The sequence below is a fragment of the Paenarthrobacter sp. NPDC057981 genome (assembly GCF_042886835.1).
In the GTDB taxonomy this organism is placed as follows: domain Bacteria; phylum Actinomycetota; class Actinomycetes; order Actinomycetales; family Micrococcaceae; genus Arthrobacter.
In genome coordinates this window covers 55933-112142 of sequence record NZ_JBHVQI010000002.1, presented here as the reverse complement: position 1 = coordinate 112142, position 56210 = coordinate 55933, and the positions used below count along the sequence as shown (strand labels likewise).

Annotated in this window: 54 protein-coding genes (1 of these 54 running past the window's edge); 28 read left to right on the top strand and 26 right to left on the bottom strand. The window is 62.6% G+C overall.

Annotated elements, in window-relative coordinates:
* On the bottom strand, positions 1-205 hold the start of the coding sequence (locus ACFVSI_RS03610) for an ROK family protein (RefSeq protein WP_387819896.1). Its footprint begins 980 nt before the window's first position; 205 of the gene's 1185 nt are visible here — the first part of the coding sequence; its start codon is at positions 203-205; its stop codon lies beyond the left edge, outside the window.
* 119 nt (positions 206-324) lie between these two features.
* On the opposite strand from ACFVSI_RS03610, the gene ACFVSI_RS03605 reads away from it, so the two are divergent.
* Genes ACFVSI_RS03605 through ACFVSI_RS03570 form a run of 8 tightly spaced genes read left to right on the top strand, consistent with a single transcriptional unit; the run spans position 325 to position 8037 of the window.
* The gene (locus tag ACFVSI_RS03605) at positions 325-1617 is read left to right on the top strand and encodes an ABC transporter substrate-binding protein (protein ID WP_387819894.1); all 1293 of its coding nucleotides are present in this window, start codon (positions 325-327) and stop codon (positions 1615-1617) included.
* 48 nt (positions 1618-1665) lie between these two features.
* Positions 1666-2601 carry a carbohydrate ABC transporter permease gene (locus tag ACFVSI_RS03600; protein ID WP_387819893.1) on the top strand — a complete coding sequence of 312 codons (936 nt, stop codon included), beginning with the start codon at positions 1666-1668 and terminating at the stop codon, positions 2599-2601.
* Positions 2591-3487, top strand: a complete 897-nt coding sequence (locus ACFVSI_RS03595) for a carbohydrate ABC transporter permease (protein WP_387819891.1) — start codon at positions 2591-2593, stop codon at positions 3485-3487. Before ACFVSI_RS03600 ends, ACFVSI_RS03595 begins: the two co-directional genes overlap by 11 nt.
* 30 nt (positions 3488-3517) lie before the next feature.
* Positions 3518-4846 (top strand): alpha-L-fucosidase, encoded by a 1329-nt coding sequence (locus ACFVSI_RS03590; protein ID WP_387819889.1) that lies wholly within the window; start codon positions 3518-3520, stop codon positions 4844-4846.
* Positions 4843-5763: an ROK family protein gene (locus ACFVSI_RS03585; RefSeq protein WP_387819887.1), complete on the top strand. Its 921-nt coding sequence runs from the start codon at positions 4843-4845 to the stop codon at positions 5761-5763. The genes ACFVSI_RS03590 and ACFVSI_RS03585 overlap by 4 nt, the downstream gene beginning before the upstream one ends.
* Positions 5760-7031 (top strand): M81 family metallopeptidase, encoded by a 1272-nt coding sequence (locus tag ACFVSI_RS03580; RefSeq protein WP_387819886.1) that lies wholly within the window; start codon positions 5760-5762, stop codon positions 7029-7031. The genes ACFVSI_RS03585 and ACFVSI_RS03580 overlap by 4 nt, the downstream gene beginning before the upstream one ends.
* Complete coding sequence (locus ACFVSI_RS03575) at positions 6917-7327, top strand: MlrC C-terminal domain-containing protein (protein ID WP_387820215.1); 411 nt, start codon at positions 6917-6919, stop codon at positions 7325-7327. Before ACFVSI_RS03580 ends, ACFVSI_RS03575 begins: the two co-directional genes overlap by 115 nt.
* Positions 7327-8037 (top strand): copper homeostasis protein CutC, encoded by a 711-nt coding sequence (locus ACFVSI_RS03570; RefSeq protein WP_387819885.1) that lies wholly within the window; start codon positions 7327-7329, stop codon positions 8035-8037. The genes ACFVSI_RS03575 and ACFVSI_RS03570 overlap by 1 nt, the downstream gene beginning before the upstream one ends.
* Here ACFVSI_RS03570 and ACFVSI_RS03565 read toward each other — a convergent pair.
* Positions 8027-9274 carry a D-arabinono-1,4-lactone oxidase gene (locus ACFVSI_RS03565; RefSeq protein ID WP_387819883.1) on the bottom strand — a complete coding sequence of 416 codons (1248 nt, stop codon included), beginning with the start codon at positions 9272-9274 and terminating at the stop codon, positions 8027-8029. The two genes, ACFVSI_RS03570 and ACFVSI_RS03565, sit on opposite strands and share 11 nt — an antisense overlap.
* Positions 9275-9400: 126 nt before the next feature.
* On the opposite strand from ACFVSI_RS03565, the gene ACFVSI_RS03560 reads away from it, so the two are divergent.
* The 4 genes from ACFVSI_RS03560 (at position 9401) to ACFVSI_RS03545 (ending at position 12999) form a co-directional block, all read left to right on the top strand.
* A complete protein-coding gene (locus ACFVSI_RS03560) occupies positions 9401-10411 on the top strand; it encodes a LacI family DNA-binding transcriptional regulator (protein WP_387819881.1) in 1011 nt (336 codons plus the stop codon).
* 804 nt (positions 10412-11215) lie between these two features.
* Positions 11216-11614, top strand: a complete 399-nt coding sequence (locus tag ACFVSI_RS03555; RefSeq protein WP_387819879.1) for a hypothetical protein — start codon at positions 11216-11218, stop codon at positions 11612-11614.
* 836 nt (positions 11615-12450) lie between these two features.
* Positions 12451-12684 carry a hypothetical protein gene (locus tag ACFVSI_RS03550; protein WP_387819877.1) on the top strand — a complete coding sequence of 78 codons (234 nt, stop codon included), beginning with the start codon at positions 12451-12453 and terminating at the stop codon, positions 12682-12684.
* Between the two features lie 84 nt (positions 12685-12768).
* Entirely contained in the window at positions 12769-12999 is a 231-nt protein-coding gene (locus tag ACFVSI_RS03545) for a hypothetical protein (protein ID WP_387819875.1), read from the top strand.
* 868 nt (positions 13000-13867) lie between these two features.
* Here ACFVSI_RS03545 and ACFVSI_RS03540 read toward each other — a convergent pair.
* From ACFVSI_RS03540 to ACFVSI_RS03510, 7 genes are all read right to left on the bottom strand, one after another.
* Positions 13868-16018, bottom strand: a complete 2151-nt coding sequence (locus tag ACFVSI_RS03540; RefSeq protein ID WP_387819873.1) for an FG-GAP-like repeat-containing protein — start codon at positions 16016-16018, stop codon at positions 13868-13870.
* 529 nt (positions 16019-16547) lie between these two features.
* Complete coding sequence (locus ACFVSI_RS03535; protein ID WP_387819871.1) at positions 16548-17750, bottom strand: hypothetical protein; 1203 nt, start codon at positions 17748-17750, stop codon at positions 16548-16550.
* Positions 17751-17919: 169 nt separating this feature from the next.
* Positions 17920-18789: an IS30 family transposase gene (locus tag ACFVSI_RS03530; protein WP_387819869.1), complete on the bottom strand. Its 870-nt coding sequence runs from the start codon at positions 18787-18789 to the stop codon at positions 17920-17922.
* Entirely contained in the window at positions 18698-18886 is a 189-nt protein-coding gene (locus ACFVSI_RS03525) for a helix-turn-helix domain-containing protein (protein ID WP_387820214.1), read from the bottom strand. Before ACFVSI_RS03525 ends, ACFVSI_RS03530 begins: the two co-directional genes overlap by 92 nt.
* Before the next feature lie 970 nt (positions 18887-19856).
* Positions 19857-20843 (bottom strand): bile acid:sodium symporter family protein, encoded by a 987-nt coding sequence (locus ACFVSI_RS03520; RefSeq protein ID WP_387819868.1) that lies wholly within the window; start codon positions 20841-20843, stop codon positions 19857-19859.
* 84 nt (positions 20844-20927) lie between these two features.
* Positions 20928-22424, bottom strand: a complete 1497-nt coding sequence (locus tag ACFVSI_RS03515) for a SulP family inorganic anion transporter (protein WP_387820212.1) — start codon at positions 22422-22424, stop codon at positions 20928-20930.
* A 24-nt stretch (positions 22425-22448) separates the two neighbouring features.
* A complete protein-coding gene (locus ACFVSI_RS03510) occupies positions 22449-23555 on the bottom strand; it encodes a GTP pyrophosphokinase family protein (RefSeq protein ID WP_387819866.1) in 1107 nt (368 codons plus the stop codon).
* Positions 23556-23665: 110 nt separating this feature from the next.
* On the opposite strand from ACFVSI_RS03510, the gene ACFVSI_RS03505 reads away from it, so the two are divergent.
* Both ACFVSI_RS03505 and ACFVSI_RS03500 read left to right on the top strand, forming a co-directional pair.
* Complete coding sequence (locus ACFVSI_RS03505) at positions 23666-24487, top strand: alpha/beta hydrolase (RefSeq protein WP_144660094.1); 822 nt, start codon at positions 23666-23668, stop codon at positions 24485-24487.
* Between the two features lie 40 nt (positions 24488-24527).
* On the top strand, positions 24528-25463 hold the full coding sequence (locus ACFVSI_RS03500; RefSeq protein ID WP_387819864.1) for a carbohydrate kinase: 936 nt from the start codon (positions 24528-24530) through the stop codon (positions 25461-25463).
* Here the strand turns inward: ACFVSI_RS03500 and ACFVSI_RS03495 are convergent.
* Positions 25460-26521 (bottom strand): glutathione S-transferase family protein, encoded by a 1062-nt coding sequence (locus ACFVSI_RS03495; protein WP_387819862.1) that lies wholly within the window; start codon positions 26519-26521, stop codon positions 25460-25462. The genes ACFVSI_RS03500 and ACFVSI_RS03495 overlap by 4 nt on opposite strands.
* An 81-nt stretch (positions 26522-26602) precedes the next feature.
* On the opposite strand from ACFVSI_RS03495, the gene ACFVSI_RS03490 reads away from it, so the two are divergent.
* Positions 26603-27412, top strand: coding sequence for an HAD family hydrolase (locus ACFVSI_RS03490; RefSeq protein ID WP_186313547.1), 810 nt, complete (start codon positions 26603-26605; stop codon positions 27410-27412).
* Here ACFVSI_RS03490 and ACFVSI_RS03485 read toward each other — a convergent pair.
* Both ACFVSI_RS03485 and ACFVSI_RS03480 read right to left on the bottom strand, forming a co-directional pair.
* Positions 27409-28311, bottom strand: a complete 903-nt coding sequence (locus ACFVSI_RS03485) for a methyltransferase family protein (protein ID WP_387819860.1) — start codon at positions 28309-28311, stop codon at positions 27409-27411. The two genes, ACFVSI_RS03490 and ACFVSI_RS03485, sit on opposite strands and share 4 nt — an antisense overlap.
* Positions 28308-29159, bottom strand: a complete 852-nt coding sequence (locus ACFVSI_RS03480) for an SDR family oxidoreductase (RefSeq protein ID WP_387819858.1) — start codon at positions 29157-29159, stop codon at positions 28308-28310. The genes ACFVSI_RS03485 and ACFVSI_RS03480 overlap by 4 nt, the downstream gene beginning before the upstream one ends.
* A 135-nt stretch (positions 29160-29294) precedes the next feature.
* On the opposite strand from ACFVSI_RS03480, the gene ACFVSI_RS03475 reads away from it, so the two are divergent.
* From ACFVSI_RS03475 to ACFVSI_RS03455, 5 genes are all read left to right on the top strand, one after another.
* Entirely contained in the window at positions 29295-29564 is a 270-nt protein-coding gene (locus tag ACFVSI_RS03475; RefSeq protein WP_144660083.1) for a hypothetical protein, read from the top strand.
* Between the two features lie 13 nt (positions 29565-29577).
* Entirely contained in the window at positions 29578-30375 is a 798-nt protein-coding gene (locus ACFVSI_RS03470; RefSeq protein ID WP_387819856.1) for a glycerophosphodiester phosphodiesterase, read from the top strand.
* A gap of 197 nt (positions 30376-30572) precedes the next feature.
* On the top strand, positions 30573-30851 hold the full coding sequence (locus tag ACFVSI_RS03465) for a hypothetical protein (protein WP_144660081.1): 279 nt from the start codon (positions 30573-30575) through the stop codon (positions 30849-30851).
* A 46-nt stretch (positions 30852-30897) separates the two neighbouring features.
* Positions 30898-31110 carry a hypothetical protein gene (locus tag ACFVSI_RS03460; protein ID WP_144660080.1) on the top strand — a complete coding sequence of 71 codons (213 nt, stop codon included), beginning with the start codon at positions 30898-30900 and terminating at the stop codon, positions 31108-31110.
* Entirely contained in the window at positions 31103-32242 is a 1140-nt protein-coding gene (locus ACFVSI_RS03455) for a Vms1/Ankzf1 family peptidyl-tRNA hydrolase (RefSeq protein WP_387819854.1), read from the top strand. Before ACFVSI_RS03460 ends, ACFVSI_RS03455 begins: the two co-directional genes overlap by 8 nt.
* A gap of 72 nt (positions 32243-32314) precedes the next feature.
* Here the strand turns inward: ACFVSI_RS03455 and ACFVSI_RS03450 are convergent, their stop codons facing one another.
* Positions 32315-34138, bottom strand: coding sequence for a glycoside hydrolase family 2 protein (locus ACFVSI_RS03450; RefSeq protein ID WP_387819852.1), 1824 nt, complete (start codon positions 34136-34138; stop codon positions 32315-32317).
* 152 nt (positions 34139-34290) lie between these two features.
* Here ACFVSI_RS03450 and ACFVSI_RS03445 point away from each other — a divergent pair, with 152 nt between their 5' ends.
* The gene (locus ACFVSI_RS03445) at positions 34291-35253 is read left to right on the top strand and encodes a D-2-hydroxyacid dehydrogenase family protein (RefSeq protein WP_387819850.1); all 963 of its coding nucleotides are present in this window, start codon (positions 34291-34293) and stop codon (positions 35251-35253) included.
* 60 nt (positions 35254-35313) lie between these two features.
* A complete protein-coding gene (locus tag ACFVSI_RS03440) occupies positions 35314-36456 on the top strand; it encodes a glycerate kinase (RefSeq protein ID WP_387819848.1) in 1143 nt (380 codons plus the stop codon).
* 15 nt (positions 36457-36471) lie between these two features.
* On the opposite strand, the gene ACFVSI_RS03435 is transcribed toward ACFVSI_RS03440, so the two are convergent.
* Entirely contained in the window at positions 36472-36723 is a 252-nt protein-coding gene (locus tag ACFVSI_RS03435; RefSeq protein WP_144660075.1) for a DUF2630 family protein, read from the bottom strand.
* A 93-nt stretch (positions 36724-36816) separates the two neighbouring features.
* Here ACFVSI_RS03435 and ACFVSI_RS03430 point away from each other — a divergent pair, with 93 nt between their 5' ends.
* A complete protein-coding gene (locus tag ACFVSI_RS03430) occupies positions 36817-37260 on the top strand; it encodes a YdeI/OmpD-associated family protein (protein ID WP_387819846.1) in 444 nt (147 codons plus the stop codon).
* Positions 37261-37264: 4 nt separating this feature from the next.
* Here ACFVSI_RS03430 and ACFVSI_RS03425 read toward each other — a convergent pair whose 3' ends face one another.
* The 4 genes from ACFVSI_RS03425 to ACFVSI_RS03410 form a co-directional block, all read right to left on the bottom strand.
* Positions 37265-38008, bottom strand: coding sequence for an MBL fold metallo-hydrolase (locus ACFVSI_RS03425; RefSeq protein ID WP_387819844.1), 744 nt, complete (start codon positions 38006-38008; stop codon positions 37265-37267).
* Between the two features lie 418 nt (positions 38009-38426).
* Positions 38427-39548, bottom strand: coding sequence for a VanZ family protein (locus tag ACFVSI_RS03420; RefSeq protein ID WP_387819842.1), 1122 nt, complete (start codon positions 39546-39548; stop codon positions 38427-38429).
* 113 nt (positions 39549-39661) lie between these two features.
* Positions 39662-40213: a dihydrofolate reductase family protein gene (locus ACFVSI_RS03415; RefSeq protein ID WP_387819840.1), complete on the bottom strand. Its 552-nt coding sequence runs from the start codon at positions 40211-40213 to the stop codon at positions 39662-39664.
* Between the two features lie 26 nt (positions 40214-40239).
* Entirely contained in the window at positions 40240-40563 is a 324-nt protein-coding gene (locus tag ACFVSI_RS03410) for a hypothetical protein (RefSeq protein WP_387819838.1), read from the bottom strand.
* A gap of 41 nt (positions 40564-40604) precedes the next feature.
* Here ACFVSI_RS03410 and ACFVSI_RS03405 point away from each other — a divergent pair, with 41 nt between their 5' ends.
* Complete coding sequence (locus ACFVSI_RS03405) at positions 40605-42629, top strand: FG-GAP repeat domain-containing protein (protein WP_387819836.1); 2025 nt, start codon at positions 40605-40607, stop codon at positions 42627-42629.
* Positions 42630-42724: 95 nt separating this feature from the next.
* Here ACFVSI_RS03405 and ACFVSI_RS03400 read toward each other — a convergent pair whose 3' ends face one another.
* The 4 genes from ACFVSI_RS03400 to opgC form a co-directional block, all read right to left on the bottom strand.
* On the bottom strand, positions 42725-43291 hold the full coding sequence (locus tag ACFVSI_RS03400) for a type 1 glutamine amidotransferase domain-containing protein (protein ID WP_387819835.1): 567 nt from the start codon (positions 43289-43291) through the stop codon (positions 42725-42727).
* A 231-nt stretch (positions 43292-43522) separates the two neighbouring features.
* A complete protein-coding gene (locus ACFVSI_RS03395) occupies positions 43523-44062 on the bottom strand; it encodes a hypothetical protein (protein ID WP_387819833.1) in 540 nt (179 codons plus the stop codon).
* Between the two features lie 2 nt (positions 44063-44064).
* Positions 44065-45417: a uracil-xanthine permease family protein gene (locus ACFVSI_RS03390; RefSeq protein WP_387819831.1), complete on the bottom strand. Its 1353-nt coding sequence runs from the start codon at positions 45415-45417 to the stop codon at positions 44065-44067.
* Positions 45418-45499: 82 nt separating this feature from the next.
* Positions 45500-47977: an OpgC domain-containing protein gene (opgC, locus tag ACFVSI_RS03385; protein WP_387819829.1), complete on the bottom strand. Its 2478-nt coding sequence runs from the start codon at positions 47975-47977 to the stop codon at positions 45500-45502.
* Between the two features lie 205 nt (positions 47978-48182).
* Between opgC and ACFVSI_RS03380 the strand changes: the two genes are divergently transcribed.
* Positions 48183-48788 (top strand): malonic semialdehyde reductase, encoded by a 606-nt coding sequence (locus ACFVSI_RS03380; RefSeq protein WP_144660056.1) that lies wholly within the window; start codon positions 48183-48185, stop codon positions 48786-48788.
* A gap of 103 nt (positions 48789-48891) precedes the next feature.
* The gene (locus ACFVSI_RS03375; protein WP_387819827.1) at positions 48892-49392 is read left to right on the top strand and encodes a 2'-5' RNA ligase family protein; all 501 of its coding nucleotides are present in this window, start codon (positions 48892-48894) and stop codon (positions 49390-49392) included.
* 2 nt (positions 49393-49394) lie between these two features.
* Here ACFVSI_RS03375 and pgm read toward each other — a convergent pair whose 3' ends face one another.
* Positions 49395-51056: a phosphoglucomutase (alpha-D-glucose-1,6-bisphosphate-dependent) gene (gene pgm / locus ACFVSI_RS03370; protein WP_387819825.1), complete on the bottom strand. Its 1662-nt coding sequence runs from the start codon at positions 51054-51056 to the stop codon at positions 49395-49397.
* 241 nt (positions 51057-51297) lie between these two features.
* Between pgm and ACFVSI_RS03365 the strand changes: the two genes are divergently transcribed.
* Entirely contained in the window at positions 51298-51918 is a 621-nt protein-coding gene (locus ACFVSI_RS03365; protein ID WP_387819823.1) for a DUF4190 domain-containing protein, read from the top strand.
* Between the two features lie 78 nt (positions 51919-51996).
* Here ACFVSI_RS03365 and ACFVSI_RS03360 read toward each other — a convergent pair whose 3' ends face one another.
* Genes ACFVSI_RS03360 through ACFVSI_RS03350 form a run of 3 tightly spaced genes read right to left on the bottom strand, consistent with a single transcriptional unit; the run spans position 51997 to position 55722 of the window.
* On the bottom strand, positions 51997-53496 hold the full coding sequence (locus ACFVSI_RS03360) for a peptide MFS transporter (RefSeq protein ID WP_387819821.1): 1500 nt from the start codon (positions 53494-53496) through the stop codon (positions 51997-51999).
* Between the two features lie 41 nt (positions 53497-53537).
* Positions 53538-54986 (bottom strand): amidase, encoded by a 1449-nt coding sequence (locus tag ACFVSI_RS03355; protein ID WP_387819819.1) that lies wholly within the window; start codon positions 54984-54986, stop codon positions 53538-53540.
* Positions 54979-55722 (bottom strand): Type 1 glutamine amidotransferase-like domain-containing protein, encoded by a 744-nt coding sequence (locus ACFVSI_RS03350; RefSeq protein ID WP_387819817.1) that lies wholly within the window; start codon positions 55720-55722, stop codon positions 54979-54981. Before ACFVSI_RS03350 ends, ACFVSI_RS03355 begins: the two co-directional genes overlap by 8 nt.
* Positions 55723-55876: 154 nt before the next feature.
* On the opposite strand from ACFVSI_RS03350, the gene ACFVSI_RS03345 reads away from it, so the two are divergent.
* Entirely contained in the window at positions 55877-56203 is a 327-nt protein-coding gene (locus ACFVSI_RS03345; protein ID WP_144660051.1) for a rhodanese-like domain-containing protein, read from the top strand.
* Positions 56204-56210 lie beyond the last annotated feature (7 nt).

Here is a 56210-nt window from a genome sequence, read left to right as displayed (position 1 = left end):
CCGGGAGGTCGCGGACCATGCCTTCGGCCATCAGATTGCGCACCTGAGCCGTGACGGTTGCCGCTCCTAGGCCAAGTTGCTTGGCGATCTCGCCGCGACTGAGCGGGCCCCTTTCGGCAAGCAATCCGAGGATCTCCGCGCGGCTGACAACCTCGCTGGCGGGCGTCGGACGGTGACGTGGGCGAGTGCTCGAAATGTGAAACACCTCTCTCTTGACTCCTGCCTGAGCGTCCGCATAGTCTAACCGGACCGTAGTTAATTCGGTACCGAATTAATTATAGGACCGGGCTCTTGCACCCACCAACAAACTCAGAAGGACGAAGAATGAAATTAGCAACGAAGCTAGCAGCAGTCGTCGCCGGCACCGCCGTCATGTTCGGTGCCGCAGCGTGCGGTTCCTCCAGCACCTCCAGTTCCTCCGACGCCTCCAGCGGGGACGTCACGCTCGACTGGTCCTTCTGGTCCCAGGGTGAAGAGGGCAACAAAACCTGGAAGGAATTGGCAGCCCAGGTCACGGAGAAGTACCCGAACATCAAGGTGAACCTGACCACCGCGCCCTTCGCCGATTACTTCACCAAGCTGCAGTCCCAACTTGCCGGCGGTACTGCTCCCTGCATCGTGAGCATGCAGTCCTTGCGCCTCCCCGCCTTCGCCAAAGCCATGGAGCCCATGGACGGCCCCCTGGCGGAAGCTGCAGGTTTTACGTCCGATGAGTGGAGCCCCGGAGCGCTCAAGGCATTGCAGTCTTCGGACAAGCAGTACGCACTTCCCTATGGCCTCGACACCATGGTCATGTACTACAACAAGGACGCTTTCAAGGCTGCCGGCGTTGACGAGCCCAAGAGCGGCTGGACCACGGACGAATTCGTCGCCGCAGGCAAGAAGGTCTCGGCCTCCATGGGCAAGCCCGCCTTCGGCGAATCTTTCTCGGATCTGCATATGTACTCGCAGCTGTTGGCCTTCAACGGAGCGCGACCGGTTTCCGACGACGGCGCGCTGCAGCTGACGGACGGAAAAGTCACTGACGCGTTCGGCTGGTACTCCGGCCTGGCGACTAACGAGAAAATCAGCTCCGTTCCGGCCAGCTCCTCCGACGTCGCATGGGGTGAGCAGCAGTTTGTTGCCGGTAACACGGCCATGGCTGTGGACGGAACCTGGAACATCAAGAGCAACGTCACCGATGCCACCGGTTTCAAGGTGGGGGTCGTGGCACTGCCGCAGGGCGCGAACGGTGGAGGTACATTCTCGGCCAACTCAGGTTTCGGCATCTCCAAGACGTGCAAGAACAAGGAAGCAGCTGCCAAGGCAATTGGTGTACTGACAGGCGCCGCCTCACAGGCCGCTTCCGCCAAAGCCGGCAACCAGCCGGCCCGCCTGGCTGCTACGGATGCATTCATCCAGGGTCTGAAGGCGGACATCGACCCTGCCAACCCGGGCTACTCGGAGCAGGTGGCTGCCGTGGTGAAGGCTTCCTCGGAGAAGGCCGTGCCGTTCATCAGTACGAACAACTGGGACAAGGTCACCAAGCTCATGGGCCAGCAGTTCCAGCAAGCCTTTACGGACAAGACTTCCCCGCAGGAAGCCCTCAAGAACGTTCAGGAGAGTGGCGCAAAATAATGCCCGCCGCTTCTTCCGAACCCTGAGCCCAACGAGAAAGGCATCACCTTGACGGCCACCCTTGCTTCACCACCGCGGCGCCGAGCGCCGGAAGCGGTGGGCACGCAGAGGAAGAAGAAGACGGATTCCCGCGCGGCACTGGGCTTTTTGACCCCCAGTGCCGTGGGGATGACGCTCTTCATCCTTATCCCCACGCTCCTGGCCATTGCTACGAGCTTCTTCAACTGGCCTACCTATGGTGACGTCACCTTCGCCGGGCTGGACAACTACAAAGACCTGTTTGCGCCGGGAAGCCAGTTCCCAGCAGCGCTGGTAAATACGTTGCTGTTCACCATCATCGTGGTGCCTCTCAATCTGGTCCTGACCATCGCTACGGCCTTTTGGGTCTCCACCAGCCGGTTCTCCAAGTTGTACCGGGTCTTGTTCTTCTTGCCCGTTGTCACACCGACCGTAGCTACGGCCGTGATCTGGAAGCTGATCTACCAGCCGGACGGCATCATGGATTCAACACTGCGGTCCCTGTTCGGCATCAATATGCCCAACCTGCTGGGTGACAGCAGCACGGCCATGTTCGCCGTCGTCGTGGTGATCCTGTGGCAGGGCTTCGGCTACAACATGCTCATCTTCTCCGCAGCCATTGACCAACTGCCGCAGGACGTGCTGGACGCTTCCATGCTGGACGGTGCGTCGGGCCTCACCACGCTGTTGAAGATCAAGCTTCCGCTGCTGACACCGGCCATCTTCTTTGCCTCCACCGTCACCATGATCTCCGCGTTCCAGATGTTCTCCGAACCATTCGTGCTCACGGCTGGTGGCCCGGGCACGTCAACGGTGACAGTGGTCATGAATGTCTACCAGACGGCCTTCCAGGGTGGCGAACTTGGTGCCGCTGCGGCGCCTGCCATCATCCTCTTCGCCTTGATTCTCGTAGTCACAATGATCCAGTGGCTGGGTCAAAAGAAATGGGTCCACTATGACCAGTGACCAGACAATGTCGCCTGCGTCCGCTGTTTCTGCAGATAAGGCCGGTAAGAAGGTCAAAGCGCGCTTCCGCCCCTTGAAGCTGGTAAGCGAGCTGCTGATTGCTGGAGTGGTCCTGCTCTTCCTCTTCCCGATCGCTTACACGTTCTTCTCCGCTTTCAAGTCCAACGGCGAGATCTTCGCCCAGCCGCCGTCACTGTTCGGGGCTGAGTTCCGTTGGCAGAACTTTGTGGAAGTCTTCGAGTACACGCCCTTCCTGCGGTTCATTTTCAACGGCCTGGTGGTCTCGATCCTTGGCACGGTCATCGTGGTGGCAGTGTCCGCGTTGGCGGCCTACAGCTTCGGCATCCTGCGATGGCGTGGGCGCGACAGATTCATGCTCCTCTATCTGGCAACCATGATGATCCCGCAGGAGGTCCTGGTCATTCCGATGTTCCTGCTCATGCAGAAGCTGGGGTGGATTAACACGTGGCAGGCCTTGATCCTGCCCTGGGCATTCGGAGCGTTCGGGGCATTTCTGCTGCGCCAGTTCTTTGTGAACATCCCCTATGAACTGGTGGAGGCTTCCCGGATGGACGGCTGCAGCCAATGGCGTACCTTCAGCCGGATCATCCTGCCGCTGGCCAAGCCCTCACTGGCCGTACTGGCAGTGTGGACGTTCATCACGTTCTGGAACAGCTTCCTGTGGCCGCTGATTGTCGTCAACGACGTCAACGAGCTCGGCAACGTTTCCCTTGGCCTGCAGACCTTCTTCGGCGAGCACGGCAGCTCGTGGAACCTGGTCATGGCCGCTTCGGTCATTGCCATCCTGCCCACGCTGCTGCTGGTGATTGCACTCCAAAAGCACCTGGTCAAAGGCATCGCAACCGTCGGCCTGGCCGGCCGCTAGCCCACACTCCTTCTACCTCCAAGGCTGGACATGTTCTATTTTGAGGACCGCGTAGGTCCCGACTTTGGGGCGGACGCTCCGGAATACCCGGACTGGACGTTCCCGCAGTGGCTCAAAGACGCCAAATTCGGCATCTTTGTCCATTGGGGCCTGTACTCGGTGCCGGCGTTTGCCGAGACAGGCAATGCGCCTCCCCCTGTGGAGGACGCGTACCGGGATCATAAATATGCCGAGTGGTACGGCAACACGGTCCGCATTCCCGGTAGCAGCGCCGAGGCTTACCAGCGTGAGACGTTCGGATCCGGGACCAGCTACGAAGACCTTGCAGATCTGTGGACGACGGACTCCTTCGATGCCCATGAGTGCGTCGAGCTGTTCAGACGAGCAGGCGCACGCTACGTTGTGCCGACGGCCAAGCATCACGACGGCTTCTGCCTGTGGGGCACGGAAACCACCGGCTTCAACAGCGTCCGCCGCGGCCCAGGCCGGGACTTGATGGCTGAGTTCGCCACGGCCACCCGCGACGCCGGCCTGAAGTTCGGTGCCTACTTCTCCGGAGCACTGGACTGGCACGTGAGCGATCTGCGCGCGATCAACTCCGATCCCGACGTCTTCCGGCTGCGCCGTAACGACGAAGAGTTTGCCCGCTACGCCTTCAGCCAAGTCCGTGAACTGGTGGACAGGTTCGCGCCGGACATCCTGTGGAACGACATCGAGTGGCCCGACGCCGGCAAGACGGCCGCGGATTTCGGCGTCGCCGCTTTGTTCCGCCAGTACCTCGCCGCAGTACCGGAGGGCATCGTCAACGACCGCTGGGGCGTCCCCTCACACGGGTACCTGACGCGCGAATACAGCGACATCGGCTCGCTGTCCGACAAGAACTGGGAATCCTGCCGGGGGTTGGGCCGCTCGTTTGGCGTCAACCGAAACGAAACAGATTCCGACGTTCTCACCGTCGCAGAGATGGTGCGCCATCTGGTCTCTGTGGTGTCCCGCAACGGCAACCTGCTGCTGAATATCGGGCTCAATGCCGATGGCACCATACCTGGGATCTACCGCGACAGGCTGGAAGGCCTTGGCGCTTGGATGGAAGCCAACGGAGAAGCGATTTACGGTACGCGTCCGTTCGCCGGCGACGCCCACGATCATCTCGCACTGACGGTCGGCCCGCACGCCACCTACATTCTGGTGATGGACCCCGTCGCGGAACTCCCGACGCCGCCGCTGCCCACCGCAGGCGGGCACTGGCTTGGCGCGGGGGAGCCAGGGGACAAGTTTGTGGTTCCCGAAACGTTGAGGGACTCACCCGTGGCCGTGTTCGCCATTCCCCACACCCACGCCCCCGGACACCCCGTATGAGCCAGCGGCTGGTAGGCATCGACATCGGCGGGACCAAAATCGCTGCCGGAGTCATCGACCCAACGGGAAACATCCTTGCCCGCGAACAGCTCGCCACTCCGAAGGGAGGCGTGAACATCGCCGCCGCGGTGGCGTGGGTGCTGGAAGAACTGGACGCCGACGGCGGAACAACAGTGGGCGTCGCAGTCCCCGGCTATGTTTCCACTGACCATCGCAGCGTCGCCAACGCGGCAAACCTCGCCCTCAAAGAGGCGAGGCTCGCGGACTGGATCGAGGAACGGGCCGATGTGCGCGCCGTCGTGCTCAACGATGCCAACGCTGCCCTGTGGGCGGAGTACCGGTTCGGCGCGGCGCGCGGTGTGAGCAACGTTGCCATGCTAACCGTGGGCACGGGCATCGGCGGTGGCTTGCTGGTCAATGGCCAGCTGGTTTCCGGTGCGCATGGTTGGGCCGGGGAGGCGGGCCACATGACAGTGGTGCCCGGTGGCCGTCCCTGCGGTTGCGGGAGCCGGGGTTGCCTGGATCGCTACGCCAGCGGAACCGCCCTGGGACACCCTGCTGCCAGCGAAGAAGACTTCGCTGAACTGGGGCACTGGTTGGGCTATGGCCTCAGCCAAGTGGCCATGCTGCTGGACCCGGACCTGTTCCTGCTCGGTGGCGGCGTCAGCGCTGCCGGTGCCGCGTTGACCGACCCCACGGAACTCAGGCTTGCGGGGCTGCTGGCTGAGCGCGGACGCGACAAGACCCCGCCGGTGCGTTTGGCCCAACTTGGACCCGACGCCGGCTTCGTCGGTGCCGCGGCATATGCGGCGGACCTGCTGTCCGGCGGCCTGCCGATGGTGGAGCGAACCATGGCCGCGAACGCAATGATCGACACCTTTGAACAACGCACCGGATTCACGCGAGGAATACAATGACTGCTCTTCCACACACCGCCCCTGAACAGTCGGAGGTCTGGTGCCCGGCCCTGGCTCCGCTCCACGAAGGCGGCCTTGCACGGCCAAGGATCGGCATTGCCGGGATCTCCATTGAATCAAGCACGTTTTCGCCCCACATCAGCGGGACCGAGGCCTTCACGGTTCGTCGTGGGGCAACGCTCAGGGCCTATTACCCGTTCCTGGATGAAGGCAGGGACTTGGGTGAGGCCGCCGATTGGGTGCCATTGATGCACGCGCGCTCGCTGCCGGGCGGTGCCGTGGATCCAGACCTCTACGCAGAGTTCCGCGACGAGATCCTTGACCGCATCCGTCAAGAGGGTCCGTTCGACGCCTTCTACCTGGACATCCACGGTGCCATGAGCGTATTGGGGATGGAGGACGCAGAAGGTGACCTCGCCCGCCACGTTCGTGAGGCACTGGGAGATGACACCTTGGTTTCCACATCCATGGACCTCCACGGCAACGTGTCCTTCGAGCTGCTCAGCGCGGTGGACCTGATTACGTGCTACCGGATGGCCCCCCATGAGGATGCCATGAACACCAAGGAGCGCGCAGTCTTCAACCTGCTGACCCGCTTGCGGGCCGCAACCGGGACTGACGTGCAGGCCCGTCGTCCGGCCAAGGCCTGGGTGCCCGTTCCAGTGTTGTTGCCGGGTGAGAAGACCAGCACGCGCATTGAGCCCGCGCGGAGCATCTACGCGGAAGTTCCGCTGGTGGCGGCGTTGGATGGTGTGGTGGATGCCGCTGTTTGGGTGGGCTACGCGTGGGCCGACGAGCCGCGGTGCCAGGCCTATGTTGTGGTCACCGGCGACGACGAAGAGATCATCAGGTCCGAAGCGGAACGCCTTGCCCGGTTGTATTGGGACGCGCGCCGGGATTTCGAATTCGTGGCCGAAACCGCCACCCTGGCCGAGGCACTCACCGCGGCCCTCGACCCTGAAGCACCGCGTCCGTACTTCCTCTCGGATACCGGGGACAACCCGACCGCAGGCGGCGCAGGCGATGTCACCTGGACACTTCAGCAACTTCTCGCGAATCCTGACCTCGCAGCCGGTCCGTTCCGCTTGGTGACGCCTCCATTTTCGACGCCGGTGCGGTGGCCGCCGCTGTGGCCGCCGGCGTCGGAAGTGAGATCGACGTCGATGCCGGCGCGCGCGTGGACGCCAAGGCCAAGGGTCCGGTCCGGCTCCAGGGCACCGTCTATTCCATCACTGAAGGGGACCCCGTGGCGGGCACGCAGGCAGTGATCCAAGCAGGCAACGTGTTCGCCATCCTGACCGAGCGCCGAAAGCCGTTCCATCACATCGGCGACTTCACCCAGCTCGGCCTGGACCCGGCGTCGTTCGACATCATCGTGGTCAAAATCGGTTATCTGGAACCGGAACTCTACGACGCCGCGGCTGGTTGGAAACTCGCTCTGACTCCCGGCGGTGTGGACCAGGACCTGCTGAGGCTTGGCCACTCGCACTTGGCCGATGGCGTTTTCCCCTTCACCGACGCAGACACCCAGCCGGCATTGTCCGCCTTGGTGCACCGCCGCTGATGACTGATCTGGAGATTGCCGTCCAGGACGTCGCTGGAGTGCGGGCCGCGCTGGAGGGCGGAGCCACCCGGGTGGAGCTGTGCACGGCACTGGGTGTTGGCGGCCTGACGCCGTCCATCGGCACCGTGAAGTTGGCCGTCGACGCGGCCCCGGCAGGCTACGTGCACGTGCTGGTGCGGAACCGGGGCGGCGGTTACGTCTATTCCGACGACGACGTCCGCACCATGTGCGCGGACATCGCCGCACTCCGGGGTACTGGAGTGGGTGGCGTGGTAGCGGGCGCCCTTACCCCCGAAGGGCGTATTGACCTCGCGACCTTAGGGCGGTTCGTTGATGCCGCTGGAGAACTTCCGGTGACGTTCCACCGAGCACTGGATGCCAGCACGGACCCCCTGGTCGAGCTGGTCCGGCTGGAAGGAACCGGCGTAGGTCGGGTCCTCACCTCCGGTGGCGCGGTTCGGAGCCTCCAGGGTTTGGAAATGCTGGCGAGCATGGTCCGCGAGGCACCTGAAGGCGTGCAGATCATGGCCGGGGGAGGGGTGCGCGTTGGAGACATTCCCGCGCTGGTTGCTGTAGGAGTTGCGGCCGTGCACCTCTCGGCGCGTGCAAGCTACCTGGACCCGTACCCCGCAGGCCCAGGTGGTGGTGCCCAGGAACTGGACACCACCGACCCTGTGATCGTTGCGGCGGCACGGGCGGCTACAACGTAACCGTCACACCCAGCACTGTGTCCAGCAGCCCGTTGCGGAACTTGCCCGTGGGGTCGTTGGCCTGGGCCAGGGCCCGGAAGTCCTCGAACCGTGGGTAGAGCGCGGAAAAGTCGTACTGGTCCGGGGTGAAGAGCTTGCCCCAGTGCGGGCGTGAACCAAACGGCCGCAATGCTTCCTCCAGTTCAGGAAGGACGGCTTCTACCTCCGGCTGCATCGGCTTCCAGGTGAAGTGCAGGGCCACGCTTTGCTGCTTGTAGAACGGGCTCAACCAGAACTCATCAGCTGCAATCGTGCGGATCTCCGAGATAAACAGCAACGGTGCCAGCTTGTCGGCGAGGCCACGAACGGCGGACAAAGCTGCCGACGCCTGGTCCAGTGGCAGCAGGAATTCGCTTTGCAATTCTTCCCCGTTACTGGGAGTGAATTCGTGACGGAAGTGCGGCAGGCGATCCAACCATTTGCCGGCGACGTCCAATTGCTCGGTGCAGTTCTCGGCCGACATATCCGGCAGAGGATGCATGGCCACAGTGGCCGGGGTGGCACCGAAAAGGTCAGGCAAGGCGGCCTCGGTATCAAGTGCCTTGAGCCAGACCTGCGGGATGGTGTCGCCCGTGTAGTTCGTGAAGAAACTGACGCTATAGGCACTGGAAGCGATGGCCTGGAAGTTCGCCAGAGCGCCGTCCCACGAGAGATTCGTGAGCACGCGCTGTCGGACCTCGTAGCTCGGACGGACCGCGAGCTCCAGCCCAGTGACGATGCCAAGGGCTCCCACGCCAACCACGCTGGCGAGGAATTCGTCGTCGTCGGACGTGAGGGTGACCAGTTCGCCTGAGGCGCGCACCAGATCAATACCCACGACGGCGGCCGCCAGGGACGGGTTGTTGACCCCACTGCCGTGGGTGCCTGTTTGGATGGCACCCGCCACGGAGATGTGCGGAAGGGACGCGAGGTTGTGGATGGCGTAGCCCTGCTCCTCCAACGCCCGGCCCAAGGCCCCATAACTGATGCTGCCGTTGACCTTGACGGTGCTCTTTTCCCTATTGAGGACAACTTCCTGGGGGAGTGCATCCAAGAGAAGGTGCGTGCCGGGGGTGTCGGCGACGGTGTTGAAGGAGTGCCGGGAGCCGAGGGCCTTGATCTGGGTCGCCTTGGCCACGAGCTCCTGAAGTTCTTCCACCGAGGCGGGCCGCTGCACTTGTGCGGATGAATACTCGAGGTTTCCTGCCCAGTTCTTCATTGAATGATTCTTCCCTTTTGGTCCATGTCGACTTATTTAATTGTTCACGTTCAAAACTAATTGAGTCAAGGGGCGTCCGCCCCGGGAATGTAGAGTTCAAGGACCGCCGTCTGTCAGGAGCATCGCGTGAGCAAAGGACCCAAGCCCACCATCCGGGATGTTGCCATGGCTGCGGGTGTATCCCTGACAACTGTGTCCTATGTGCTCTCCGGTCGTCATGGTGGGACCACACGGATCAGCCAGCCGACCCAGGACCGCGTCTTGTCGGCCGTGAAGGAGCTGGGCTACGTCCCCAACCAGGCCGCGCGTGGGATGCGTCGGGGCAAAACCGACGTTGTCGCCGTCGCGATCGGAAATCTGGAATGGCCCTGGGACCGGGCGCTGGCTACTACGGCGGCAAACATCCTTCCCGTGCACGGCTATCAACCGGTGATCCTCTTGGGCGAAGACTGGCGTAAGTTCATGATGTCAGGTGGAGCCGACGGCATCATTATCGGCTACTTCCCCGAGGCGACAGCAGAGGATGAAACCGTCACCGAACTGGCCCGCCGCGGTGTCGCCCAGGTGGTCATCTCGGGGACCATGAAACCCAATGGTTTCGACGTTCTGGCTCCCGAACCGGAGGTTGGACTGGCTGAGGGGATGGCCTTCCTGACCGCTTCGCACCGTCGGATTGCGTGCATCCGCAGGGCCGATCCGGCGGGACGACCTGCGAGCCGATTCGCTTCCTACGTGGAAGGGCTTGAGGCGGCGGGCATTCCGCTGGACGAGTCCCTTGTCCGGACATCGCAGCACCGCCCCGCCCTGGCGTACCAGGCGGCGCTGGAGTTGCTGCAGCTGCCAGACCGTCCCACCGCCATCCTCTGCACCGACGACATGGAGGCATTGCAGGCCATCCGGGCCGCCTTCCGCTTGGGGCTTCGCGTGCCCGAGGATGTCCAGATCGTCGGCGTGGGGAATTCCACCGAGGGGCAGGAATACGATCCCGCCCTGACAACAGTGGGACCGGAGCCGATCTTCGAGCAGGTGGTGAGGATGCTGCTGGACCGGCTCGAGGGAATCGCCCCTGCAGAGGGCGTGCGGGTCGCCTCGCCGTGGAAACTGCAGCTGCGCGGGACGACGACGGCGGTCAGCTGACGTGGCGTGCGAGAGAACCGCGGCGCTGGTTGAAGCGCAGGTTCTCAGGGTGTCATCGAAACGACCAAAGGCCACGGGCGCAGGGGTGTTCTTCTTTATCTGACTTCAGCAGACCGAGCAGTGCCGCACGGTAGGGGTTCCCTTACCGTACGTCTCCTTGCGATTGACGGATCTGACCCGCCTAGGCGTTTGCTATTGACTAAGGAGTGTCTCGGCCTGTCCCGCCCGTCGCCTCTAGCCAGGCGGGACGTTCACGAAGCAGAACCTCCCGTCCGATACGTTCCCCCTCGGGTGTGGCATCGAGCCACGCTATATCGCCTGTCCTAAGGTTAGCCAGGTCGGGAAAGGAAGCCCATTCAGCGGCAATGCGGGCTACGGCCTCGCTGCGGGAGCACTCCCATGGCCGGTGCTTCGGCCCTCTAATATCGCCGGGAACTAGTAGGCCGGTCGCTACCATGCGAATGATCAGACCAAGCGCTAGGTCCCGAACATCATCCCAGTCTCTCAGGCCTCGTCGGATGCAAACCGAGACCACTTCGAAGGGGGTGACCCAATCTTCAACTGCTCGAGCAAGAATGTCCTCGGCGAGAGTACGCATGTCTTGCCATTCTTCAAGATTCAATCTGCACCTTCACCGGGCTTTGGGGATATTCAAGGTCTATTGTGGACCCTCGAGTCCGGCGCGTCGCTGTCCGGTGAGGGATCGGCAAAAGGAGAGAGAACCTGAAACTCAGGATTTCCAGATTCGTGGCGGACGGCAGGGTGTTTGAACTCGCCCAGACACCGACATCTGACATTAGGCGGATGGAACTGTCCATTAGCTTGATCGGGTCCCGGGAGTGGCGCTACGTTGTCCCAGGCTGGCGCGACGTGTCTTTCGGCATTAGCGGTCAAACCGCTTATGTGTGGGCGGCACGAAGCATCATCGTTCTGCCTTCACATGAGGATGCGAACCCTAAAGTTATCCCTTTCGATGAGGAAGACCTCATCGTTGTTTTCGTTGCTGGAGCAGGGTGGTTGTTAGTGTGCGAAACCTCGATGCGGCTCGTAGGGGCTGGAGGCGAAATAGGCCAGGTTCACTTCAGAGAAGTTGTTGAGCAAGCATCCTTTGATGGCCACATCGTAAGTGTCAAAGACGTCGGCTCAGCCGAATACCGCTTCGAAGTATCCGGCACCAACCTTGTGGAGATCATCGATTCGTAACAACGCCGCGATCGCCTTACGGCAGTTGGCCCTGACTCCATGGCGCACGGAGCTCCTAAGATGCGGTGACCGCTGAAGGATCCTTCAACGGATGCTCTAGCGGCGGTCAGAATTATTCATGGTGCCAGATAGAAAGCATCCCCTACATGCCTCCGATTGCAGATCCTTCTCCCTCTTAACGTGGCCATGGCTCCGGCCTCCGCCACCGGGCAAAAAACGTACTAACAGCATCTGAGGATGACTGGTCGACGGACAGCCATTCAGTAGCTACTTTGCGTCCGGCCTGCTCGCACGCTTCCTCAGTCATCGGACCCCTTGGGTGGTCCAAGTAATCGCTGACCTCCATCCAGATGGCATACGCAGCACCACCATGAGAGCAATCGAAAAACTCGGAAATGAACTGATCGGCATTGTCCATACAGAGGTCGTAGGTGCGTCCGCTGTCGGGCTGGAGCACCAGCCGGGCTAACGCGGTCATTGCGTCCAGAAATCGCATCTCAAGTTGGTTGTGTTCCACTTCTTATCCATGATTTGCGTCGGTTCGCACACTACATTTCAAGTACAACATGAGCTCATCATCGTTCCGGCCGCTGCCTCAACCACTGTCGCTGCAGCAGGGCCAGCAAGTTCGTCGAACGCCGGTCGGGACTCGTGGCGTTCTTACATGGATCATCGAAAGTCAGCGCGGGCTAGCCCCATCCCCGGCCCTTCGTCGAGATCTTGGAAGCTGAAGCCGAGGCGCATAAGCACGAAACCCCGCTAGGGCTGCGCCCGTAAGCCGGATCACTTTGCGGGAAGCGCCAGCTGACCAGAAGTTTTGCTACTGTAACGGCATCATGAGCGTTTCGGAAAGACTCCAGCAAGCAGCCGATCGGTTCCTGGGCGGCGACGAGTCCGTGCGTGCTGCACAGGCGTTGGAAGGAGTTCTTATCGACGAGTATCCCGGCGATGACAGGACGGAAGAGTTGCTCTACGTTCTTTCCCTGTTTTCGCCTGGAAACGGTGCGCCGTACTCCGAGGCATCAGACGTTCGTCCTCTGGTTCTTTCAACACTGGAAAATCTGGCCTAACAGGGATGATCTCAGAAGACTGTTGCTGACGCACGGTAAAGGATCCTCAACCGGGCGCTGCGCGGTCATTGAGAGAATAGCCAAATGAATAACGTCCAACCAGTGAACCTTGAGCTGGATCGAGCAGACGTGGTGGTCCTCTTTAATTGGCTCATGTCAGTTGACCTGGATGATGTACCAATCTCACATCCATCGGAGAAGCAGGCTTTGGCAGACCTGCTTCTTGGCATTGAGATGTGCACTGACGTCCCCGAAGCTACACAGATGGAAATTAGTCAGGCGCGCGAGCAGGTCGCCAGAAACATGGGATGGTGAAGGTCGCTGAGCATCCGTTAGCCGGTCCCTCAACGGGCACTGAGGCTAAACGGAGGATAAAGGCATCGCCTAAGGGCTCTAGTACTCGGGCTCGCGAGGTGGCACTTGATCGCCGGCGGGGCCATGATCTCGGATGTATCTGCTGGATGCTGGCATCCACATCAGCACGAAACCGACAACCGTCAGGGTCAGAATCGCTACCGAGAGAGGCGTCAAGACGAGATTGAAGACTCCTCCCAGAGCCAAAACAGCCAAGACGGTAAGAACAACCCTCGCCCAGCGCTGGCCTCTGAGGAGTCCCAATGCTGCCCGGAACTGAAGAAGCGTAAATAGAAAGAGGATCAGACCGCTGACGAGCCTAACAATGACGCTTGCGTCCCACGAAAACATCAAGATCAGTGGCTGAATGCAAGCTAGGATCGCGCTTGCTACCCAGATGTAACTTGCCGTTCGGAGCACCTTAGGGACGCTGCCCTCTGTCCTTTGTGCGACAGGATGGACCATCTTCGAATTCCCAATCTCCCGTATCAAGTTGAGCGGCTCGCCGCAAGGCTTGCAGACTACAGGCGCAACGGAGGGATACCTGAGCCGCGCGGTGAACCGCGCTTCCGCTTCAGTCTGTAGTGGCGCTGTCGACGGTGTTGTCCCAATGACGGCGCAAGAAAGTCCACAAGAGGCAGCTAACTCCTAGAAGCCTCGGAATGGATAGCCGCCCGCAGAGAGATCCTTCACCGGACGGTGGTGCTGCCTAGGCCCGGCGATGGGCTAAACCGGTCCCACGAGTGGGCTCCGGCCGGAGAACGGCGCACTCTTGTCCGAAGTGGCGGACGGCCCGTGATGTGTTCGTGGATGGTTCTTTTTAGGGCCGTTAGATGATCATGTTCATGGTGTTCCAGCCGGAGCCGACCATGGTGCGTGGTTGCCAGCCGCCGTGGCCGTTGCTCGGGTAGAGCCACAGGGCTCCGGTGGCGTCACGAGCCAGGATGTCCAGGTTGCCGTCGCCGTTGAAGTCGCCGGGCCCGATGATAGCGGTCATGTCGTTCCAACCGGTGCCCACTTGGGTGGGACCGGAGTAGTAGGGCCGCGGGCCACCGTTGTACGTCTGCCCTTGGTACAAGCGAAGGGCACCGTCGCCGTCCCGGGCCAGAAGGTCGGGGTATCCGTCCGGGTTGAAGTCGCCGGGGCCTATCACGGCAGTCATGATGTACCAGCCCGACCCAACACCAATCGTGCCGAGCCAGCCGCCTTTCCCGTTGCCGGGGTAGAGCCAAAGTACTCCTCTTGAGTCGCGGGCAACGAGGTCTGCGTTCCCGTCCAGGTTCAGGTCTCCTGCCGCGGTGATGGCCGACATGGTGTTCCATCCTTGGCCTATCTGGACTCGCGGGAACCAGCCGCCATTGCCGTTGCCGGGGTAGAGCCATAACGCTCCCGTGGTGTCGCCCGCTATCACGTCGGGTTTACCGTCGCCGTTGAAGTCACCGGGGGCGACTATCGACGTCATGACGTTCCAGCCTTGGCCAACCTTGACTGGGGCCATCCAGCCTCCGCTGCCGTTCCCGGGGTAGAGCCATAGGATTCCGTTCGCGTCGCGTGAGAGGACGTCGGGTTTACCGTCACCGTTGAAGTCGTGGGTGATCGGCGCTGCATTGACGGTGACGGTGAATACCGGACTCGTTGCGTCGGGGCTGTAACCATTGCTGGCTGAAATACTGAAAGTGAAGGTCCCGGGCTTCGTCGGGATTCCGTAGAGGCCGCCACCAGTTGAGAGAGACAAACCAGGCGGCAGGGCGCCGCTGGCTAGTTTGAATTGCGGAGTCAGCGAACCGGCGGCAGTAAACTCAGAGGAGTAGTACGTGCCGACGGTGCCATTGACCGGGGGGTTACCGGAAGTCAGTGTCGGGGGCACGTTCTTGCCGTCGATAACGACTATCCCACTGGTGTTTAGACCACTATCGTCACTGACGTAGATTTTGTTTCGCTTCGTGTCCACGGCCATGGGACCTGGAATGATGAACCCCTGAAGGACTCCCGAAGCGTTGGTTGCACCGTCGAAAACTCTGACGCCCTGCTTGTAGGGGAAACCGACGTAGACCTTGTTGGTCACCTCATTCACGGCCAGGTAGAACGTAGGGTCTCCCGTTGGAACAGACACAAAAGTGTTCGAGCTGCCATCCAGAACGATCACGGCTGAGTCCGAGGCCGAGCCGTGGGACAGAACATAGACCTTGTTGTTGCTGCGGTTTAACACCAGTTGCATGGGATAGCTGTTACTGCCGGTCGGTATGCTGGTCGTCGAGTTGGTCGTGCCATCAATGGCTACGATCATCCTCGCTTCAGGGCAGGTGACGTAGACCTTGTTCGTGGCGTCGTTAATTGCCAAACCGCGGACGCCGGTGCAGACAGCGACGGTGGTGGTAACGGCGTTGGTGGCCCCGTCCAGCACAATCAGTTGAGTGCCATTACTGCTGACACCATAGATCTTGTTTGTCTTCGCGTTAACAGCGAGAGAGTATCCGGACACCGGGAGAGGCGTCACTGCGTTGGTGGCGCCATCTATAACACTGATGCCGCTGGCGCCGGCGGTTGAGACGTAGATCTTGTTGGTTAGCTTGTTTGCAGCAATACCACTTGGATTACCCGGGAGCGGCACCGTCGTGGTCGTACCGGTGGCGCCATCGATGACGCTCACTGAGGAAGAACCACTATTCGTAACGTAGATCTTATTCGTAACCTCGTTGACGGCCAGTTCGTTGGGATACGTTCCGACCGGAATGGAGGTAACGGACTTCGAGGCTCCGTCTACTACTGTCACGGTCCCGAGGATTTCGTTAGTGGCATAGAGCTTGTTCGTCGTTTCATTCATGGCCACGGCGTGGGGCAGCAGACCAGTCTGAATACGGTCCGCGATCATGTCCGCGTGCGCGGGCACGGCAGCGACGCCGACCAGAACCGTCGCGGCTGTGGCCGCAGCCGCGAGCACAGCGAAGATCCGGCAACCGAAAACACGGAACAACGGCATAGAAAAACCTCGAGGAGCCAACGGCTCAACCCCCAAAATCCAGTGCGCGACCATCGCGTCAACCAGCGAAGTCTATAGCTACCGGTCTGCGCATCGTGACTACGAACCAGATATTTCAATCGGAAAGGATAAAGAGAACCTCGAAGCACCAAGGGAGCTGACGGTCCTGCTTGCTGATTCAGCCCCTGAAATTGCTGGCAAGTCATAAACCAGCGCACAGGTTGCCCTGCGCTTTCCGGCGTGGCGCCCCCAAACATTCCTCATGGCATAACAGGGGCCAATAGAGGATCAGCCATCACAACGAGAGGATTCTGGCGCGCCCGTAAGCCGGTCCCGCACCGTGCGTCAGTTATAGCCGACTCCCCCCGCGCCGGGTCATCTCGGCGGGATGTACGTATACCCCGCACGGAGAGATGCACGATGAGGGGAGGGCGGATTCGAGTGGTCGACGCAACACTGGCCTCTATTTGGGGGCGGTTTGTCGTCCCTTGTCGACGCTATATGGCGATGGTGTCGGCAGCAAATATGGTCAGGCCGTTCTTGGTGGGTTATAAATGCCTGGCGGAAGGTCTAGAGGTTCGCGGTTGCGCAGGACTTCGGGAATAACCCTCGCAATAGCGAGAGGCGTCATTTGCATGTACTCGTCGGAGTAGGTTGCGGAGTATTCGGCCGGGATCCACGGTAAGTTTTCGGGACCGAGAACGTCCGTGAGGGCGTCGCGGTCCAGTGGCTCGTCGCTGAAAGCGCGGAACAGCCCCCCGTTGTGCTCTTCGGCACCTGGACCAAGAAAACGACCAATGTCGGGTGCGAGCCGGGGGCCGGCCCATACCCACCAGAGCGGGTAGGGCTGAAAACCCACCCACTGTGGGGGGCGCATGTTGAAGATGGGCAGGCGGCGAGTGTCTTGGTAGCGTCTCACTTCGGCCGAAGCGTAGAGCGCCCCGAGCTCGGTTGCCACGGCAAGGAAGAACCGGCGAAGTGCGCTCCTGAGCGCACTATCGGCGAGAGCATGACCGTCCACGACCAGGGTGATTCGGGTGAACGGGTTACCTGCGGAGAGCTGCGGGGCCTCGAACTTTCCGTAGGTGACCGGTAGCGGATTCTCGTAGTAGATGTCCCAGCCATTGGAATCATCGTTGTAAAACTCATGGATGAAACCTTCTTCGCCGCTGGAATCGAAACGGAACTGAAGGGGTTCGTATTTGCCGAAACGCACCGGGACCGCTTCTGGGAGTACCTCTCGAGCGATCCGGAGATAGCCCTGCAGAAAGTCTGTGGGGAGGTCCTCTTCGAGGATCAGCCAGCTGATCCAAACGTCTCGTCGCTCCGGCTTCGGTTCCGTTCTTGGTGGTGCTTTTACTGTCCGAGGTTGGGGCCAGATGTTGGTGGTTTGTTCGTCCATGACTACGCCATGGCAGGCTTTGGCTAGTTTCCGGGCGAAACGCATACCGTGCGGGATCTCAGCCTCCTGGCTGCCTTCGAACAGGACCTGGAACATTGTCGTGGCCTCAGGTAGGACCGCGGTGATCTCCTCCGGGAGGTCTTCGGCCTCGACGGAGAACGGTCCATCAATGGTGAAGCTGTAGCCGCGCTTTACTCCGCGAAGGACGAGGACGCCTTGGTCGTTGGAGTTCTCAGGATCGGCGTGCAATCCGCGGGTGTTTCCTACCAGCAGCAACACCTGATCGATGGTGGGGTCTCCCGGGCAGTAAACCGTCAGGTCATAAGACATGCCCAAAGGCTAAAGGGGTTTGTGCTTTCGTCAAACAAACGAGACGGCGAGTCCAGTAACGGCACGGATCAATAGGTCTGTTCTGCGGAAACAAGACAGGCTGCTGAACACGTTGCGAATCGAGGGGATGATTCAGCTCGACACGCAAGGTTCCAGGTCGCCATAGGCATCACTCTAGCCCGGTGCTGATCCGGTACTCGGCCCGGAGGGCCGCTGCTGGGCTACGGTAGTCAAGACTCTTCCGTGGCCTTGCGTTGAGCTCGTCGCAGACTTGCTTGACGTGCTCGTCTGCGTGCACCGAGAGATCCGTGCCCTTCGGGAAGTACTGGCGAACTAGGCCGTTGAAGTTCTCGTTAGCTCCGCGTTGCCAGGGGCTGGATCGTTCAGCGAAGTAGATCCGCAGTCCGGTAGCGGCCGCCAATTCCTGATGACGGGCCATCTCCACGCCTTGGTCCCAAGTCAATGTCTGCTTCAGGTGAGCCGGCAAGGCTGCGAAGGCAGCGATGATTGCCTGGTTAGTCTGCGCAGCGGTGTGCCCGTGCGGAAGGTTGATGATGATTCCGTAATGGGTCTTGCGTTCCCGCAGGGTCACCATGGCCGACGCGGAACCAACGCCCACGATGAGATCACCTTCCCAATGACCGGCCTCTCTTTTGGTCTGAACGCCGGCAGGTCTTTCATTGATCATGGTCATGTTTTGCACGACCGATCCGTGTCCCGATCCAGTCCGCCACCGGTGCTTGCGGATCTTTCGCCCTGTGCGAAGCCGTGGCCTGCCGTCCGTTCTTAATCCGCCATGGTCGCCGAAAAATAGGGCCTGGTAGATCGTCTCCGGACAGAGCCGCAGCCCCGGTTCGGCGGGAAACTCCAAGGCTAACCACCCGCAGATCTGCTCCGGCGACCAGTGACTGGTTAGCTTTGTCTGCACCAATGAGTGCAGGCGTGGATTAGTCTGCAATTTCCGCTCCCGCGGCCGACGTCGCTGGCTGCGCGCATCGTGATCGGCTGTATGCGGCAAGTATCGCCCCCCGGGAGTCACGGTGCCGGTCAAGCTCCCGCTTGATGGTCGAGGCATGCCTCCCCAGCTCCCTGCCAATTTGCCGTAGGGAACAGCCCATGCGGAGCAGGTCCGCCATATGCAGCCTTTCCCGCAGGCACAAGTACCTGCCCGACGGAGGTTTGAGGCTGGCCCGTGGCTGTTGCGCCCTCTGGTTCCGAAGCCTTGTCCCGATAACCCTGCTCACGCCCAACATCCTGCAGGCGGCAGCATTGGAAGCACCGGAGCCCACCAGTTCCCAATATCGTGTCTCCCGTAGCAAGCGTCGCTTTTGTGCTGGAGACAAGGGAACTGCCGAGCGCTCTGCAACGATCCGCGCAGTGCGGATCGCGTCCCACTCGGCCTTCTGCATGCGTGCTTTCTCGGCTTCCAACTCCTTCCGACGCTGGGTCTCCCACCTGACGGAGGTCCCCGGCGAGAGCCATAAGCCCTTTACAACCTCCGCCAAGGGAAGCTGGCTTCGCAAAACAACGAAACGACGGTAGACCCACCGGTAACCGGTCGTATGCTTTACGCCTGCTGATGCGGCAGCAGCCAATACGCTCAAGCCGCTGGAATAGGAGGACCAGAAGGTTTCCTCAACGGCTGGGTCGACTTGGAAGTGATGGCGAACAGTACCTCTCAGGAAGCGTTCGTTCCATTTCTCGGCATTGCGCGAGGTGAAGCCAAGTTCCACTTGGGCCGCCGCATGATCGAGGCCCTCATTTCGGAACCGGAGGTACTCATCACGCAACCACCGGTAACCGGTCTCCTTACCTATCCCGGCCACCCGTACTGACTCTCTGAAACTCCTGCCTTCCTTGATGAGGACAAGAAACCTGCCACCCGTAGGCGAATCGAACCGTTGATGCATCGAAGGAACTCCCGTATTGGGTGTTGCTTCGACCAACAGAATCCGGGGGAGGCTTACTGCAACCTAGTTCCTTACGTTGGAAACGGTGTCGGACGGCCGGGCAGACTGGGCGCGCAACCCTGGCGTAGTGAAGTCAGCCGCCACAGGTACCTCCGAGCATTTCCGGAGCAAACGACCTCCAGCGACCTGTCGGCACCTAGTCCTTCAGCGGCCTCCGGGCCAACCACGCTGCAACGATCGCACCGGAGATGTTGTGCCACAGCGAGAACACGGCGGAAGGCAACGCGGCCAATGCACCGAAGTGCGCGGTCGCCAGGGTCGCCGCGAGTCCTGAGTTCTGCATCCCGACCTCGAACGCCAGAGCACGGCGGGCCTTGTCATCCAAACGTCCCAGCTTGCCGGCCAGGTAGCCCAATCCAAGGCCGAAGCCGTTGTGAAGCACAACAGCCAGGAACACGATGCCGCCAGCAGCGACGATCTTGCTGGCGCTGCCAGCCACAACGATGGCCACGATCAAGGAGATGACGACGGCTGAAGCCCAAGGGAGTGCCGGAAGCACCTTCGCCACGAGCTTCGAAAGGAACAACCTCGCAAGGAGGCCCGCGATGACGGGCAGCAGCACTGTCTTGACGATGTCCAAGACCATGGCCCCGGCGTCGATATTCAGGAACGAGCCCGCCAGGAAGAGCGTCAGTGCGGGCGTCACCAGCGGCGCTATCAGCGTGGAGACGGAAGCGACGGCGACGGACAGGGCCACATCGCCCTTGGCCAGGAACGCCATCACGTTGGAGGCCGTGCCGGAAGGGGCGCAACCAACCAGGATCAGGCCCACGGCAAGCTCCGGCGGCAATTGCAGCAACACGGCGATCAGCCATCCGGCGCCGGGCATGATGACATAGTGCGCCACGATGCCCAGAGCTACGGCCCATGGACGCCGGGCCACGGAGGCGAAATCCGGAGGGGTCAGGGTGAGACCCATGCAGAACATGATGATGCCCAGCAGGTAAGGAACCGCAACACCCATCGGCTTGAACAGATCCGGGATGAGGAACCCCAGGACGCCGGCCTGAACCACCAGAAGCGGGAAGACCGTGACGGCAATCCTCGCGATCTTTGCTTCAGCGGCGAGGGCAGGGTTTGCCGGGGACTCAGTTTCGGACGGGGAATTGGTTGCCTCAAGCATTCATCAATGCTCACACCAGCACTGCGCCTGGAACGACTTCGTTACATCCCACTGAACGTATATGTCAGACATTCGGCGTCCCCATCAGGAGTTGAGCTTTCCCGCCAGCCGCTCCCGCATGCGGACGCTGGCCTCATTCAAGCCGATGAACTCCACTTCGCGACCGTGGTTCCTGTACTTTTCGGTCACCGAATCCAGCACGGAAACCGAGGAAGCGTCCCAAATATGCGAGCCGTGAAGATCGATGATCACACGATCTATGCCTTCTGAGGAATCTTTCGCATAGTCGAACTGGGTGTACAGGTCGTTGGAGGAGGCGAAGAAGAGTTCACCATCCACCGTGTATGTCGCCACCGTTTCGCCGTTGAGTTCCAGTTCAGTCCGCTCAACAGTGACAAAGTGCGCCACCCGACGGGCGAACAGCACGCTCGCGGCCAAAACCCCGACGCCGACCCCCACCGCAAGGTTGTGCGTCGCCACCACAGCGGCAACAGTCAGGATCATGACGGCGGTCTCGGACTTGGGCAGCCGCCTCAGGGTTGAGGGCCGGACGGAATGCCAGTCGAACGTGATCAGTGAAACGAAGATCATCACGGCCACCAGAGCGGCCATAGGGATCATTCCAACAACATCGCCCAGTACCACCACCAGAATCAGCAGGAACACACCGGCCAGGAACGTTGAGAGCCGGCTTCGGGCGCCGGAACCCTTCACATTGATCATCGTCTGCCCAATCACCGCGCACCCACCCAGGCCGCCCAGGAATCCGGTGACGATGTTGGCGGCGCCCTGGCCCCAAGAAACGCGCGTCTTGTTGGACCGCGTGTCCGTGATGTCATCCACCAGCTTGGCGGTCATGAGCGACTCCAAGAGCCCCACCAGTGCCATCGACAACGCAAAGGGCGCAATGATCTGGAAGGTCTCGAGGTTCAGGGGGACGTCGGGGAAGAAGAAGCCAGGCAGGCTGTCCGGAAGCTCGCCCTTGTCGCTGACGGTGGGTACATCGATGCCACCCAGCGCGGTGACCAGCGTGAGGAGCACGATGGCCACCAAGGGGGCCGGGACAGCCCTGGTCACCCGCGGCAGCAGGAACACGATCGCCAAGCCCACGGCAACAATCGGGTAGACCATCCACGGCACGTTGAAGAGCTCGGGCATCTGGGACATGAACACCAGAATGGCCAGCGCATTCACGAAACCGATCATCACAGACCGCGGGATGAAGCGCATCAACCGGGTAACCCCAAGGACCGCGAGGATGATCTGGAAAATGCCCGCCAGGATGATCGTCGCGATCAGGTAGTCGAGCCCGTGCTCCTTCATCACCGGTGCGATCACCAGGGCCACGGCACCGGTTGCTGCCGAAATCATGGCTGGACGTCCGCCCACAAGAGCGGTCACCACTCCCATGGTGAAGGACGCGAACAATCCGATCCGCGGATCCACACCCGCAATCACGGAGAAGGCGATGGCCTCTGGAATCAAGGCAAGTGCCACCACCAACCCCGCGAGGGATTCAGTCAACAGGCGGCGGGGCGAACGGAAGGTCGCCCGCAGTGACCTGAGTTGCTCAGGGGTCATGGATGGCGCGGGTGTCATGGGTCCTTACAGTGCAGTCTGGCGGTAACGCTCAATCTGCTTAAGGCGCCGCTGGAGGCTGTCGCGCCGCGGGTGCGGAACGACGTCGGGCGCCTCAGCGGTGAGATCAATGTGTTCGGTTCCGTACTGCCACAGCAGGAGGTCGTCCAGGAGGCGGTCGGGACCGGGGGAGTAGCGGTGGTCGAGGGCTTTGCGGACCTCGGTGATCCGGTTGGCGCTGAGAAGCCCGGCCAGTTCCACGGTCTTGGTCAGTCCGTGGGCGGCAAGGAGTTCGGCGGCCCATCCCCAGTCGTCATCAACTTTACGGTCAACGTGCGGCAGGAGCGTACGCCAGACGTCACGGACCCGGTTGGGCGTCAACGGTGATGCGCCTTCACCTTCGAGGTCCCAGTAGCCGCGGACTTCTTCGTACCGTTCGTGGAGATCAGCAAAGGCGCCTTCCACGGTCTCCAACATGGCCGCCGTGGCCGTGAATTGGCGGTCGAAATGCGGCGTCCAGGCACGCGGATCTTCGGCCTTGAAGCGGATGTCATGCTCGATCTCGCTCCAGGCATGGGCGAAGACCGTGCGGATCTGGCACTCAAAAAAGTAGCTGCCGTTGGCCGGCATGTCCGGATTGAAGACGTGCTGGTACTCCTTGACGGTTTCATTCTGGATAGTGCGCAGGATGAGGTGCCGGCTGGAATAGCCGTAAGTCCCGGACTCGATGGAACCGATGTCCTTCTCGCGGTCTCCACGGCAATCGAACAGCTGGCGCTGGCGTTTGATGATGTTGGCCACCGCTGCGTTTTCCGCCGGCAGTTTGGTGATGACGCGGATTCCCACCATGTCGTTCAGGGTGCGGAAGGGATCCGGGAACTTGAGCACGCGGGGCCCGCCCGGCTCAATGGGGTCATCCGTACGGGAAATTTTTTCGCGGAAGGACTCAACGGTCTTGGTTCGGCCGGTGACAAACAAAGGCGTGACCTCGGCGTCGTTCAACATGTCCCGAAGCGTCAGCAGGACGTCGCGCGTTACCCGCTTCAACGCGGGGCGGACGCGCTCATAGAGGGCCACATTCGCATCCACTGCATCCCGCTGAGCCTGGTCCAGACTGTCCCAATTGCTTGCCATGCCCCCAGCTTACGGTGCGGGTGCGACACTGAACCGGGCCAATCGCCGTCGGGGCGCCTCTAGCCAAACCCCGGAACCCTCGCGATAGGCTCAGTACAAAGGAGGGCGCAATGTTGCGGCACAAGTACAGCTACGGCGAACACCCCAGTCAGTGGGGCGAACTCTTCATACCTGAACCGAACAACGGAAACCATCGCGGCGCATCGGCTGTGGCCGGTGGAGTCGCGGTCGTGATCCATGGCGGCTACTGGCGCTCGCAGTACGGCGCTGAGCTCGGCGAGCCCCTGGCGCGGGACCTCGCTGCCCACGGAATCACCGCCTGGAACCTTGAATACCGGAGGGCCGGGAACGGCGGCGGATGGCCGCACACCTTCGAGGACATCCTGGCCGGCATCGACCACCTCTCTGAAATCGCTGGCAACCACGATCTCAAACTCGACAAAGTCGTAGCGCTGGGCCACTCGGCCGGTGGACACTTGGCCGTCTGGGCGGCCGGCCGGCAGCGGCTTTCGGCCATTGGAACGCCCGACGCCGACCGCCAACTCGTGCGGTCGCCCGAGGACAACGCAGTGCACCTGACAGGGGTGGTGAGCCAGTCGGGGCTCCTCAACCTTGCGGCCGCGGAGAAACTGAACCTGAGCAACGGCGCGGTGTGCAACCTCATGGGAGGGGATTCCGCTAGATTCCCCAAGCGGCATAAATATGCCGACCCGATGAGCCTGCTGCCGATCGACGTCCCCGTATATGCCGTGCACGCCACAGAAGACGAGGACGTTCCCGCGAGCCAGTCCGAGGCCTTCGTCGCGGCGGCTACGGCGGCGGGAAGTTCGGCCCAGTTGCTGCGGGTCCCGGGCGATCACTTCGACCTCATCGACCCCAAGGCCGTCGCATACAAGAAGTGCCGGGAACTGGTGCAGCGGCTGCTCTCGTAATTGTTGTGCTGCGGCCGTTGTCCTCTGGCAGAGTTGTCCCATGCTGACAGTCATTGGCGAGGCCCTGGTAGACGTTGTTCAACGCTCCTCTGGAATTGAAGCGCACGTTGGCGGCAGCCCGCTCAACGTTGCCGTCGGTTTGGCCAGGCTGGACCACCCGGTTCAGTTCATCGGCCGCTTCGGCAAGGACGCTTACGGCGATTCCGTGGCGGCACATCTGCGGTCCAGCTCCGTAATGGTTCCGCTGCCGCCCGACGACAAACCAACCAGCGTGGCAACCGCACAGATAGACGACGACGGCGCCGCCACCTACGCGTTCGACCTCACCTGGGAACTGCCCGGACTCGCCGGCCGGCTGCCCCTCATGCTGCAGGCTGCCACCTTGCTGCACACCGGCTCCATTGCCACCTTCCTGGAGCCGGGCGCTGCGGAGGTTCTTGCCGCCGTCGAGCATGCCCACCCGAACAGCACCATCAGCTTTGACCCCAACTGCCGTCCGAGCATCATCACGGACGTTGAGTACGCGCGGACGCAGGCCGAGCGCTTCGTGGCGATGTCCGACGTCGTAAAGGCCTCCGACGAGGATCTTGAATGGCTGTACCCGGGCGTTGATCCGACCGAATCCGCCCGTCGCTGGTTGTCGCTGGGCGGCGAAGGAGGACCCGCCTTGGTGGTGGTCACGCGTGGTTCGCTCGGCCCGTGGGGCATTACCCGTGCAGGGGAGACCCAGGTGCAGGCTCCTTCAGTGGACGTCGTGGACACCGTGGGCGCGGGGGATTCGTTCATGGCCGGGCTGTTGTCCGCGATTGTGGATCACGGGCTGGACGGCGCACAGAACCGCGAGGAACTGCGCGCCATGCCCGCTGAAACGCTCGCGGCGATCATGGACCACGCCACCCGTGCCGCCGCCATCACCGTCTCACGCGCCGGAGCCAACCCGCCCACGCGGTCGGAGTTGAACCACGGGCCGGCCTAGCCTGCTCCGTGCCCCGGAGCTACTTCTTCGCCGGCCTTGACCGGTCCCGGCGGAGTGCCGTCGCCGAAGGGCCGCCCACCCAGGGATTCGCGTCCGTGAGGCGTCAGCCAGCCCGAAAGATCCGGGCCTGCGGGCACGATCTGCGTGGGATTGATGTCCTCGTGCACGATGTAGTAGTGCTGTTTAATCTGCACGAAGTCGATGGTGTCTCCAAAGCCGGGCGTCTGGAACAGGTCCCGGGCATAGCCCCACAACGCGGGCATTTCGCTGAGTTTGTTGCGGTTGCACTTGAAGTGCCCGTGATAAACGGCGTCGAAGCGGGCCAAGGTGGTGAAAAGCCGGACGTCGGCTTCGGTGATGGAGTCGCCCACCAGGTAGCGCTGCGTTGAAAGCCGTTCCTCAAGCCAGTCCAAAGCGTTCCAAAGCCGGGTGTAGGCGGCGTCGTAGGCTTCCTGTGATCCTGCGAATCCGCACCTGTACACGCCGTTGTTAACTTCGGTAAAGACGCGCTTGTTGACCTGGTCGATCTCCTCGCGAAGGTGTTCCGGATACAGGTCCGGCGCTCCGGGGCGGTGGAACTCTGTCCATTCCGTGGAGAAGTCGAGCGTGATCTGCGGGAAGTTGTTGGTGACTACTTCTCCGCTGGGGATATCGACGATGGCCGGGACAGTAATGCCGCGCGGATAGTCGGGGAAGCGGCGGAAGAACGCTTCCTGGAGACGCTCGATTCCCAGGACAGGGTCCTTGCCGTCGGGATCAAGGTCAAAGGTCCAGGAGCGGGCGTCGTGGGTGGGCCCGGGCTGACCCAGGCTGATGACGTCTTCCAATCCCAGGAGCCGCCGAACGATCACTGTGCGGTTGGCCCACGGGCAGGCGCGGGCGGCGATCAACCGGTACCGTCCGGGCTCCACGGGCCAGCCGGGTTCCCCGTTTGGCCCGGTGGCACCGTCGCGGGTGATCCGGTCTTCGATGTAGTTGGTGTCCCGGTTGAACTCGCCACCTGTGACGTAGGCACCCCGGGTGCTGTGTTCTTCGACTGTGCTGGTCTTCTCACTCATCAACCCAGCCTATGCTCTTGTTGCAGCCGCAGGGGAGATTGGCCAAGCCCCCGCCCGCTCCCGCCAACGTAGACTGGCATGATGCGGCTCGTAGCAAGCGATATTGACGGCACCATCCTCGGTCACGACGGAAAAATCAGTGACCGGACCATCAAGGCGTTCCAGGCGTGCCGCGAAGCAGGGGTGGAACTCGTCTTCGTCACGGGCCGTCCCCCGCGCTGGCTCTACCCCCTCCAGGAGCAACTGGGACACAGCGGGATCGTGATCTGTTCCAACGGAGCTGTGGTGTGGGATCTCGAAACTGAGAAGGCCCTCTCCTCCTGCGTTCTCGATGCGGAGTCCGTCTTTGAAGCCCGCCGGATCATCAAGTCCATCAGGCCTGATGCGTTGTTCGCTGTCGAAACCCTGACCGGTTTCCAGCTGGAGCCTGGGTTTATCGAGAACGAAACCAGCGAATTGCTCGCCGAATTCACCCCGAAACCGTTGGCCGAGACGCTTACAGCGGATGACGCCGTCGTGAAGTTCCTGGCCATTACCCGCAAAGGTACGCCGGATGAGTTCCTTGCCGAGGTGCAGCCAGCGGTGGCCCACCTGGTATCCACAACGCACTCAGCTCCGAAGACCGCCATGTTGGAGATGTCCGTGCCGGGGATCAACAAGGCTGTCACGCTCGCCAAGTACGCCGAGTCGCTGGGAATCGACGCGGCGGATGTGGTTGCTTTCGGGGACATGCCCAATGACATCGAGATGCTCCGCTGGGCCGGCCACGGTTACGCCATGGCGAGCGGACACCCGGAAGCGATCCTCGCCGCCGGGCAGCAGGCTCCGCACTTCGACGACGACGGCGTGGCCCAGGTTCTCGAAGCGAAACTCACCGAACAGCGGGTCTAGTCGGCGCCGAACCGGGGAATCCAGCAGCGGACCCTTTGGCAGTAGCGTTCGAACTCGGCCCCGAATCGAAGCCTGAGGTCGTCCTCCTCCAACGGCCTGACCGCGTAATTCCACACGAGTGAGCCGGCCACCGCATAGGCCACCACCAGCCACGAACCCAGCATCAGGCCGACGGCGGCGCCCTGCAGGATGCCGGCCAGGGCCATGGGATTCCGGACCCAGCGGTAGGGGCCGGCAATCACCAGAGTGTTGGCCATCGCCGCCGGCAGGGGAGTCCCGTTTCCTTTGGTGGACATGGCAATGGCCGAGTAAATGCCCAGGGCGCTGGCGAGCAGCAGCAGAACGACCCCGGAAACAAGCGCAGGCAGCGGGAACGGAATGGCCAGGGCCCAGCGGCGTTCCAAGGCGAAAAGGACCAGCGGGATCACACCAAGGAACAGGCCCCAAAAAACGACCAGTTGCAGGAATGTTGTTACTACGTGCCCTGACGTGGGTCGCTGGGCTGCAGGCTGGAAGGCGAACGGGCCGCGGAGTACCCATTCCGTAGGTATCCGGCCCAGGAGAACCAAGCAAAGAGCGGCCACCGAGCACGCGGATGCCGCCACCATCGCCAGGACTCCCCAGCCTGCCTGTGTGGTGATGGTCGCGAAGACAGCCAAGGCCAGGGTGACCAGCCCGGTCCACGCCGTAGCCACGATAGCGGCGCCACGGAAGCCGAAGGCAGCCAGGGCCGAAGCCGCGACAAACAAGGGCACATCAAAGAAGGCCACCGTAACTGGGTCCAACTGCCCCAGAGTGGCTTCGCGTACAGGCGGCAGGAGGAAAACCCCAAGCCACCAAGCAGCACCCGCCATGGCCTGCGCGGCAAAATAGGCCCTCCCCCAAAGAGCGGCTTTCATGGGTGGCGGACACCCTCTCCGGCCAGGATCGCCCGGTACCCTTCCCGGAACGACGGATAGGCAAAGGTGAAACCGGTGGACCTCAGCCGGCTGTTCGAACAGCGTTTGTCGCCTGCACCGCCGTCGGACGCCCGCCCGACGGGAGGCGCCGGCAGCTGCAGCTCGGCCGCGAGGAAGCGCAGGACGTCGCCGTACTCGGCCGGATCGTCATCGACGCCCAGGTACACGGCCTCGGGCTCTTGCTCCATGAGCGCGAGGTGGACGATCATGGCTGCGGCGTCGTCACGGTGGATGCGGTTGGTGTGTTTGGGCTGCGCAGGAATAGTGGCCTTGCCGCTGCGCACTTGGTCGATCAGGCGGGTGCGGCCGGGGCCGTAGATGCCGCCCAGGCGCACGGAAATGGCGCGGGTGCCGGCACTCCTGGCGAACAACAAATCCTCGGCCTCCAGCAGGATCCTTCCGCTGAACCGCGTGGGTTCTGCCGGCGTCGACTCGTCCACAACAGCCCCGCCAGAGTCCCTATATACGGCGGTAGAGGACACGAACAGGATGCGCCGCGCCTGGATTGACTGACGGTCCAAGGCGTCCAGCACCTTCTTCACCCCGTTCAGGTAGGCCGCACGGTACGCCTCTTCCGTCGAGGCATCAGCGGCAACTGCAATCACCACGATGTCCACGTCGGCAGGCAATTCCGGGACATGCACGGAGAGGTCCGCACGGACGCCCAGGATCTCGGGTGGGAGCTTTTCGGGGGAGCGGCGCAACCCCACCACATCGTGCCCGGCAGCCGCAAAACGCAGCCCAACTTCGGTTCCGAGGTCGCCGCAGCCGGCAATCAACACAGTCATGCCCCTAGTTTGTCAGCACCACGTGTCACCGAGTTCCCAGCCTCCATACAACCGGCGTTCAACTTGCGGCCGTAGGCTTCCAGCCAAGGCCCGTTTGCATGGCCGATCTGTTCGACTGAATATGCAGGGGGAATCATGGCTAAGCGTCGGATCAACGACTTCACTACAGCGCCCTTGCGGCGCGTGGAACCCGATCACCACTGGCGCTCGCTGCGCCAAGGAGACCGCGTCAACGTCACGCTGACGCCGGGCTTCGAATCGGCCGGCGTGGTGGACGCCGTCACCGGCGATGCCACTGCAGTCTGGGTGGAGCTCGACGGCGGCCGCGGCCGGACGCTGGTCCACGTCAGCGACGGTGTGGCGATCGTTCCGCAGACGACGGCGGCAGCCCGGCAGGAGCTCTAGCCGCACCTTTGCGATGGGCTACGCTACGGGAGTGACGCTGCCCTATTTCCTCCGCAAAGACGGTTCGGTGGGCCCTTTGGCCTTCGCTCATCGCGGTTTTTCGCGCGAGGGACTGGAGAACTCCATGGCTGCGTTCACTGCTGCCGTGGAATTGGGAACCGTGCACCTGGAAACTGATGTGCACACAACGTCCGATGGTGTTCTGCTGGTCTTCCATGATTCATCGTTGGACCGGGTGACGGACTCGGCTGGGAGGATTTCCGAGCTTAGTGCCGCAGAGGTGGCCCAGGCCAGGATCGGCGGGGCGGAACCCGTGCCCACGTTTGATGAGCTGGTGACGGCATTTCCGGAAGCCCGGCTGAATCTCGACGTCAAGGACTGGAACTCGGTGGGCCCGCTGGCCGCTGCCATCGAAAAACATGGAATCCATGACCGTGTCCTGGTCACCAGCTTCTCGGACAGGCGTCGCCGGGCTGTCCTGTCCAAGCTCTCCAGCCGCGTCGCGTCTTCAGCCGGCAGCTCATTGACTGCCCTGTTCGTCCTCCTGGGCCCCGCGCTGCCGGTGCGGTTGGCACGCAAGCTGCTTGCCGGCGTCGACGTTTTCCAAGTCCCTGTCCGCTACGGCCGTTTGCCGGTGGTGACTGCCGGGTTCATCCGGCGTGCACATCGGCTTGGGAGGCAGGTGCACGTGTGGACCATCAACGAGCCGACGGAGATGGAACGGCTTCTGGACCTGGGCGTGGACGGTATCGTCTCGGACCGGCTGGATCTGCTCAAAGAAGTGCTGGTTCGTCGAGGCGAGTGGGTCTGACCTCCCCCGACTTGGCACTTAATGACAGTCCCAGGCTCAGGCATTGTCATTAAATGCCACCTCGGCAGGGCTTAAATAATCAGTACCCTTTCTATTTCCCCCTCATCCGGGCTAGGGTCGAAAGTGTCCGGATAATTCTTCGCCGGCAGCAGCGTCCGTACCTGCCTCCGACGATCGGGAGAAGGAAGGAACACGCCATGGCTTCGGAATCACACACCACCACGGATCACGACGAGATCCGTAAATGGGTTGAAAGCAATGACGGTAAACCGGCCAGCGTCAAGAAAACAGGGGACAAGGATGACGTGGGTATTCTGCGCATCGACTTCCCCGGCGGCGCAGGCGAGGACAGCCTGGAGCACATCAGCTGGGACGAATGGTTCGCGAAGTTCGATCAGAACAAGCTCGCATTCCTCTACCAGGCAAAGAAGGCCAGCGGCGAGGACAGCACCTTTTTCAAGCTCGTCAACCGCTGACCACGAATTGATGCAGAGGCACATCGGAGTGAAAAGGAGGAGCATCGTGGCTGAACGAGGAAACACCAAGCACGGCTCGGAATTGGACGAGCAGATGAAGCACGAGACCGAAGGAATCGTGCGGGGAACCAAGCCCGCGCACGTCGAGGAAGGCCGTGAGACCGAACCCTTCCCGGATGAGACGGACCCCCAGGAAGTCCAGGACGCGCTGAACCCTGGAACCGGCAAGGGCGAAGCCGGGGGTGGGCTGGATGACTGACAACTTATCCAAGTACTCCGGCCTCTATCGGGAGCCCGGACCTTGGTGCGTTGCCTACGTCGACGCGAGCACAGGCACCGTGGATGGCCTGGAAAATGCGGACGTGCAGCCGGACAACGTCCGGAACACTCTTGAAGGCTTGGGCGCCTCGAAGGAGGATCTCAACGCCATGGAGGGAGCCATCCAACCTGCCAAGGGGGAGCCGTCGCCCGTCAGCCGTTTTGTTCTGGTGCGCGAGGGCGAAGTGGTGATCAATGAGGTCCTTCCAGGCGCACTGGTCGTCCCTGAACGGGTTTCCAAAGACGACGTCCCGGACCTCCTGCCCTTGCTGAAGCACCACCCCGACGGTTTTGCATACGTTGTTGTGGAGGCCAGCCGTGACGAGGGTGAGATCCGCCTCTACAAGGCCGGAGCTCCCGATGTCGAGGCGAGCCAGCACGTCCAAGGCGACGACGACTCCATCAAGAAGGTGCCCGTGGGCGGCTGGTCACAAGGCCGCTATCAGCGCCACACGGAAGAAGTCTGGCGGCGCAATGCCGATCAAGTGGCTGAGGAAGTCGACAAGTTGGTTAGGGAACGCCAAGCCAAGTTGGTGATCCTCTCCGGTGACATTCGAGCCCGCCAGTTGGTGGCAGATCAGCTCGCGGAGGCCTCAAGAGCCGTTCTTTCGACCATTGAGTCGCACACCCTCGCCGCAGGATCGGACCGTGAAAAGTTCGATGCCGAGGTCAACTCCCTGGTTGCCCGGCAGTGGGCAGAGGAGCAACGGCAACTCATGGACCGGCTGGCCGAGCAGGAGGGCCAGGCCAACCCGCAGTCGGCCACCGGTCTGGGCTCTGTGGTTCACGCGCTGCAGCAGGCCCAGGTTGACGATTTGATTCTCGACGACAGTGCGCTCGCCGATCACACCCTGCTGGCCCTAAGTGCCGAGCCGTGGGTGGCAACATCCGAGGCCGAGTCGTTGGCGGCGGACGTTGTGGGCAAGGTGTCCGCTCCGGCAGCGCTGTTACGCGCTGCCGCCCTGACCGATGCCCGAGTTCAGCTGGTTCCCTCAGGCGCACTGCCGGATGGCGTCAACGTGGCAGCCTTGCTGCGCTGGCCCACCGGTCCGGAAGTGCCTGCGGGAACCTAGCGGCAACCAAGGCGGGATGCCCGACGGCGGCGCGTACCGCCGTCGGGCATCTGCGCGTAAGCGGCCGGCAGCTTAGCCGCGTTCGATGGCGGCCTGGCGTTCCTGGACGGCACGGATCCTTTCGAGGTCGAACTTGTCGCTGCGGTCGAAGTTGAAGATGCCGTTCTTCTCCTGGAACACGTCCGTCAGCTGCGTGTAGCAGTAGCCGAACATGTCCGGGTTATCCAGCAGGACGTTGCACAGGCCCTCGAACCGCTCGTAGAACTCTTCCTCACTGGCCACCCGCTGGCCGTAGCCCCAGGAGCTTTCGACGTCGGCGCCCGCGGCTTCCGCTGCCTGCTTGGCCTCGGCTTCGTTCCACCAGATCCCGCCGAATTCCGAGACGAAGAAGGGCTGGCCGTTGTAGGGGACGGAGTAGTCCGCGCCGTCGTGTGCGCGGTTAAGGAACGGTTTACCTTCGGCGAGGCCTTCCTGTTCCAGCCGGAACTTGTCAGGGTCCTGCTCGTAGGAGTGGGAATCGTAGATGTCCGTTTCCCTGACTCTGTGCGAGTAGCCCGAGGCGTCGATCACCGGCCGCGTTGGATCTGCCAGCTTGGTGGCAAGGAACATGGCCTGGGTGACATCGTCCAGGACCGTGATCCGGTCGTGGAGGTGCTGGTGGGTTTCATTGAGCGGGCACCAGCCGATGATGCTGGGGTGGTTGTAGTCGCGCTGGAGGACTTCCAGCCATTGGGCGACGAAGCTGGCGGTGGGCTTCTGGTTATGGCCGATCGTGCCGCCGCCGGAGACACCCCAGTCCCCGAACTCGCCCCATACGAGGTAGCCGAGGCGGTCCGCGTGGAACAGGAAGCGCTCCTCGAAGACCTTCTGGTGCAGCCGGGCGCCATTGAAGCCTGCGGCCATGGACAGCTCGATGTCCTTGACGAATGCGGCGTCGTCCGGGGAGGTCATCAGTGAATCAGGCCAGTAGCCCTGGTCGAGGACGAGCCGCTGGAAGACCGCCTTGCCGTTGATGCGGACAACTTTGCCGTCCAAAGCCACGGAGCGGATCGCGGTGTAGCTGGTGACCTTGTCCACGGTGTCACCGTCGGCGTCCTTGATGGCTACGTCGAGGTCATAAAGGAACGGGTCCTCGGGAGACCACGGCCGGAGCTGCTCCGCCGGTATTGCCAAACGGAGTGACGGGGCCAGGTCGAGGTCTGCACGCCCTAGGGCCTCGGCCACTGTGTCCGTTCCGGCGCGAAGGGTTGCGGCCACTGTGTGGCCTTGGTGGTTGCGGGACAGCGGAATCTCGATGGTCAGGCTGGAATCAGCCAGGTTGGGAGTCACGCGTAGGCGCTTGATGTGGACTTCGGGGACCGCTTCCAGCCACACTGTCTGCCAGATCCCGGTGGTACGCGTGTACTGGCAATGGGTGTTGTTGTACCAGGTGGCCTGCTTGCCACGGGCCTGCATGTCGTGCCGGGAGTCGCGGGCCCGCACCACAACGACTGCATCCGTTCCGGGTTCGGCGACGTCGCTGAGATCTGCGGTGAACGGCGTGAAGCCGCCCCGGTGCCGAGCGACTTCGACGCCGTTGACCCAGACCGTGGCGTCGTGGTCCACGGCTCCGAAATGCAGGAGGACTTTGAGGCCTGCCCACTCCTGGGGAATGGTAACCGTTCGGCGGTACCAAACGGCTTCCATGAAGTCCACGTTCTCCACGCCCGACAGGGCCGACTCCGGGGCGAACGGAACCAGGATTTCGCTGTTGAGTCCGCGATGGGTGAGTCCCCGCTCCAGACCTGAGTCTCCGGCGTCGATCTCGAAATCCCAGGTGCCGTTCAGGTTGAGCCAGGTGTCGCGGACAAGTTGCGGGCGGGGGTGTTCGGGCTTGGGGATCGATAAATCGGTCAAGGTGTCTCCTTCGGCACGGGAACGGTATGTTCTTTACAACGTTAGAATCTTTCGCTTCCCGATGCGATAGCTGGACGGAATTCACTCCGTCAAAGATGCATGACGTGAGAGGCTGGACCTACGCGTCCAGCATGCGAGCTGAGGAGATTCCCGTGACCGAGTACCGTTTGGCCATTCTTGACGATTACCAGCAGGTTTCCAGCGACTATGCGCCCTGGGAGTCACTGCTCGACGACGGCGTGAAGGTCACCGTCTTCAGCGCACCTTTCGTCTCGGAGGAGCAGGCTGTGGCCGCCTTGGCGCCGTTCGACATCATCGTCGCGATGCGCGAGCGAACCCGTTTTCCGCAAAGCGTCCTCGATGCGTTGCCGGACCTGAAGCTGCTGGTAACCACCGGCATGGCCAATGCGGCAATCGATCTTGAGGCGGCCACCGAGCGGGGAATCGTGGTGTGCGGGACAGGTGGATCGCCGGCCGCGGCGCCGGAACTGACTTGGGCCTTGCTGCTGGCTTTCGCGCGGAATCTGCCGGTGGAGGAGAACTCGCTGCGTGCCGGGGAGTGGCAGACGGGCGTCGGATTTGAGCTTGAGGGCAAGACGCTCGGAATCGTTGGCCTCGGCAAGATCGGCAAGCGCATCGCCGGCTACGCCGCAGCATTCGGCATGGACGTGCTGGCTTGGAGCCAAAACCTCACCGCCGACGTTGCCGAAGCTGCGGGTGCCCGGCTGGTCAGCAAAGAGGAACTGTTCAGCGAGTCGGACATCGTGACGCTTCATCTCCGGCTGTCCGAACGCACCGAGGGCATCGTGGGTCCGGAGGAGCTGAGGCTGCTCGGTCCGGACGGGCTGCTGGTCAACACTGCGCGTGGACCCTTGGTCGATGAGGCCGCCCTCATCCGCGCACTGGAGGAAGGCTGGATCCGTGGTGCCGCCCTGGATGTCTTCGAGGAAGAGCCCCTCCCTGCCGGGCATGCGCTGCTGCATTCTCCGCGGACTGTGCTCACGCCTCACGTGGGATACGTGACGCATGAGAGCTACCGGAAGTTCTACGGAGAGGCCTTCGGGGACGTGAAGGCGTGGCTTGCTGGAGAGCCGGTCCGCGTTCTTGGCGGGTAATACTCCCGCGGTTTTGCTCACGGGCAAGCGCTTTCCCGTCAAAACTGGCAAGATGGATCCATGCGTATCCTCATCGCCCCGGACAAGTTCAAGGGATCCCTGACCGCCGCCGAAGCCGCCTCAGCCATGGCCGAAGGCGCACTCCGCGTCTATCCGGATGCCGTGACCACGCAGTTCCCTGTTGCCGACGGCGGGGAAGGCACGTTGGATGCAGCAATTTCTGCGGGCTACGAGGAGCGGAACAACGCCGTTGTCGGGCCCATCCTGAAACCGGTGGGTGCGTCCTGGGGGATCCGTAAGGACTCTTTCGGCGGAGCGACGGCCGTCATCGAAACAGCCATGGCTTCCGGACTGGCTCACATGGAGCCAACTCCGGAGAACTCCCTGCGCGCGCACAGCTACGGTTGCGGTCAGCTCATCGCTGCGGCCCTGGAGGCCGGTGCCACCGAGATCGTGTTGGGAGTGGGCGGTTCCGCAATGTCCGACGGCGGCAGCGGGGCCTTGCGCGCACTGGGACTCAAACCCCTTGATTCGGCCGGAAACGTGGTGCCGCTCGGCGGAGGTTCCCTCGCTGACGTCGTGGCTTTGGACGTTTCCGAGCTCGATCCGCGGCTGTCGGCCGTGAAGTTCCGCATCGCCGTCGACGTTCAAAACCCGCTGTACGGCACTGACGGCGCGGCGCACGTTTTCGGTCCGCAGAAGGGCGCGGACGCTGACGCCGTCGAAATGCTCGACGCCGGTCTCCGCAACTGGGCATCGCTCCTTCGGGAAGCGAGTGGCCGCGATGTCAACGTTCCGGGCGCTGGAGCAGCGGGCGGGTTCCCGGCGTCGTTCCTTGCCTTCACTGACGCAGAGCTGGAAGGCGGCTTCGCGCTTGTGGCGGGACTGACAGGGCTCGCTTCCCATTTGGGCGAGGCAGATTTGGTGATCACTGGCGAGGGGTCGATGGATGAGCAATCGCTTACCGGCAAGGCGCCCATCGCATTGGCCGACGCCGCGAGCGTTCACGGCATCCCCGTGGTCGCGGTGGCCGGGCGCATCACCGTAACCCCGGAAGAGCTGGCGAAGCACGGGATCGTGGCCGCGGCGCAGTTGCTGGATGTCGCGCAGCGCAAGAATGGCGTCCCGGATGTGGCTGACGCCGTAGCCAACGCCGCCAAGTACCTGGCGTGGGCTACCAGCCAGGTACTTGAGGGCGCGTAACCACTCGCTGTTGGGCTATTGCCTGTAACCCTCGACTTCGCTGATGGGGCGGGCCTCGGCGTCATCAGGGTTTTCTCCGGCGTCCTTCTTGGCCCGCCGCTGGCGGAGCAGGTCCCAGCACTGGTCCAGCTGCGCTTCAAGGTGGGCCAAGCGCGCACGGTTGTCGCTGTTGTCTCCCATGCTTTCGTCATCGGAAGGCGCGTCACGGAGCCGGTGCTCCTCCTCCACGAGTGCCTGGATTCGTTCCAGAAGATCCTGCTCGTCCATGGTCTCTCTCCTTGGGTTGGGCATCGGGCGTTATATGAAACCTAGTCTTGCCGGTGGGGTGCGTCTACTGGCGCCTGACGGCATACTTGGGGCATGGAGTTCACAACCACCATCGTGGGCGATGGCAACAAGGCCGGCATCGAAGTTCCGTCCCACGTTGTGGACGCCCTCGGGGCGGGGAAAAAGCCGCCCGTTGTTGTGACGATCAACGATCGCAGCTATCGGAGCAGCATCGCGGTGATGGGCGGGAAGTACATGGTGGGTGTCAGCGCGGCGAACCGCGAGATCACTGGCGTTGCCGCTGGCGACACCGTGCAGGTGGGCCTCGAGGTTGATACCCAGCCGCGCGTCGTGGAGGTCCCTGCTGATCTTGCTGCGGCCCTGGACGCTGAGCCGGAAGCGAAAGCCTTCTACGGGACCCTCAATTACAGTGCCCAGCGGCGCTACGTGGAGCCGATTGGCGACGCCAAGACCGAGGAAACCCGCGCACGACGTATCGCGAAGGTAGTTTCTGACCTGAAGGCAGGGAAAAAGTAGCATTTCAGGCGGGGCCGTTCGCACGGGCAATGGCCACCGCTTCCTCGATGCCCCGGGTCCAGGGTTCGCCGTGGCCGGGAAGAACCAAGGTTGCTCCGGTTTGCGCGAGCTGCTTCAGCGACGCAAGGTTCAGTGCGCTGTCCGCCGTTGCTGCCCCTGCGACAATTCGCGGACCGGTTCGCTGCGTGTAAGGGTCCAGGGTGACGAGGGCGTCACCGCTGAAAAGAATGCCGCGCTCGCGGAGGAAGAGCCCGCAATGTCCGCTGGTGTGGCCGGGGGAGAAGACGATCTCGGGGCTGCCCGGCACAGGAAGGGCGCCGGTTCCGGGGAAGTGGCGGACTTCCTCGACGCCTTTGACCTTGAGGGCTCCTGCGCGCGTCATGCTGGCCAGAACCGGGAGTCCACTCGGATGGGTCAGGGCGAAGACGAATCGGGAGCGTTCGTGCCGGTAGCGGTAGGGATACCTGGCTATGTAGGAGTCTTCGGTGTGAATCCAGACGGGAATCCCGAGCTCCTGGTGCAGGCGCTTGGCGAGGCCCAGGTGGTCAAAATGGCCGTGCGTCAGTACCAAGGCCCTGATGTCCTCCAGGGAATGACCCAGGGCCTCAAGCGAATCTTTCAAGGGTCCCCACATCGCGGGCAGTCCGGAGTCAACCAGTGTCAATCCATCGCGGCCCTCCACTGCGTAGAAGTTCACGTAGGCATCGGAGAACCTGTAAACGCCGTCAGCCACCTCGGTCATTGCCATGGTTGTTTCCCGTCCTGTTTGGATCAGTTGAGGGACACTGCCACGACTACCATAAGCATGCTTAGTATTTTGCACAAGGAGTGGACGGCGGACGACCGGAACGTGGGTGAGGGGAAACGTTCCGAAGAAAATGACGTGGACCACGACACGTTCTGGGTGCTCACCCCACTACTAAGTAGTGACAGGTTGCCGAGCGCACTCCGGATGCAGAACAGCAGCCACGGCCTATGAGGTGTTGAGACCCCCTCCTCGGCCGGTCACGGCGCAACAAACCCGGGCCGGCGTTATTGGCCGCCTGGAGGTGCGCTCGTCCGCTTGCCCGAGCGGACAGTGTGGCCGGCCCGAAAGCAGACCCCCCCCTCGAGCCGGCCACACGCACTTCCGGAACACGTCGCGCAGCCGCTGGAGCCGGTAGAACTTAGGCGGGTCGGCCGGCTGGGCCAGCCACCCGGCGTCGTGCGTTTTCGCGGGAATCAATCATCTGCGCGCCGGTGAGTACAGCCGACAGTCCCCGCGCTTTGGTCAGCGGGACTGCCACAAATGTGGCCAGGAGCAGCAGGGCGGTAGACGGGCCGAGGGCCGTCGCCGGGAATAGTGCGGCGACGAACGACAACGCGACATAGAGTCCACCCGTGGCACTTGCCCGGAGCAACGGCCGACGGCGGGAAGCTGGCCATTGCGGTTGCAGCCACACCGCGCGCTGGCCGAGTGAGGCCCCCGAGCCGGCGAGGGCAGGCAGGTAGAAGACCAGGAGGCCGGGAATGAGGTGAATGAGGACCAGGGAGATGGGGTCGTTTGCTCCGGGGAGGTCGGCCCCGAGCGTTAGCAGCCCGATTCTGTAGGTGACAACCAGTGCGAGGCCGAGGAGTGTCATAGCCGCGTAGTCGATGATCATTCCCAGCCAGCGCCGCCAGACGGTGACGGGCCGGCTCTGGCCCCGGGCTGCCAGGAGCTCGCGGCGCTGGGGCATGAACCAAAGCACCAAGGGCGCGATAACGGCGCCGATCAGGGCACCAAGGGTGTTGGTAATGAAGTCGTCGACGTCGGCCTGGCGGTAGGCGCAGTCGTAGATGCCCCACAGGCCCGTGAATTGTGTGGCTTCAATGAGCGCCGACGCGAGTGCACCGGTGATGGTGGAGGCGGCGATGTTCCACGAGAAGTACCGCCGCGCTATGACGCCCCACGGGATGAACAGCACCACATTGAAGACAACCTGGAGCGTCGCACGGCTGGTCAGGGTCCCGGTGATTCCCAAGCCGGATGTTTCGCGCTGGATGTCGTCCACGAATTGGAACGGGACGGCTTGGAAGGCGCTGCCGCCGGGACCGCACTTCAAGAGGATGGGATCGGGCAGCGGCAGCAAGGTGTACGCGACCAGCGCGACGCCGTAAATGCTCAGTCCTGCGGCCCCCAGGAAGCGCCGCCACGTGAACCGGCCATACATTCTGTATTGGACTGCGACGATCGGCACCATGAAGACGCCAAAGAGCAGCACCCCTCCCAGCACACCCATGTATGCCGGCCACACCCATTCCCCCATGACTTCCTTTCACCCGGTGCCTTAATGGTTTCAGGGCTACGGGTGAAAATCCTCCGTCCGCGTGGTGATGTTGCTCGCGGCCGGCTCATGCCTGGGGTGGAAGGCGTGGCTGCTTAGTCCTTGCGGAGGCTGTAGGCGCTGACGACGTTGCCCTTGCTGGTGGAGTACTGGTCCTCCAGGACCAACCGGTTCAGGGGGTCTCCGTCCTCGAAGAGCCTCCGACCTGTCCCGGCGATCACGGGGTGGGTCATCAAGGTCAGCTCATCCAGAATGCCTGCGAACAGTAGTTGGCGTACCAGGGAGATGCTGCCGCATACGGCGATCTCGCCGCCGTCGCGGTTCTTGAGCTCGGTGACGAATTGCTCCACGTCGCCCTTGATCAGCTGCGAGTTCTGCCATTCCAGAGGCTCTGACAAGGTGCGGGAGGCGACGAACTTCTCGACAGGGTTGATGAAGGCGGCGAACTCATCGTCCTGGGTTGCGTTCGGCCAGTAGTTGGCCCACTCCTGGTAGCTGACCCGGCCCAGCACCACGGTATCCACGGTGTTGATCATCTTGTTCAGGCCCTTGCCCAGGTCCTCGTCGAAGCTGTCGAACTGGAACTTGAACGGGTCCTGGACCACGCCATCCACGGAGTGGAACAGGCCGGCGGTTACCTTGCGCATAGCTTCTCCTTCCAGGTCGCTCTCGGTTAGGCCGCAGCCGTTGCCAGGCGACGGCGGGACGGCAGTTCAGTGACGTTGCTCGATTCAGTGTTCAAGCGGACGGGAACTTCGAAGAGCTCCGCGTAGACCTGAAGCTCGCCGAGGGCGTCCGTGTCAACGGTGGCCTCGGAAAGGTCCATTTCGACGTTCAGGCCGCCGCCAAGGCTCTTGGTTCGCTGCACCACCGGGTAGAGGCCCTGCACGCTCGCGGTAGTGACGTGACCGGTTGCGGCTATCTGGATCTGTTCGCCATCAACGTCGACTCGAACAACTACGGAGAGCTTCTCGCTGGTCAATGTGCTGCCTTTCATCAGGTTGCTGCCACGCTGCAGCGCACCCCAGCGTATGTGCGATGTGTGACCTGCGCAACATTATGGCGGCGCGGCTGGCGTCGGCGGTGCAGTCACGTAGCAGCCATTTCTGGGAGAAAGCTGTATCCTCAGCGAGAGGCCTCTATCAGGCCATCCAAAGCCTGAATATTGGGGGAGAAGTGCGCTCACGTGCTGCCGCCGGCGTGCCGGAAAAAATACGTTACCTTGGTTCTTCGTCGAGGCTGGTGGCCTCGCTGCTGGCTCTGCTCCTTTTGATGGTTGCGCTGCCGGCCTCGCCTGCCAGTGCCGTGACGGTGGCGACCGAAGACCCTAAGCTCACAGCCGTGGAGTTGGTCTCTGCGCCGGCGCTTGCGCCTGGGCAAACCGTGAGGGTGCGATTTACGCTGAGTCAGCCTGCGCAACGCGTGGAGTTCGAGTACCGCGATGCGTCCTTGTCGGAGCCGCGTAGCCTGGTCTGGACGGGAGACCCCGGGCCCGGCGCGTTCACAGCTGAGGCCGCGGCGGTTATCGGCGCCGATGATTTCTACGACGGCGGTCAGAGGTTGACCTCCGTTCGTATTGTCTTTCAGAGGAGTGGGCAGGACTACCCGGCTCAAACTGCGGCCAGGAGGAGCAGCGCATCCGATTATCTGTTCCGAGACAACGCTGGAGATCCGCTCCTTCAACATGCTGACTTCACCGTTAGCAACCCTTCGAGAGTTTTGCGGACCCCTCAAGCCACGGTTTTGCCTAAATTCCAAGCCAGGCAAGAACTGTGGAACGGCTGGAACTACGGGCCGTGGGGGACGATCTCTCCCGGTACGTGGACTACGGGCGTTTCGAAGGTGTACGTGCAATGGGTTTCGGAGGGAGCGGCGAAGCTCTATCGCTACCAATACGGAACGGAACCTTTCGAGGGATCGATCTCATCCGCTGAGATGGGGAAGGAAGTGATCTTACGTGTCACGACAGTGACCCCGGGGTTTACATCGGTGACCGCGGAATCGGAGCCCTATCTCTTCGTCAATAGCGGCCCGATTACTATCACAGGGAAGCCCCGGATCAACTCCACATTGAAGGCAAGCTTTGACGTCTCGTCCATTAAGGGCATTCCGGTCGGCTCGACTCCCAAGGTGGAACTTTTTTGGCTAAGTAATTCCACGTCATATTCGCCCGCTCTGGGCGTTGCACCTGGCACGGACTACGTTGTCAAAGACGCCGACGGTGGAGCAACAGTGCGCGTAGCAGCCGTTGTTTCTCTTGAGGGCAAAGTTGTAGGCCGTACTGTCAGTGAATCGACTGCCTACCTAACCAACCCGACCCCGTCCCGGAATTATGTCAATCGGGAAGTCAGCGACTTTCTGATGGCCCGGACTACTGACGGCAGGCTCTGGATGTGGGGACGGCAATTCGGGGCGTTTCCCAGGGAGGTTGGCTCGGGTTGGAACGTCTTTGACAAGATCTTCTCGCCCGGGGACTTCAATGAGGATGGATACGCCGATGTGCTCGCCCGGAAGCCCTCGGGGGAGCTGTGGATGTACCCCGCTGATGGTCAACATTGGTGGAAACCCGCGTCCCGCGTGGGGGTCGGTTGGCAAGGAATGACCGAACTGATCGCCCCTGGTGACTTTGATGAAGACGGCCACGATGACGTGCTGGCAAGGGACCGCGAAGGAAGGTTGCTCCTCTATCCCGGCAACGGCAAAGGCGGCTGGCTGGCCCCACGACAAGTTGGTGCTGGCTGGAACATATTCAACAGGGTCTTTTCAACCGGCGACTTCGATGGTGACTCGCACGCAGACATCCTTGCCACCAACGCGGGTGGGCAGTTGTTTCTCTATTCCTCCAACGGCAAGGGTGGTTGGCTCGGCTCGAAGGTGATCGGCTCGGGTTGGCAGTCCTTCAAGGGCGTGTTCAGCGCAGGCGACCGGGATGGCGACGGCTGGACCGACATTTACGGTATTGACGGCGCGGGATACATGTACCTCTACCCGTTCAAGTCCGGAAGTTGGAAGCCCCGGACCTTGGTCGGCGCCGACTGGGACGTCTTCACCGCACTGTTCTAAGTCGCAGGTTGCTCTCTAGCGAAACGCAAGTGCCGCCGTCGTACTTCTTGTGAAAGTACGACGGCGGCACTCGCCGTTTGTTCCGGGGCTGAACGCTAGGCGGTCTGGCCTGCGTGCTGGCCCTCGGAGATTTCCTCGACCACCTTGGCGTTGAAAGCGGGGAGGTCGTCCGGGTTGCGGCTGGTGACCAGGCCCTGATCGACGACGACTTCCTCGTCCGTCCAGTTGGCGCCCGCGTTCTTCAGGTCCGTCTGGAGCGTGTGGTACGAGGTGACGTTGCGGCCCTTGATTACTCCGGCCTCGATGAGAATCCACGGCCCGTGGCAGATCGATGCCACTGGCTTGTGCTGCTCGAAGAAGGCGCGTGTGAAGTTCTGGGCGTCCTTGTCCACGCGGAGGTGATCCGCGTTGACGACGCCGCCGGGCAGGACAAGTGCGTCAAAGTCCGAGGCGTTGGCGTCTGCGACTGCGAGGTCGACGTCGAAGGTGTCACCCTTCTCCACGCCGTTGAAGCCCTGGAGCTTGCCCTTTTCGGGAGCGATCAGAGTGGGTTCGCCACCTGCTTCCTTCACGGCCTGCCATGGGCTGGTGAGCTCCACCTGCTCGACGCCGTCCGTCAACAGGAAGGCGACCTTCTTGCCGGCGATGTTGTGTTCTGACATTGTTCCTCCTCTTGTACGGCTGCTTTTTGGGCGTGTGCCGCTGCTGCGAGAGTTGTTTGTCTGACCCGTCCAAGCCTAGGGAAGGTTGAGTTAGTAAGCAAGCTGATTATTGAGGCGGGCTGTCTTCGGGAGCGTGATATGGGCTCACGTGCTTCAGTCACCCAAGAGTCTTGAAGCGATGACCATGCGATAAGTCGCTTGATGGTTCTGTTGGCTTCCTCGGCGACAGCATCACCTTTCCATTACCCGCGAGACCAACTTCCCGCTGGCGTCATACGTCTCATTCCAACCCCTGCGCGTGGTCGCGTGGAAACCCAGACCTTCCTCCCCAAAGGAGACCCAGTTGTCTTCCTGGTCACGGGGCCGCACCAGTGCCCCGCTAGGTAGCAGCACTGCAGTCATCCTCTGCTCAATGTCGCGGAGGACGACTGCACAGCGGTCGATTGCCGGCCACTCTGTGACAACACCGTCGTAATACACACATTCAAGGCCCGCCAGATAGCCGTCTCTGTCGAGTAGACACAGCACTGACGACGGAACACCGGCTGGTCGGCTGAGTTCCTCGAGCGCTGTTGGCAGCAGGCGATATGCCGGCGTGGCGGGCGCTTTCGACCGGTCCATATGAAACTTTATTGAGGGGCACCCACAAATGCAGTCCGGCTCGACTCCAAGTATGTGCCTGGCTTGCTTCCGGAAGGCATCGACGCCCTCGAACTCGACGGAGAGCAACAGTTCGAGTACTTGCCGCTCAGCGTCAGAGATGGTTCGCACCCCTACTTCTTCTTCCCGCCCCGCTTCGCCGCAGCATTCATCGCCGACTTCACCGCAGGCGGCAGCCCGGCCGTCTCGGTCTCCGGCTCAGCCACGGTCCCGCGCCAGCGGGCCAGCCCCTTCATGCCGTGGTAGATCACCAGGGCGGCAGCTGACCCCAGGGCGATACCCGTGAACTTCAGCTCGCCAATGGTCCACGTGTAGTCCGCGATGCCGATGATCAGGGCAACGGCAGCCGTGGTCAGGTTGATCGGGTTGGAGAAGTTCACCTTGTTCTGGACCCAGATCTTCACGCCGAGGACGCCGATCATGCCGTACAGCATCGTGGCGGCGCCACCCAGGACGCCGGGCGGGACGGTCGCGATCAGTTCGCCGAACTTCGGCGAGAAGCTCAGCAGGATGGCGAAGATGCCGGCCACCCAGTAGGCCGCCGTCGAATAGACCTTGGTGGCGGCCATGACACCGATGTTTTCCGCGTAAGTGGTGGTACCGGAACCGCCGCCGAGCCCGGCAAGTACCGTCGCGGCGCCGTCGGCCATCAGCGCGCGGCCGGAGACGCCGTCGAGGTTTTGGCCGGTCATCGCGGCTACCGACTTCACGTGCCCGACGTTCTCAGCCACCAGCACCAGCACCACGGGTACGAACAGGCCCACCACGCCGAGGTGGAACTCAGGCGTCTGGAAAGTGGGCAGGCCAACCCAGGCGGCGGCGTCCATCTTTTCGTAGGAAACCTCGCCCCGCATCATCGCTACGAGGTACCCCACCACAACGCCCACCAGAATGCTGAGGCGCCCCAGGATTCCGCGGAACAGGACGGATACCAGGATGATCGTGACCAAAGTGATGAGTGCGGTGACCGGGGCGGCGTCGAAGTTGTTCTTCGCCGCCGGCGCCAGGTTCAAGCCGATCAGCGCGACGATCGCGCCGGTAACGATCGGCGGCATCAGCCGGTTGATCCATTCGGCGCCGAACTTCTGGACGATCGCACCTAAAAGCGCCAGTACGACGCCGGCAAGCACCACGCCGCCCAAGGCGCCGGCAACGCCGTACTGCTGCTGGGACGCCATGATCGGTGCGATGAAGGCGAAGCTCGATCCCAGGTAGCTGGGTACGCGACCCTTGGTGATGACCAGAAAGAGCAGCGTGCCGATGCCGGAGAAAAACAGGGTGGTGGCCGGCGGCATGCCCGTGATGATGGGGACAAGGAACGTCGCGCCGAACATCGCCACAACGTGCTGCATGCCGATGCCGATGGTCAGTGGCCAGGCAAGTCGCTCATCAGGGGCCACCACGTGGCCTGGGCGGATGGACTTGCCGTTGCCGTGGAGCTTCCATTTGGTGCCGAGCATGCTCATGGCGGGGCCTTCCTCAGAAGAGTATTGGGATTCGGTGCAACATTACCGCCAAACCAGACACAATCGCCGCCGGAGAGCCGCCTTACCGGGGAACCAGCCTGAAGAGGAACTTCGTTTTCACCATCACCCAGAGAATCGCGAGCAATGCGACGTAGACGGCAGTGTTCAGCCAGAGGTTGCCGTCACGAAGGACAGGGATGTTGGCAATAGCCACGATGAAGAACACGTGCATGATGAACACATACAGCGTGGCTTGCCCGAGAGGCACGAAAAACCAGCCCACAGCGCGTGAGAGCGGCTTCCAGAACGCGCTGAGCAGTGCGTACAAGGCGATGGTGATGACGATGACGTTCAGCACGCGACCAGGGCCCAGGTAGGTGCGGCCGAAAAAGGTGTCGTAGAGGTACCTGAACGTGGTGTCGGGGATGAGCGCGAGCCGCACGTCCAGCTGGTTGGTCAGGTAGGGGCCACTCCAGGAGAAGATCGCGCAGGCCGCGGCCAGGAAGATGCACACCCCCAGAAGAATCCGCTGACGCGGGTGCGCGAACCAGTCGATGATTCGTTGGCGGTGGAAGCCTGCCGTCATGCCGAGGACGAACAGGACCTGCCACACGAGCAACGGAAAGGAGTCTTCAAACTGCGAGGGGAGCAGCCGGAACCGGAAGACGGACCCGGCGATGTACAGGACGCCGCTGATGGTGAGAACCAACCAGGTCAGTCCGCGGGAGAGCGCCACCAGGATCAAAGGACTGATCAACAGCAAGACCACATAGAGGCCCATGATGTTGAACTGCCACGGCCCAACCTGCAACAACAGCAAGGCCGGGATCAGGCCCTGTGGTACCGGGAACTGCAGCAAGCCCTCCATCCCGGCATAGAGGTCATAGGTTGTCCCGGCCGCTGAATGCCCTGCCGCTCCCGTTCCTTGATCCGTGAAGGTGGTCACTGCCGCCGCGTTGATGAAAGGAAGCAGACTCAAGACGTACACGATCAGGACCACCGCCAAGGCGGTGAAGTACAGTTTCGATGCCCGCTTGGTGGTCCCGTCCACCACATCTCCCAGTTCCGTGGCGATGCGTGGCCCGTAGACCATGCCCAGCACGGCCCCGGAAAGCATGACGAAGAGCTCAGCCCCGGAGACGACTCCGATGCTCTCCTGGCTCAGCAACTGGAAGACAGAGTTGATGCCCACGTGATTCACCACCACAAAGACGATGGCCAAACCACGAAGCATGTCGATCCGGGCGTCACGCTTTCCCGACCCGGTGTAGGACCATCTGTTGGGAGCAGCCCGCGAGGAAAGAAGCCACAACGCGGCGACGGCCACCAGGACAGACCCTGCAGTCGCCCACGCAGCCCACCCCCGGAGAGTCGTTCCGGACTTCGCTTGTGGTGCCTCAAGGCCCGGAACGTCCTTCAGGCCCTTTTCGGTCACAGGACCCACTGCCAGGCCCGAGGTGTCCAGGGAGGATCGGAAGGGAGATGCCAGAGATGGTTGTGCTGTGGCGCGCCAGTCGATGGAAACCTTGCTCTGATCGCGGGCATCGGTGGTTTCGTTCCAGACCACTGCGCGGACGGCCCCGTTCCCGGGCTGCGCCACCGATGCGAAGACCTGGTGCCACCATGTTTGCTTGACATCCATCTCGGCGACGCCGCCGGCCCCTGGGGAGTAGAACGCGCCGGTTTCAATCAGAAGCGGCTTGTTCCTGGCTTGGACATAGCTTCCATAAAAGTTGTCCGTGCCTGCGCCGCCACTGGAGGCGTGCAGGGCGTCATTGAACTCGCCGGCGTCGGGAAGGGTGTTGTTGGCGGCTCCGGCTCCTGTGGTGTCGTGGTAAATCGACAAGCCGATCCAGTCCACAACGTCATCGCCCGGGTAGTAAGGGTCAAAGGCTGAGTCGTCCATGTCCCAGATCCCGTTGCCGTTGGTGTCCAGCGAACTCAGGGGCACTCCCTTGGGAGGGGTGGTAGTAGCCGACCGGAAGGGGTAGTCCTTCTCAGCTGTCGGAGACCACACCATCACGGGGTCCGGCAGGCTTCCCCGGAGGGCAACAGCAACCCGGCCGAACGCGGCCCGGTAGGCGTCCGGTTCCTGGCCCCAGCCCACCCATGGCGTGTTCATGTCCGGTGCGAAGCGGACGAACACCTTTCCCCTGAAGCCGGCTGCCGCCGTCGTAATTTGACGCGCAAAAGTGGTGGCAACGTCGTCGGTGATGTCCTGCAAAGGGATGCCCGGGCGGACGGTCAGCAGCGCATGCGAGCCCTGATCGGCCACCTGTCCGAAGTAGCCCTTGAGGTATTCGCGGCCGCCGTCGTCCTCCGGGAGGGACACGTTCTGCCCGTAGAGGGCTGCGGGGGCTCCCAGCCGTTGCGCGTAATCCGCGGCCGAGTCCTTGTTCCAGTCGAGCAAGGCGCCGAAGTACCGCTTGCCGGGGTCGTCGCTGGTACCCTCCTGTCCCACTGAGCCCCAGGCCTGGGTGGATGGAAGGAGCATCCCGAGGAGCAGCAGCAGGAGAACTGCCAGCGCCCGTCGAGGGGCCGCTAGGGGAAAGGTAGGCATCAGGCCCCTTCTGGTGTCGTCATTCCCACGGCTGCGGCTTCCGCACACTTGCGCGGCAGCTCACAGGCACGATGGTACCGACTTTCCCGCTGTGCCCAATGTCACGCACCGTCATGGGAAGAGGACAGGGGAAGTTGAAGTTGCAACCATGGAAAGCAGAAGTGCCCGGCCGGCTCAGTGTCAGGGCCCAGCGAAAGGTTCACGAATGACGATCGCCCACGAAGAAGCAGTCATTGACGCCGCAGCAGTCGACGCCATTTTTGCCGAAGCCCGTACCGCCAACAGCTTCTCCGGTGAGGTCACCGAAGAGCAGGCACGAGCCATCTACGAACTCACAAAGTTCGGCCCCACCGCCTTCAACTCCCAGCCCCTCCGCGTGACCTACGTCCGCTCGGACGAGGCCCGCGCCAAGCTGGTCGACCACCTCTCCCGCGGAAACCAGGCCAAGACCGCCTCCGCGCCGCTGGTCGCCATCCTCTCCTACGACACCGACTGGCAGGGTCAATGGGACAAGTTCCTCCCCGCCTACGGCGCGCCCAAGGCCATGTATGACGAGAACGCCGAACTCGCCGCTGCCACGGGCAACAACAACGCCCACCTGCAGGCCGGCTACTTCATCCTGGCCGTCCGCTCCCTCGGATTCGCTGCCGGCCCGATGACCGGCGCCGACTTCGCAGCCATCGACGCCGAGTTCTTCCCGAATGGCGACCAGAAGAGCTTCCTCATCGTCAACATCGGCCAGCCCGGCCCGGACGCCTGGGGCGAAGCCAAGCCGAAGTTCGCTTACGAGGACGTTGTCCGCACGGTCTGACCCTGGCAATCCTCACAACGCTCCTGCACTTGAGTGCAGGAGCGTTGTGCTTTAAGCGGTGGGATGTGAGAGAGCGTTGGGGGTGGGTGGCACACTGTTGCCTATGCGGAACCTCATCTGGGTAGCCTTCACCGAACCCGTCACGCCCCGGCTGGTTTTTCCGCGCAGCGACTGGCCGCTCCACATCACCTTGTTAAGGTTCGACGTGGGCACTGAGGTGCGTGCCGACGTCGCAGATGTCCTGGCGGACCTGGCCGAAGCGCCCGTCAAGGGGGCGCTGGGAACCGAGCTGACGGTTGGAGAGGATGCGGGCTTCGGACATCTGGGGTCGATCCCGGTCAGCCTGATCCACCACAACCCGCTGCTGCAAGGGCTACACGAAGAAATCGTCGAGGCCGCCAACAGTGTGGGCGGCAGGATCGCCACCCCCAACTACGTCCTGGACCACTACCGGCCGCACATCTCGCATCACGACGGTAAGCGCGCCAAGCCCGGAGACGTCGTCGTGCTTGACCACATAGCGCTGGTGGACATGGCTCCCGACGGCGACCACACCATCCGCCGGATCCTCCGACTCTGGACGCAGGACACCCACAGCGGCTGAAGCTAGGCGATGACCCCGTCCACCAGGGCCTTGGCCTCCTGCTGGACCTGTGCCAGGTGATCCGCGCCCTTGAAGGACTCGGCGTAGATCTTGTAGACGTCCTCCGTGCCTGAGGGGCGTGCCGCGAACCAGGCGTTCCCGGTGACAACCTTGAGCCCGCCAATGGACGCACCGTTGCCCGGAGCCTCGGTGAGCTTTGCGGTGATTTCCTCGCCGGCAAGGGAGGTAGCGGTGACATCGGCAGCAGAGAGCTTGCCCAGCTTGGACTTCTGCTCCCGGGTGGCCGCGGCGTCGATGCGGGCGTACACCGGGGCGCCGAACTGGTCCGTCAGGCCCTTGTACAGCTGCGACGGAGAAGATCCCGTGACGGCCGTGATTTCCGAAGCAAGCAGGGCCAGCAGGATGCCGTCCTTGTCGGTGGTCCAGACGCTGCCGTCGAGCTTGTTGAACGAGGCACCGGCTGACTCCTCGCCACCGAAAGCACCTTCGCCGGAGAGCAGGCCGGGGACGAACCACTTGAAGCCCACGGGCACCTCAACGAGCTTCCGGCCAAGGCCCGCGGCTACGCGGTCGATGATCGAGGACGAAACCAGCGTCTTGCCCACCACGGACTCGGGATTCCAGCCACTGCGGTTCCGGTACAGGTAGTCGATGGCGACGGCAAGGTAGTGGTTCGGGTTCATGAGCCCGCCGTCGGGCGTCACGATGCCGTGGCGGTCGGCGTCGGCGTCGTTACCGGTGGCGACATCGTACGCAGCGCCGCCGGAACCACCCGCGGACATCCGCTTGATCAGCGATGCCATGGCCGACGGCGAGGAGCAGTCCATGCGGATCTTCTCGTCCCAGTCGAGCGTCATGAAGGCCCACTGCGGATCAACCGTCGGGTTCACCACGGTGAGGTTGAGCTGGTGGCGCTCGCCGATTTCACCCCAGTAGTCCACGGAGGCGCCGCCCATGGGGTCGGCACCGATGCGGACACCGGCGTCGCGGATGGCGTTGAGGTTCAGCACGGAGGGGAGGTCGTCCACGTAGCTGCTGAGGAAGTCGAACTTGCCGGTGGTGTCAGCGGCCAGGGCATCGTTGAGCGGCATGCGCTTGACGCCGCGCAGCCCATTCTCCAGCAGCTGGTTCGCGCGGTCCGCAATCCACCCGGTGGCGTCCGTGTCTGCCGGGCCGCCGTGAGGGGGGTTGTACTTGAAGCCACCGTCGGCGGGCGGGTTGTGGCTCGGAGTGACCACGATGCCGTCTGCCTGGGGAGTCCCGGGGGCGGCTTCACGGTTGTATTTGAGGATGGCGTGGCTCAGTGCCGGAGTGGGCGTGTAGCCGTGACGGGCATCTACCAGCACGGTGACGCCGTTGGCGGCCAGCACCTCAAGTGCGGAATTCTGTGCCGGCTCGCTGAGGGCGTGCGTGTCGCGGCCGATGAACAGGGGACCGGTGATCCCCTGGCGTCCGCGGTATTCAACGATTGCCTGCGTGATCGCGAGGATGTGCGCCTCGTTGAAGGAGGCCTTCAAACTGGATCCGCGGTGTCCCGACGTTCCAAACGCCACGCGCTGCGCGGGATCGCCCAAGTCCGGAGCTACGTCGAAATACGCGTCCAGCAGGGCTGTGATGTCAACAAGGTCCTGGGGAAGGGCAACTGTGCCCGCTCGGCTAGCCATGGGGTCCAGCATGCCAGACCAACGGCCCGGCTGACACGAAATGTCCGTGATCCGGCCCCTGTGACGCCGAATGGCGGACGTCCCGCCCCCATTTCGCCCAAAGGTTCACTTCGCGTTTACCATCAGTGACCTTAGTGATGGATTGCGTTTGCAACGGCTTGACGCCACACTGCGCACTACCTTATATGCAGCCCCGGACGGCGGTAGTGTGGGATCAAAGACCACTTTCAGGGGGATTCCTATGACAGATCAGCCAGCCAAGGGCAACGAGGACAAGCCGGCCGGCTACGAGCCGCCGCAGTACGTTCCGCCGGCCCAGTTCAGTGCACCCGAGCAGAGCCAGCCGGGTGCTCCCGTTCCGCCGTCGTTCGACCAGGGCAATGCCACGCAGCCGATCCCGCCCTACGAGCAGAACTCCTACGGCCAGCAGAGCTCCTACAGCCAGCCGCCCGCCCAGGACGCGTACACTCCGGGTGACTACAGCCAGCAGCCCGCGTCACCCTACGGCCAGCCGCCGAGCCCCTACCAGCAGCAGGCTTTCGGCCAGCAGCCGTATGGCCAGCCGCAATCCCCATACGGCCAGCCCGCCTACTACGCCATGCCCACGCAGCCCAAGGGCCTGAGCATCGCCAGCATGGTGTGCGGCATTTCCATCTATGTCGGCTTCGGGTTTGTCCTCCTCCCGCAGATCGCGGCCGTGATTTTGGGCCACCTCGCGTTGAAGCGCGAACCTGCGGGCAAAGGCATGGCCATCGCTGGGTTGGTGATGGGCTACCTCGGCATCGCACTGACGGTGCTCTTCGGCATTTTCATCATCATCGGCATCGGCGCAGCAAGCACCAGTAGCAGGTACGGCTACTAACAACGCACGAAGGCGACCCTTGCGTCAGGTGGGAATCCCACCGAACGCGAGGGTCGCCGTCGTCGATTAACGCAGTTCCTAGCGGACGCCGCCCATCAACTTCTTGATCGCGGGGGTTGCTGCAGCCAAGGCGACGGCCAGGACGACTGCAACGCCGCCGATACCCAGGAAGTACGGGAGCTCGTCGGCCGGGTTGTAGAGTCCGGCGAGGATGCCGGCCAGGGTGGTGCCGAGCGAGACCGACAGGAAGAACAGCGCAACCATCTGCGTGTGGAAGGCCTGCGGTGCCAGCTTGGTGCTCACCGACAGGCCGATGGGGGACAGGCACAGTTCCGCGAGGGTGAACAGGAACAGGATGCCCACCAGTGCCAGCAGTGGCGTCTTGCCTTCACCAGCGAGCGGGATGAACGCCAGGAACGCCAGGCCCATGATGAACAGGCCCATGGCGAACTTCAGGGGCGAGCTCGGTTGCTTGGAGCCCAGTTTGGTCCACAACGCGGCCATGACACCGGCGAAAATGATGATGAACACCGGGTTGATGGACTGCACCCACGCGGCAGGCATTTCCCAACCAAACAGGTTGCGGTCCAGCTTTTCCTGCGAGTAGACGGCAATGAACGTGAACTGCTGCTGGAACAGTGCCCAGAACGCAGCTGATGCAATGTACAGCGGGATGAACGCGACAACGCGCTTGCGCTCCACGCCGGTGACCAAGGGGCTGCGGAAGATCAGGAACAGGTAGATCACCGAGGCGCCAATGGCCGCGTATGCCATGCTGCGGGCGAGGTTGTTGGCGTTGACGATGCCCGTGCCCAGCAGGACGCCGATGACGATCAGGATGCCCAGGAAAATGAGCCCGTAGCGGCTCCGGTCCTTGCTCGGGAGCGGGTTGGGAACGCGGTGTGCTTCCTCGGGCAGCCGTTTGCGGCCCAGGGAGTAGATGATGAGGCCGATCGCCATTCCCACGGCCGCGGCACCGAAGCCCACGTGGAAGCCGAAGCTGGTCTGCAGGAAACCGGTGACCAGTGGGCCAATGAGGCCGCCGATGTTGATGCCCATGTAGAAGATGGAGAAACCGGCGTCGCGGCGCTCATCCTTCTCGCCGTACAGGCTGCCGACCAGCGCCGTGGCGTTGGCCTTCAGGCCGCCGGAACCGATGCCCACCAGCACCAAACCTGTAATCAGGCCCGGAATGCCCGGCAGGAGTGCCAACGCAATGTGGCCGGCCATGATCATGATGGCCGAGCCGAAAAGCACCTTCTCGGAACCAAAGAGGCGGTCAGCGAGCCAGGCGCCGAGGATCGTGGAGAGGTAAACGCCGCCACCGTAGGCACCCACCAAACCAGCGGCGAGGCCCTGGTCGATGGAGAGGCCGCCCTGCTCGGCGGTGAAGTACATGTAGTAGAGCAGGATTCCCTGCATGCCGTAGAAGGAGAATCGCTCCCACATTTCCACGGAGAAGAGGCTGGCCAACATCTTTGGGTGGCCGAAGAATGACGTATCGCCCGCTGCTTTCGCGGACTCAGCCGTGGTTTGGGGTGTGCTCATTTTCTTAATGCTGGCACTGACTGCGGGCATTGTCACATCGATGAATGCCCCAGGCAACCACCATCCATATGCTAGACAGCCTCTGTCGCAGCCTCCAGGGCGTGGGCAATTTGGAGAAGCCGCAGCTCAGAACCGGTGGGCCCGATGAGCTGGATTCCCATGGGCAAGCCCGCTGCGGTGGTGTGGACCGGAATGCTCATGGCGGGCAATCCGCACACGTTCACCATGGAACTCCACGGCGCGTACTGGCATTGCCGTTTGTAGTCCTCATCCGCGTCGCCTGCCCACGCGCTCGGCCAAGGATCGCCGCTGTGACCTCCGCCCGTGAACCACCCGATGGGCCGGGGAGTCTGCGCCAGGGTAGGCATCAGGATCAGGTCCCATTGCGCGTACTGGGCAATGGTGTCGTGCTCGAATTGCCGCAGGAAGCCCAAAGCTTCGTTCACCTTCAAGGCGCTGCGCTGCTGCGCCCGGCGCCTGAACGTCCTGGTGAGGGGAGTCAGTAACGGCTCGCGCTGGGGTGCTATCCGGGCGCTTCCGACGCCGGCAGTCCAGGCTGCGGTGAACGCTTCGGGATAGCGGTTGTCATAGCGGATTTCGGCCTCCCCAACACTGTGACCGGCTTCCGATAATAGCTTTATGCCCAGGTCCAGGGCGTCCCGTGCATCCTGCTCGATCTCGAAGGGGTACACCCCGGCCCAGGGACTGTCCAGGCTTACACCGATTCTCAGGGGATCCGGCGCCCGCACGACGTTGGCGAGGTAGCCGCCGTCGGGCGCTTGATCCCGGGGGACCAGCGCATCCATGAGCAGCGCGGCGTCCGACGCATTCCGCGCGAGCGGACCGGCCACCACCAGGCTGGCGGCGTCGCCCGCGCTCACCCCGGCAGGGACCAGCCCGCGCCCTGGCTTCAACCCCACCAAGCCGCAGGCGCCGGCAGGAATCCGGATGGACCCGCCGCCGTCGGTTCCGGGCGCGAACGGCACGAGTCCTGCGGCCACTGCGGCAGCGCTGCCACCCGACGACCCGCCAGAGCTCCGCGCCAAGGAATGCGGATTGCGCGACGGCGGTGCGATGCGGTTTTCGCTGTAGGCCGTCAACCCGAACTCCGGAACCTGGGTCTTGCCCAGCGAGATCACGCCCTGCGCCTTCAGGGTTGATGCCAAAGCCCCGTCTTCGGGCGCTGGCCTATGCTCCAACGCGGCGCTGCCGTGGGTGGTCGGGACGCCGGCAACATCGGTGAGGTCCTTGAATGCTGTAGGCAGGCCGTGCAGCAGGGGCAGCTCGTCCAAGCGTCCTTCCCTGGCCAGCCGGGCATGGAGGGTATCGGCTGTGGCGGCAGCTTCACGGGCTTGGTCCGCAGTGACGGTGATGAAGGCGCCGAGCTGCTGGTTTCGTTGCTCTATTGCGGACAAGAAATGCGCTGCTGCCTCGCGGGCGGATAGTTCGCCGCCAGCCAGGGCATTGCGCAGCTGGACGGCGGTTTGCTTGGAAAGGTCCTGCGTCGACGGATCAGCCAAGGAAACGAGACTCCAACCGTTCCTCCACAGCGACGGCGTCCACGCTCTCGCCGGCTCCTGCAGTCACGCGGAAAGCGGCCTTGTTCTTGATCTCGGAGACCACCTCCACGAGTTCCGTGCCCCGGTAAACCAGCCCTACGCCGTCGTCCGTGCAGTGGGTCTCGCCGAGCGTGCCGTTGGCCACCAGCTTATGGATGGCGGGAGCCCGGCGGAGCTCGGAATCGTAGTGGACCCCGTTGCCGTAGGGGAGGAAGCCCAGTGAATCCGTGACAGGCTGCAGCTCGGGACCGTAGGAATCAGTCACGCCGCCCCGGTACCAACAGATGGATCCGGCCGAAACCCCGGCCATCACTACGCCACCCTCCCACGCTTTGCGCAGGATCCGGTCCAGCCCGTGGGCGCGCCACACGGCCAACAGGTTCACCACGGATCCGCCATTGACCCACACCACGTCCTGCTCCAGGAGGTGGGCTTCCGGATCCTCGATGTTTGGCATGGTGAAGAGGTTGAGGTGGCTGAAGTCGAACCCGGCGATGCGTGCGGCCTGGTCCATTTCCGCGGCCCACCAGCGCTGATCGCCGGAGGCTGTTCCTATGTGCGTCACCTTGGGCGCACGACCGCTTACTCCGGATAGTTCCACCGCGTAGTGCATCAGGTGGTTGAACTCGATCCTGGTCCTGGCGCCCGGCTTGTAACCGCCGGAGGTGGCGAGGATCGTGGGTTGCCCAGCAGCCATGGGTTGCTCCTAGTAGCCGGTCTCGGGGGTGTGCTTGGAACCTAAGTCTTAACGCCGGAGCCACTGTGTGCAAGCGAAGACAGCAGTCCCGTGCCCGCGGCAGGTCCATGCGACTAGGCTGGATGCTGACCTTGAACGATGGGAAGGATCCACCATGAGCGACTTCGATACCGTGCCAGTGGGCGACATTCCGGCCGATGCCAGCATCCTGGACGTCCGCGAGGACTACGAGTGGGTGGCCGGCCACGCGGAAGGTGCGCGTCACATTCCCATGGACCAATTGCCGGCGCGTCTGGACGAACTTGATCCGGACGAGGACTTCTTCGTGATCTGCCGGACAGGTGGCCGGTCGTTCCGTGCAGTGCAGTGGCTGGTGGGTCAGGGTTACTCGGCCGTGAACGTGGCCGGGGGCATGGATATGTGGTTTGAAGCGGGCAAGCCGATGGTTTCGGACAACGGCCTCAAGCCGGTAGTCCTTTAGTCTTCAC

What these genes read in the sequence shown, in the direction of transcription:
- ACFVSI_RS03605 (WP_387819894.1), top strand. Translation starts at nt 325, where the DNA reads ATGAAATTAGCAACGAAGCTAGCAGCAGTCGTCGCCGGCACCGCCGTC.
- ACFVSI_RS03595 (WP_387819891.1), top strand. Translation starts at nt 2,591, where the DNA reads ATGACCAGTGACCAGACAATGTCGCCTGCGTCCGCTGTTTCTGCAGAT.
- ACFVSI_RS03590 (WP_387819889.1), top strand. Translation starts at nt 3,518, where the DNA reads ATGTTCTATTTTGAGGACCGCGTAGGTCCCGACTTTGGGGCGGACGCT.
- ACFVSI_RS03585 (WP_387819887.1), top strand. Translation starts at nt 4,843, where the DNA reads ATGAGCCAGCGGCTGGTAGGCATCGACATCGGCGGGACCAAAATCGCT.
- ACFVSI_RS03580 (WP_387819886.1), top strand. Translation starts at nt 5,760, where the DNA reads ATGACTGCTCTTCCACACACCGCCCCTGAACAGTCGGAGGTCTGGTGC.
- ACFVSI_RS03570 (WP_387819885.1), top strand. Translation starts at nt 7,327, where the DNA reads ATGACTGATCTGGAGATTGCCGTCCAGGACGTCGCTGGAGTGCGGGCC.
- ACFVSI_RS03565 (WP_387819883.1), bottom strand. Translation starts at nt 9,274, where the DNA reads ATGAAGAACTGGGCAGGAAACCTCGAGTATTCATCCGCACAAGTGCAG.
- ACFVSI_RS03555 (WP_387819879.1), top strand. Translation starts at nt 11,216, where the DNA reads ATGGAACTGTCCATTAGCTTGATCGGGTCCCGGGAGTGGCGCTACGTT.
- ACFVSI_RS03550 (WP_387819877.1), top strand. Translation starts at nt 12,451, where the DNA reads ATGAGCGTTTCGGAAAGACTCCAGCAAGCAGCCGATCGGTTCCTGGGC.
- ACFVSI_RS03545 (WP_387819875.1), top strand. Translation starts at nt 12,769, where the DNA reads ATGAATAACGTCCAACCAGTGAACCTTGAGCTGGATCGAGCAGACGTG.
- ACFVSI_RS03540 (WP_387819873.1), bottom strand. Translation starts at nt 16,018, where the DNA reads ATGCCGTTGTTCCGTGTTTTCGGTTGCCGGATCTTCGCTGTGCTCGCG.
- ACFVSI_RS03535 (WP_387819871.1), bottom strand. Translation starts at nt 17,750, where the DNA reads ATGTCTTATGACCTGACGGTTTACTGCCCGGGAGACCCCACCATCGAT.
- ACFVSI_RS03525 (WP_387820214.1), bottom strand. Translation starts at nt 18,886, where the DNA reads ATGGCGGACCTGCTCCGCATGGGCTGTTCCCTACGGCAAATTGGCAGG.
- ACFVSI_RS03520 (WP_387819868.1), bottom strand. Translation starts at nt 20,843, where the DNA reads ATGCTTGAGGCAACCAATTCCCCGTCCGAAACTGAGTCCCCGGCAAAC.
- ACFVSI_RS03515 (WP_387820212.1), bottom strand. Translation starts at nt 22,424, where the DNA reads ATGACCCCTGAGCAACTCAGGTCACTGCGGGCGACCTTCCGTTCGCCC.
- ACFVSI_RS03510 (WP_387819866.1), bottom strand. Translation starts at nt 23,555, where the DNA reads ATGGCAAGCAATTGGGACAGTCTGGACCAGGCTCAGCGGGATGCAGTG.
- ACFVSI_RS03505 (WP_144660094.1), top strand. Translation starts at nt 23,666, where the DNA reads ATGTTGCGGCACAAGTACAGCTACGGCGAACACCCCAGTCAGTGGGGC.
- ACFVSI_RS03500 (WP_387819864.1), top strand. Translation starts at nt 24,528, where the DNA reads ATGCTGACAGTCATTGGCGAGGCCCTGGTAGACGTTGTTCAACGCTCC.
- ACFVSI_RS03495 (WP_387819862.1), bottom strand. Translation starts at nt 26,521, where the DNA reads ATGAGTGAGAAGACCAGCACAGTCGAAGAACACAGCACCCGGGGTGCC.
- ACFVSI_RS03490 (WP_186313547.1), top strand. Translation starts at nt 26,603, where the DNA reads ATGCGGCTCGTAGCAAGCGATATTGACGGCACCATCCTCGGTCACGAC.
- ACFVSI_RS03485 (WP_387819860.1), bottom strand. Translation starts at nt 28,311, where the DNA reads ATGAAAGCCGCTCTTTGGGGGAGGGCCTATTTTGCCGCGCAGGCCATG.
- ACFVSI_RS03480 (WP_387819858.1), bottom strand. Translation starts at nt 29,159, where the DNA reads ATGACTGTGTTGATTGCCGGCTGCGGCGACCTCGGAACCGAAGTTGGG.
- ACFVSI_RS03475 (WP_144660083.1), top strand. Translation starts at nt 29,295, where the DNA reads ATGGCTAAGCGTCGGATCAACGACTTCACTACAGCGCCCTTGCGGCGC.
- ACFVSI_RS03470 (WP_387819856.1), top strand. Translation starts at nt 29,578, where the DNA reads ATGGGCTACGCTACGGGAGTGACGCTGCCCTATTTCCTCCGCAAAGAC.
- ACFVSI_RS03465 (WP_144660081.1), top strand. Translation starts at nt 30,573, where the DNA reads ATGGCTTCGGAATCACACACCACCACGGATCACGACGAGATCCGTAAA.
- ACFVSI_RS03455 (WP_387819854.1), top strand. Translation starts at nt 31,103, where the DNA reads ATGACTGACAACTTATCCAAGTACTCCGGCCTCTATCGGGAGCCCGGA.
- ACFVSI_RS03440 (WP_387819848.1), top strand. Translation starts at nt 35,314, where the DNA reads ATGCGTATCCTCATCGCCCCGGACAAGTTCAAGGGATCCCTGACCGCC.
- ACFVSI_RS03435 (WP_144660075.1), bottom strand. Translation starts at nt 36,723, where the DNA reads ATGGACGAGCAGGATCTTCTGGAACGAATCCAGGCACTCGTGGAGGAG.
- ACFVSI_RS03430 (WP_387819846.1), top strand. Translation starts at nt 36,817, where the DNA reads ATGGAGTTCACAACCACCATCGTGGGCGATGGCAACAAGGCCGGCATC.
- ACFVSI_RS03425 (WP_387819844.1), bottom strand. Translation starts at nt 38,008, where the DNA reads ATGGCAATGACCGAGGTGGCTGACGGCGTTTACAGGTTCTCCGATGCC.
- ACFVSI_RS03420 (WP_387819842.1), bottom strand. Translation starts at nt 39,548, where the DNA reads ATGGGGGAATGGGTGTGGCCGGCATACATGGGTGTGCTGGGAGGGGTG.
- ACFVSI_RS03415 (WP_387819840.1), bottom strand. Translation starts at nt 40,213, where the DNA reads ATGCGCAAGGTAACCGCCGGCCTGTTCCACTCCGTGGATGGCGTGGTC.
- ACFVSI_RS03410 (WP_387819838.1), bottom strand. Translation starts at nt 40,563, where the DNA reads ATGAAAGGCAGCACATTGACCAGCGAGAAGCTCTCCGTAGTTGTTCGA.
- ACFVSI_RS03405 (WP_387819836.1), top strand. Translation starts at nt 40,605, where the DNA reads ATGTGTGACCTGCGCAACATTATGGCGGCGCGGCTGGCGTCGGCGGTG.
- ACFVSI_RS03400 (WP_387819835.1), bottom strand. Translation starts at nt 43,291, where the DNA reads ATGTCAGAACACAACATCGCCGGCAAGAAGGTCGCCTTCCTGTTGACG.
- ACFVSI_RS03390 (WP_387819831.1), bottom strand. Translation starts at nt 45,417, where the DNA reads ATGAGCATGCTCGGCACCAAATGGAAGCTCCACGGCAACGGCAAGTCC.
- opgC (WP_387819829.1), bottom strand. Translation starts at nt 47,977, where the DNA reads ATGCCTACCTTTCCCCTAGCGGCCCCTCGACGGGCGCTGGCAGTTCTC.
- ACFVSI_RS03380 (WP_144660056.1), top strand. Translation starts at nt 48,183, where the DNA reads ATGACGATCGCCCACGAAGAAGCAGTCATTGACGCCGCAGCAGTCGAC.
- ACFVSI_RS03375 (WP_387819827.1), top strand. Translation starts at nt 48,892, where the DNA reads ATGCGGAACCTCATCTGGGTAGCCTTCACCGAACCCGTCACGCCCCGG.
- pgm (WP_387819825.1), bottom strand. Translation starts at nt 51,056, where the DNA reads ATGGCTAGCCGAGCGGGCACAGTTGCCCTTCCCCAGGACCTTGTTGAC.
- ACFVSI_RS03365 (WP_387819823.1), top strand. Translation starts at nt 51,298, where the DNA reads ATGACAGATCAGCCAGCCAAGGGCAACGAGGACAAGCCGGCCGGCTAC.
- ACFVSI_RS03360 (WP_387819821.1), bottom strand. Translation starts at nt 53,496, where the DNA reads ATGCCCGCAGTCAGTGCCAGCATTAAGAAAATGAGCACACCCCAAACC.
- ACFVSI_RS03350 (WP_387819817.1), bottom strand. Translation starts at nt 55,722, where the DNA reads ATGGCTGCTGGGCAACCCACGATCCTCGCCACCTCCGGCGGTTACAAG.
- ACFVSI_RS03345 (WP_144660051.1), top strand. Translation starts at nt 55,877, where the DNA reads ATGAGCGACTTCGATACCGTGCCAGTGGGCGACATTCCGGCCGATGCC.